A 54,858-nucleotide genomic window follows, 5' to 3' on the forward strand; every position below is an offset into this window, starting at 1 on the left:
TAAGAACCACTTCCAAATCCGTCAAGACACAATCTCAACTTTTTCGTCCGCAGCACCTTCGCGCCTCCCCGTCCCCTTCCAGCGTTCCCGCCAGTCCGTTTCGGTGAGCGGGTATCTAGGCCCCACACAAAAAACCCGCAACCCAATTCCGACACAAAATCGAAATAAAATCATATCATGCTGATTTTAAACGAAAAAACCAAACAACCCGCCCAGCAAAAACCACGCGAAACACAAGCAAAAACAGAATCACCAAGAATCACCGCGGCAGGTGGGACGGCGCGCAATAAGCCGCACTACCCAGTCACCGTAATCGGGTCCTCCAGCCAATGCTCTTCGAGGTTATCCCCCTCACCGATGCGATCGACCACGCCGTAAAGGCCAGTGCCGTCCAACGGGCACAGCACCCCATGCCAGACATTGCGCCGCAGGTTCACGCCCTGCCCCGGCCCGGCGATGAAGGCGCGCGGGTGGCCGGGCTTACCGCCGTCATCCTCGGCCACGGTGACCAGAAAGCGCGACGGCGACATCGGAATGAACGCCTGCGAGCCAAGCGGGTGGCGTTCCAACAGGTCCAGCAGATAGGGCATCGGGCGCAGCTCGGCCTGAAACAGGCTGATCCCGGCGCGGCCGCCGGCCTCGGGTGTGAAATCCATGCCGGCCAGGTCGTGATAACGCCCGCATTTACCTTGATTGATGATCCGGTCAGGCGCACCGGCGATCTGCAATACCTCGCCGAAAGGCGCGAAGGCTTCGGCGGTCAGTGGTTCGGCGACGATTGTGATTGGCTGGTTCATGGGCATGTTCAGGGCAGGATGGCCGCAAGCCGCAGGGCAGCAATGCGTTCGACCTGGCGCGCCGCCTCGGCGAATTCGGTGTCGCGGTCGTTGTCGATTCGACGGCGGAAGGCATCAAGGATCCCGGCCTTGTCGTAATCGCGCACGGCGATGATGAAGGGGAAGCCGTGCTTTGCCACATACGCGTCGTTCAGCGCAGTGAACTCGGTTCGCTCGGCATCGGTCAGCGCGTCGAGGCCCGCGCTTGCCTGTTCGGCCGTCGATTCCGCCGTCAGCCGCTTGGCAACCGCCAGCTTGCCCGCCAGATCAGGGTGGGCCGTCAGCACTCCCAGCCGTTCCTGTTCCGAGGCACTGCGGAACATGCGCGCCAGGGCATTGTGCAGCCCGACGGCACTGTCATGGGCGGGGCCCAGTTCCAGCTCGAAGGCCCGTTCGGCGATCCAGGGCGAATGCTCGAAGATGCTGCCGAACCGGGCAACGAAGCTGTCGCGGTCCATTTCCGAGGGGCGCTCGAACGCGACCGGCGGATGCACCGCGGCCCAGTGCCGGGCAATGTCGATGCGGCGGGGCGTCCAGACGCCGTCGAAGCCGCGGATATAGTCGATGAAGCGCTTCAGTCCGGCCATCTTGCCGGGCCGTCCGATCAGGCGGCAATGCAGGCCGATGCTCATCATCTTGGCCGCGCCCGCCTGCCCTTCGGCATAAAGCACGTCAAAAGCATCCTTCAGATACTGATAGAACTGCTCGCCGGTGATATAGCCGGGCGCGGTCGCAAAGCGCATGTCATTGGCTTCCAGCGTATAGGGAATGATCAGCTGATCGCGCCCGCCGATCCGCTTCCAATAGGGCAAGTCGTCGTCATAGGTATCCGAGATATAGGCGAATTGCCCGGTTTCCGCCGTCAGCGCCACGGTGCCCGCGCTGCAACGCCCGGTATACCAGCCCTCGGGCGGGGTGCCCACGACTTCGGTATGCAGGCGGATCGCCTCGGCGATAGCGGCGCGTTCATCGGCCTCGGACATGTCCTTGTGCTCGACCCATTTCAGACCGTGGCTGGCGATTTCCCAACCGGCATCCTTCATCGCCGCCACCTGTTCGGGGCTGCGTGCCAGCGCAGAGGCCACGCCGTAGATCGTGACCGGAATATCAGCCCCGGTGAACAGCCGGTGCAGCCGCCAGAACCCGGCCCGCGCGCCGTATTCATAGATGGATTCCATGTTCCAATGCCGCTGCCCCTGCCATTGGGCGGCCCCGGCAATATCGGACAGGAAGGCCTCGGACGCGGCATCCCCGTGCAGCACGTTGTTTTCGCCACCCTCTTCATAGTTCAGCACGAACTGCACGGCGATCTTCGCCCCATTCGGCCATTTCGCATCTGGCGCATTGGCCCCATAGCCGCGCATGTCACGAGGATAACGATTCATCAACTTCCCTCCGTCTTTCGACCGGTTGTAACCCGCCCGCGCCGCAATGACTTTCGCATTTTTGCGAAAGCAGCTTATCGCTGGTTTCCTATGGGCGTCAGGTCCGAAAGCGGTCAAAGTGGGGCAAACCAATGGGGGATACGATGGCAGGCTATCTGACGACACATGTGCTGGACACGGCGGCAGGGCGGCCGGCCGCAGGGCTGGTGATCGACCTTTACCGGATCGAGGGCGACGCCCGCACCCTGCTGAAGACCGTGACCACGAATGCCGATGGCCGCACCGATCAGCAGATCCTGCCCGAGGCCGAATTCGCCCTTGGCACTTACGAGCTGGTCTTCCATGCTGGCGACTATCTGGGCCAGCGGGATTTTCTGGACCTTATCCCGCTGCGCTTCACGATGTCGGAAGGCAGCCATTACCACGTGCCACTGCTGCTGTCGGGTTACAGCTATTCGACCTATCGCGGCAGCTAAGGCGCGTCTGGCAGGGCGCGCAGGATGTGATCGACCATGAAGTCGATGAACAGACGCGCCTTTGGGTCCTGCCGTCGCCTGTGCGCATAAAGGCAGGCCATCTGGACAGAAACCGGCGGCTCTTTCGGCAGCACGGGGATCAGGCGGCGGGCGCGCAGATGTTCGGTCACTTCAAAGACCGGCTTCAGCACGATCCCCAAGCCATCCAGCGCCCAATTGGTCAGCACCTCGCCATGGTCGCATTCCAGCGGGCCGGTAACGGCGATGCGCTTGACCCCCTCGGGCGTTTGCAGCGGCCATTGGAATTCCGGCGCGCCGGGAAAGCGCAGGTTCAGACAGTCATGCTTGTCGCCCACCAGATCGGCGCTGCTGCGCGGCTGGCCGCGCCTTGCGATGTAATCGGGCGAGGCGCAGAGGATCCGCGCGCAATCGGCGATCTTGCGGATGCGCAGCGATGAATCCTCGGGCTGGCCAATGATGAAAGCCGCATCAAGCCCTTCGGCGGTGATGTCCAACCGCCGGTCGGACAGGCGAAGGCGGACATTCACCTGCGGGTATTTCTCGCGGAACTTCGGCACGGCGGGCGCGATCAGCCGCTGACCCACGCCCAAGGGCGCCGCAATATACAACGTCCCGCGCGGGTTTTCGGTCACGTCGCTGATCTCGGCCTCGGCATCGTCGACGGCTTCCAGAATGCGGATGGCGCCGGTGTAGAAAATCTGCCCCTGCTCGGTCGGGTTCAGCATTCGCGTGGTACGCAGGAACAGCCGCACGCCCAGATGTTCTTCCAGCTGAGATATCCGCGACGAGGCCACGGCAGCCGAGATGCGCAGATCCCGCGCGGCTGCCGACATCGAGCCAAGCTCGAAGACGCGGATGAAGGTGCGGACGTTATCCAGGTAGGCCATGCCAACATACAGATATTATTGAAAGGCTAAGCCCGGTTTCGCACAAAGCAAAACGCCGCGCCAGTGCCGGCGCGGCGTTTCGTTGGGCGCGCCCGATCAGGCGGCGCGTTCGGCCTTGAACTTGCGGCGATAGGCATGCAGCAGCGGCTCGGTATAACCCGAGGGCTGTTCGCGGCCCTTGAAGACCAGATCGCAGGCCGCCTGGAAGGCCAGCGAATTGGAGCCGTCGCCCATTGGCAAATAGGCCGCGTCGCCAGCATTCTGGCGGTCCACGATGGCCGCCGCCTTCTGCATCGCCGCCATCACCCGATCCTCGGTCACCACGCCATGATGCAGCCAGTTCGCCAGCATCTGCGAACTGATCCGGCAGGTCGCGCGGTCCTCCATCTGGCCGACATCGTCGATATCCGGCACCTTGGAACAGCCCACACCCTGATCGACCCAGCGCACGACATAGCCCAGAATACCCTGCGCATTGTTCAGGATCTCGGCGTCGATTTCATCCTCGGGGTACAGGTTCGAGGGCGCCAGCGGGATGGTCAGCAGTTCTTCCAGCTTGCGGCGCGGGGCGATCTTCTTGATCTCGTCCTGACGGTCCTTGACGTTGACCTGATGGTAATGCGTCGCGTGCAGGGTGGCCGCGGTGGGCGACGGCACCCAAGCGCAATTCGCGCCCGATTTCGGGTGGCCGATCTTGGCTTCCAGCATGGCATGCATGCGGTCGGGCATGGCCCACATGCCCTTACCGATCTGGCCCTTACCCTGAAAGCCGCAAGCCAGCGCAATGTCGACATTGCGATCCTCATAGCTGGACAGCCAGGGTTCGTTCTTCATCAGCGCCTTGCGCTTCATCACGCCCGCTTCCATCGAGGTGTGGATCTCATCCCCGGTCCGGTCGAGGAAGCCGGTATTGACGAACGCAGCCCGGTGCCGCGCGGCGCGGATGCATTCCTTGAGGTTGGCCGAGGTCCGGCGCTCCTCATCCATGATGCCCATCTTGATGGTATAGCGGGGCAGGCCCAGAATATCCTCGACCGCGCCGAAGATCTCGTCCGACAGCGCCACCTCGTCGGGGCCGTGCATCTTCGGCTTCACGATATAGACCGACGCGGCAGAGTTCAGCTGCTTGCCCTTCAGATCGTGCAGGGATGCAGTGGTGGTGAACAACGCATCAAGAATGCCTTCCGGCACCTCGTTACCGTCAGCGGTCAGGACGGCGGGGTTGGTCATCAGGTGGCCGACATTGCGCACGAACATCAGCGCCCGGCCCTTCAGCTTCGCCGCCGATCCGTCGGGTGCCGTATAGGCGATGTCGTCCTCCAGCCGGCGGGTCACCGGCTTGCCGCCTTTCTGAAAGGTTTCCTCCAGCGTGCCGTTCATCAGGCCCAGCCAGTTGCCATAGGCCACCACCTTGTCGGCAGCGTCGACGGCAGCGACCGAGTCCTCGCAATCCATGATCGCCGACATCGCCGATTCCAGCCGCACATCGCTGACCCCCGCGCGGTCAGCCTTGCCGATCGTGTGGCTCGGGTCGATGTCGATGATGATGTGCAGCCCATTATGGACCAGAACGACGCCGCCCGGCGCATCCGCATCACCGATATGGCCCGCAAAAGCCTTGGGATCCGCCAGCACCACATCGCCCTTGCCGGTCGCGACGACCAACTGACCGTCCTTGACGCTATAGCCGGTCACATCGGCATGGCTGGCGCCGTTCAGCGGCACTGCTTGATCCAGGAAATTCTTGGCCCAGGCGATCACCTCGGCCCCGCGCGCGGCGTCATAGCCCTTGCTGGCCGGCAGGCTGCCCATGGCGTCCGACCCATACAGCGCATCATACAGGCTGCCCCAGCGGGCATTCGCGGCGTTCAGCGCGAAACGCGCATTCATCACCGGCACCACCAGCTGCGGGCCTGACACCAGCGCGATTTCCGGGTCCACATTCGCTGTGTCGATGCTGAAATCCGGGCCTTCGGGTTTCAGATAGCCGATCTGTTCCAGAAAGGCGCGGTAAGCCGCCGCGTCAAAGGGCGCGTTGCGATGGGTGACGTGCCATTTGTCGATGGCCGCCTGCAGCTCGTCCCGTGTCTTCAGCGCCGCTGCGTTTTTCGGCCCGAAGCGGGCGACCAGATCGGCCAGCCCGGCCCAGAAATCCGCAGGCGCCACACCAGAGCCCGGCAGCAGGGTGTTTTCGGCGAAATCGGCCAGCTCGGCCGCGACCTGAAGGCCGGATTTCTGCACATATTCGGTCATCTTCTTCCCTTTTCCCTCGGCGGAGTTCTTCTGCCGCTCTTTTGTGGGTGGATCGCCCGCGCAGGGCAAGCCCTGTTAGCCCAAACGGGGCAGAGGACGCAGCGCCCCCTGCCCCGTTCCGTGTTCTTGATGCCTTAATGGCCGCCGTCTGCCTGCATGCTGGCATGGCGCAGCTCGTCCTCGGTCACGGCATGCGCGCCGTTGAAAACGATGTTCAGCGCCAGCGCCGTCAGCGAGGCCAGAAGGATGCCGGAATCGATCAGCGGGTGGATCGCGTGGGGCATGTGCATCTTGAAGTCGGGGGCGATCAGCGGGATCATCCCCATGCCCAGCGAAATCGCGACGATGAAGGCATTGCGGCGGTTATCCTTGAAATCCACCGCCGAAAGGATGCGGATGCCGGTCGCGGCGACCATGCCGAACATGACCAGCCCGGCCCCGCCCAGCACGACGGTCGGCAGCGCCTCGACCAAGGCGCCCATCTTCGGCACCAGTCCCAGCACGATCATGATGATGCCACCAGCGACGCAGACATAGCGGGACCGAACGCCCGTAACGCCCACCAGCCCCACATTCTGGCTGAACGAGGTATAGGGGAAGGTGTTGAACAGCCCGCCGATGAAGGTGCCCAGCCCGTCCGTGCGCAAACCGGCCGCAAGCTCTGCCTGCGTGGGGCGCTTGTTACACATCTCTCCCAGCGCCAGGAACATGCCCAGCGATTCGATCATCACCACGATCATCACCAGCACCATGGTCAGGATCATGATCGGGTCAAAGATCGGCATGCCAAAGCGCAGCGGCGTAATCAGCGCGAACCACCCGGCCGAGGCGACCTGATCGAAATGCATCTGCCCGGCGGCAGCGGCAATGATCGCACCGACGATAATGCCGACCAGCACGGCGATATTGGCAAGAAAGCCGCGCGCATATTTGATGATCAGGATGATCGTCACCAGCACGACCGCAGCGATCAGCATGTTTTGCATGGTCGCATAGTTCGGGCTGTCAACAGTCGCCTGCAGGCGGAACCCCTCGGGCAGCGGAGCCGCACCGGGCAGCGCCGAGGCCCCCGCGACCCAGGCCTGCCAGTCCGGGTTGATCAGCTTGGCGGAATTGGGCTGGCCGAAGATCCAGTTGATCCCGATCCGCATCAGGCTGACGCCGATCACCAGAATGATCGTCCCCGTCACGATGGGCGGAAAAAAGCGGATCAGCCGCGACATCAGCGGCGCGATCACCATCGAGATCACGCCCGCGGCCATGATTGACCCGAACAGCATCCGCGCGCCTTCGATGCCCGGATATTGCTGCGCAATCGCCACCATCGGCCCGACCGAGGCAAAGGTCACCCCCATCATCACCGGCAGCCGCACCCCGAACCAGCTTCCGAAGCCGTAGGACTGGATGATCGTCACCACCCCGCAAACGAACAGGTCGGCCGAAATCAGGAAAGCAACCTGTTCAGGCGTCAGGCCCAGCACCCGGCCCACGATCAGCGGCACCGCAATGGCGCCCGCATACATCACCAGCACATGCTGCAAACCCAGCGTGAACAGCTTGGCCGGTGGAAGAACTTCATCGACGGAATTCGCCGTTACATCAGTTGCCATTGCGGTATCCCCGTTATGAGCTGTGGCATTTTTCTTGTTCTTGGGCCGCCCCGACCGGCTGCCATGGTCATTTTCACCTCCGCACAGGGATCCTGGCCAGATATCGCGCGCTTATGGGGCGCAATATCGGGCCGAGGGGGTCGCCTACTGCCCCCAATACAGGCAGAGAGACGGTTATCCGCGCGGTTATGTCACAGTAGTGTAACGCGACTTTAATGCCTGAAGGTTGCTTTTCGGATCGCATTCCGCGACCCTGAAATCTTTATATATTTTATTGATTTCAGTTATTTAGGCAAAGGCGACGTTTAACCGATTTTCGCCTTTGCCAGAAAACTGCTTCGCAATTGTCATGAATCGCAGATCAACGTGCCAACGCCATGTGGCGATTCACGTCCTTGTACAGCAGATAGCGGAAAGGCCCCGGCCCGCCGGCATAGCAGGCCTGTGGGCAGAACGCGCGCAGCCACATGAAATCGCCGGCCTCGACCTCGACCCAATCCTGGTTAAGGCGATAGACGGCCTTGCCCTCCAGCACATACAGCCCGTGTTCCATCACATGCGTTTCCGCAAAGGGGATCACGCCGCCGGGCTGGAAGGTGACAATAGTCACATGCATGTCATGGCGCAGATCGGCAGGGTCGACAAAGCGCGTCGTGGCCCAAACCCCGTTCGTATCCGGCATCACCGTAGGCTCTATATTGGTCTCATTGGCGATGATCGGGTCGGGCGCGTCCAGCCCCTCGACAAACTGATAGGCCTTGCGGATCCAGTGGAAACGCGCGGGGGCTTGGCTGGTATTCTTCAGGCTCCATTCCGCGCCGGGGGGGATATAGGCGTATCCGCCCGGCTCCAGACGGTCGGTCTTGCCCAAGACGGTCACGGTAATTTCGCCTTCGACGACGAACAGCACCGCTTCGACGCCTGCCTCGGTTTCGGGCCGGTCGCTGCCGCCGCCGGGCAGTACCTCGGCGATGTATTGCGAAAAGGTCTCGGCAAAGCCCGACAAAGGCCGCGCGATCACCCAGAAGCGCGCCTTGTCCCAGAACGGCAGAAACGAGGTTACGATGTCGCTGAACGTGCCCTTCGGGATCACCGCGTAAGCTTCGGTGAACATCGCGCGATCGGTCAGCAGCTGGGTCTGCGGCGGCAGCCCGCCATTTGGTGCGTAATAGCTGCGCTCGGTCATGTCGGTCTCCGCGTTATTGGCACGCCAGTGAAGCGCGCGCATGCCGCTTTGCCAACAGGTTTCGCGCCGCGGTCAGGCTGAAGCAGCCATCGGGAAATCCTGATAATCAGCCGGGCTTCATCCCCCGCCCCGCGACATAGGTCTGCACCACCGCGCGGTCATCGCCCATGATCTGCAAAAGGAACAGCTCTTCTGCCAGCGTTTCGATCCGTTCGGCCCGCAGCGCCATCGCCGGCGTGGCGCGCGCGTCCAGCACCACCATGTCGGCATCGCTACCGGGGGCGAGCGTACCGATGCGCTCCTCCATCCCCAGCGCGATGGCATTGCCGCGGGTGGCCCAGTGGAAAGCCTGCAGCGCCGGCAGGTTCTGGCCGCGAAGCTGCAGCACTTTGTAGCTTTCGTTCAGCGTCTGCAGCATGGAATAGCTGGTGCCCCCGCCCACATCGGTCGCCACGCCCGTGAGCACGCCGGCCTTGCGCAACCCCGCCTCGTCAAACAGGCCAGAGCCGAGGAAAAGGTTCGAGGTCGGGCAATGGATCGCCCTTGTCCCGGTTTCCGCCATCCGCGCGATCTCGCGGTCAGACAGGTGGATCGCGTGGCCCATCAGGCTGCGCGGCCCCAGCAGCCCGAACCGGTCATAAACGTCCAGATAGTCGCTTGCCTGCGGATAGAGGCTGAGCGTATAGTCGATCTCGGCCAAATTCTCGGACAGGTGAGTCTGGACCGGCAGATCGGGATATTCCGCCGCCAGCGCCCCAGCCGCCGCCAGCTGTTCCGGCGTCGAGGTAATCGCAAAGCGCGGTGTGATCGCATAGGTCAGCCGCCCGCGCCCCCGCCAGCGGTCGATCAGCGCCTTGGTGTCGTCATAGCTGGATTGCGCCGTATCCTGCACCGCCGGGATCGCATTGCGATCCATCATCACCTTGCCGCCAAGCATCGCCATGCCGCGCGATTCTGCCGCCGTAAACAGCGCATCGACGCTGCCCGGATGAACAGATCCGAAGGCGCAGGCGGTTGTGGTGCCATTGTTCAGAAGCTGGTCGAGGAAGGCACCCGCCATACGCGCGGCATGGTCCGCATCGGCAAAGCGCGCTTCCTCGGGGAAGGTATAGTCTCGCAGCCAGTCCAGCAGCTGCGCGCCCCAACTGGCGATCACCTGCACCTGCGGGAAATGGATATGCGGGTCGATGAAGCCAGGCAGGATCAGATGCGGGCGGTGGTCGATTTCTTCGACGCCGTCACGCCGCAGATTGGCGTATTCACCCACCACCGCGACGCGCCCCCCATCGACCACCACCGCGCCGTTTTCGATATAGATAAAGCTGTCCTCTACCTCCGCCGGGTCGGCGTGAAAGGACAGGACCCGCCCGCGTATCAGCATCATGCCCGGCCCCGGATGCGCTCGACGGCTTTAAGAACTTCCTCGGGCGTCGCGGGCGCGTCCAGATGCGGGGCGACCTTGTAATCGGCAACGGATGCGACGGCATGGCCAAGCGCCTCCCACACGGAAATTCCCAACATCAAGGGCGGCTCTCCCACGGCCTTGGAACGCTTGATGGTGCGCTCGGCATTCACCGACCAATCTGCAAGCGTCACGTTAAAGATCTTCGGCCGGTCCGAGGCCAGCGGGATCTTGTAGGTCGATGGCGCATGCGTGCGCAGCTGCCCCTTGTCGTCCCACCAAAGCTCCTCGCTGGTCAGCCAGCCGGTGCCCTGCACGAAGCCGCCTTCGACCTGCCCCTTGTCGATGGCCGGGTTCAGCGAGCGGCCCACGTCATGCAGGATATCGACGCGTTCGATCACATATTCGCCGGTCAGCGTGTCGACGCTGACCTCGGAACAGGCTGCGCCATAGGCGAAGTAATAAAACGGCCTGCCGGTGCCCTTGGCGCGGTCCCAGTGGATTTTCGGCGTGGCATAGAAGCCGTCCGACCACAGCTGGATGCGGGCCAGATAGGCCATGTGGATCGCCTTTGTGAAGGGAATGTCCTCGGTGCCGGCGCGGATATGGTTGGGGATGAAGCTGACCTGATCGGCGGTGACGCCCTTGGCATCCGCGACGAAGGCCGTCAGCCGCGCCTTGATCTGTTCGCAGGCATCCAGCGCCGCCATCCCGTTCAGGTCGGTACCGCTGGACGCCGCCGTGGCCGAGGTATTCGGCACCTTTTCCGTCGTCGTCTTCGTCACCCTGACGCGGCCAAGATCGACCTGAAACGCCTCGGCCACGACCTGCGCGATCTTGGTATGCAGACCCTGCCCCATCTCGGTCCCACCATGGCTCACCATGATCGAGCCGTCGCTATAAACATGCACAAGCGCGCCCGCCTGATTGAACCAAGTCGCGGTGAAGCTGATGCCGAACTTGACCGGCGTCAGCGCGATGCCGCGCCGGATCACGCCGCCTTTGGCATTATGGTCCAACACCGCCTGACGGCGCGCGGCGTAATCCGCGCTCGCCTCCAGCTCGGTGAAGATGCGGGGCAGGATCTGGTCCTCGATCTGCTGATGATAGGGGGTCAGCTGGCCGTTCTGATACAGATTGCGCTTTCGCACCTCCAACGTGTCAAGGCCGGTGGCATAGGCGATATCTTCGATCAGCCGTTCGGCCATGATGACGCCCTGCGGACCGCCGAAGCCGCGAAAGGCGGTGTTGCTGACCGTGTTGGTGCGCTGCGGGTGGCTGCGCAGCAGCACATCGGGATAGTAGTAGGCGTTATCGGCATGGAACAGCGCCCGGTCGGTGACCGGGCCGGACAGATCGGCCGAAAAGCCGCAGCGGGCATGAAAATCGCCCTCGACCGCCAGAATGCGGCCGTCATTGTCGAAGCCTGCCTTGTAGTCGATGACGAAATCATGGCGCTTGCCGGTGGCAGACATGTCCTCGTCACGGTCGGGGCGCAGTTTTACCGGGCGGTTCAGCCGTGTCGCCGCGATGGCCGCGATGCAGGCGAACTGGTTCATCTGCGTTTCCTTGCCGCCAAAGCCGCCGCCCATGCGCCTGACCGTGACAACGACGCGGTTTGACGCCACCCCAAGCGAATGGGCGACCATATGCTGCACTTCGCTGGGATGCTGGGTCGAGACGAACACCTCCACCCCTTCCGCATCGGGCACGGCCATGGCGATCTGGCCTTCTAGATAAAAATGGTCCTGCCCGCCCACGCGCAACCGCCCCGAGACATGGCGCGGCGCATTTGCCAGCCCCGCCAGCGCATCGCCGCGTTTCAGCGTCAGCGGATCGGTGACGTAATCCATGCCACCGTCCCGCGCCGCGATGGGGTCCAGGTAATGCGGCAATGGCTCATATTCGATCTTCGCCAAAGCCGCCGCGCGGCGGGCGAGATCGCGGGTTTCGGCCACCACCGCAAACATCGGCTGGCCCCAGAACATGACCACACCGTCGGCCAGAATGGGATCGTCATCCTTGCCATTCGGGCTGATGTCATTGGGGCCGGGAATATCCGCCGCCGTCAGCACCGCGACCACGCCGGGGGCGGAACGCACCGGATCCAGATCGATCGCCACGATCCGGCCATGGGCGCATTTCGACAGGCCGAGCGCGGCATGCAGCGTGCCCGCAGGTTCGCGCAGATCATCGGTGTAATCGGCCCGTCCGGTCACATGCAGATGCGCCGATTCATGCGCGGCGGCTTCATGGGCGAGGCCGGTGACGGTGGTGGTTTCGCTGCGGTCCTTCATCTCATTCCCCCACGGCGCGGGACAGGCGCACATCCTCGCCATCCTGTTCCAGCCAGAAGCGGCGGATCAGGTTGCCCGCCACCGCGCTGCGATAGCCTTCGCTGGCGCGCCAGTCGGACAGCGGCGTGAAATCCTCGGCCACGGCATGGGCGGCGGCCTCGAACGTGTCGCGGGCGAAGGGGCGGCCGCGCAGGGCGGCTTCGGCCTTTGTGGCGCGTTTGGGGATGCCGGCCATGCCGCCAAAGGCGATGCGGGCGTTGGTTATCATGCCATGTTCCTCATGGACCATGATAGCACAGGCGACGGCGGTAATGTCCGAATGCGCCCGTTTCGAGACCTTGTAGCCCGCGATCCGTCCCGGCGGGCGAGGGATGATGATGCTTTCCAGAAACTCGCCGGGCTGGCGATCCTGCTTGCCATATTCGATGAAGAAGCTTTCCAGCGAGATCTCGCGCCGCTCATCGCCCTTTCGCAGAACGATCCGCGCATCAAGCGCGATCAGCAGTGGCGGCATTTCCCCGATGGGAGAGCCGTTGGCGATATTCCCGCCGATGGTGCCGGCATTGCGCACCTGCCAGCCGCCGATCCGTTCGATATAGTCGACCAGTTCCGGCATGGTTTCTTCGACTACTGGCAGGAGCTCCGAATAGGTGACGCCAGCGCCAAGGCGGATTTCGTCGGCGGAAACGTCGACCTCTTTCATCAGATGGCCGATGAAGATGGCAGGCGCGATGGGGCGCAGGAACTTCGTCACCCAAAGGCCCACATCGGTCGCGCCCGCGATGATGGTGGCATCGGGGTTGTCCAGCAGCGCCTGCGCGAAGCCGTCCGTATCGGCGGGCAGAATGGCGCGTTTGCCGTCCCTTCTCACATCCGCGCCGGGCGGGATCGCGGCCAGCTTCGCGGTTACATCGTCACGCTCGACCGTCAGCGCATCCATCGCCTGCCCGCCTGCGGCTGCGGCGGCGCGCGCGGCCTTCACGATGGGCTCGTATCCGGTGCAGCGGCACAGGTTGCCCTGAAGCGCGGTCTCGATTTCGACGACGGACGGATCTGGATTGCCCATCCACAGCCCATAAAGCGCCATGACGAAACCCGGGGTGCAGAAACCGCATTGGCTGCCGTGATGATCGACCATGGCCTGCTGGACCGGGTGCAATTCACCTTGACGCGCCAGATGTTCTACCGTCACAACGTGACAGCCATGGCAGGCGGCGAGGAAACGGATGCAGGCGTTGATCGGTTCGTATCGCAGCGCACCATCGTGAAGCCGCCCGACCAGCACCGTGCAGGCCCCGCAATCGCCCTCGGCGCAGCCTTCCTTGGTGCCGGTCAGGTGACGGTTCAGGCGCAAGAAATCCAGCAGCGTATCGTCGGGCGCGACCTCGGTCAGGGTCACTTCGGCATCGTTCAGAAGAAAGCGGATCGGGCTGGACATGGGTTCACTCTGGCTCAACCCGACCAGCATGAACCGGCTTGCCGCCAAGATAAAGCCCCGCGCGGGCTGACCCTAAGCGGCAGCGAGGTTTGCCAGACGGTTGTGCAGAACGTCGCGTTGCAGATCGGCCTTCGGACCGGACATTACCACCTGCCCGCGTTCCAGCACGCTGAAGCTGTCGCCCAGATCCCAGGCGAAATCGAAATACTGTTCGACCAGCACAATCGCCATGTCGCCCCGGTCGCGCAGGGCCGCGATCACACGCCCGATCTGGGCGATGATATTGGGCTGGATGCCTTCGGTCGGCTCGTCCATAAGCAGCACTTTCGGCTTGATGACCAAGGCCCGCGCGATGGCCAACTGCTGTTGCTGCCCGCCCGACAGATCGCCGCCGCGCCGGCTGGCCATTTCGGCAAGCACGGGGAAACTGTCATAGATCTCATCCGGCACCTTGCGTGTGCCCGAAGGCAGGCAGCCAAACCCGGTTTCAAGGTTCTCGCGCACGGTCAGCAGCGGAAAGATCGCCCTGCCCTGCGGGACATAGCCCACCCCACGCCGCGCCATTTCCTGCGCGGTGACGCGGCCAAGGCGTTCGCCCATCAGCCGCAACTCGCCACCGGATCGCGGATGCCGACCCGCCAGCAGGTTCATCAGGCTGGTCTTGCCGACCCCGTTATTGCCCATGACGCAGGTGACGCGGCCGGGTTCGGCCAGCAAGGACACGCCATGCAGGATCTGGCTGCCGCCGTAATGCAGGGTGACGTTTTCAGCTTCGATCATCTCAGCGCCCCAGATAGACTTCGATCACGTCGGGATTGGCCGACACATGGTCAAGCGAGCCTTCGGCCAGCACTGCCCCCTGATGCAGCACCGTCACCTTGCAGTTCAGGCGGCGCACGAATTCCATGTCATGTTCGACCACGACGACGGCCCGCGTTTCCGCCAGCCGTTTCAGCAGTGTCGTCGTCTGCTCTCGTTCCGCCAGCGTCATGCCCGCCGCCGGCTCATCGACCAGCAAAAGCCGAGGCTCCTGCGCCAGCAGCATGCCGATTTCCAGCCATTGTTTCTGACCGTGGGACAGCTCTCCGGCCTTGCGGTTCAGATGCTCGGCCAGTCCTACCTCGGCCGCCAGTTCTTCGACGCGCGCGCGAGAGGCCTTCCCTGCCTTCCAGAACAGCACCGAAAACGCGCCGCGAGGCGCCTTCAGTGCCATGGTCAGGTTGTCGGCGACGCTCTGATCCTCGAACACGGTCGGGCGCTGGAACTTGCGGCCGATGCCTTCGCGGGCGATCTGGGCCTCGGACATGCGCAGCAAGGATCGCGACAGCTCACCCCAGCGGACCTGACCCTCGTCGGGCCGCGTCTTGCCGGTGACGATGTCCATGAAGGTGGTCTTGCCAGCACCGTTCGGGCCGATGATGGCGCGCAGTTCCGCCTCAGCAATGGAAAAGGACAGGTTGTTGATCGCCTTGAACCCGTCGAAGGATTTGGAGATGCCGGAGACTTCCAGAAGATCGCTCATGCCTCGGCCTCCTTCTCGCGCAGGGCACCCAGATCGGGGCCGAGATCCTTGCCGCGCCGCATCGGGTGGCGCAGCCCCGCCACGGCGTCGATGATGGATGACAGCCCACGCGGCGCGAACAGCGTGACCAGCACGAAGGCCACGCCCAGCAGAACCTGCCACCAGTCCACCCAGTTGATCGTGTAGAAACCAAGGTTCACATCGGGTGCCTTGCCGCCGGTGAACCAGCTGGACAGCAGCGACACGAAGATCGCCCCGATCACCGCGCCATACAGGCGGCCCCGCCCGCCGATGGCGACCCAGACGGCAAGGTAGATGGATGCAATGGGCGCCAGCTCTGCCGGGTTGATGATGCCGGCCTGCGGGTAATACAGCGCGCCCGCAATGGCGCAGATCATGGCTGTCAGGGTGAAGATGAACAGCTTGTAGCCCTCAACCGAATAACCCAGAAACCGGACCCGCGCCTCGTCATCGCGAATGGCGCGGATGACGCTGCCGAACTTGCCGCTGACCAGCCAGCTTGCCAGAACATAGGTGACGCCGAGCGCCAGCGCCGAAGCCCAGAGGAACCAGATGGAAATCGTGGATTGCGGCAGATCGGTCAGGCCGGGAATGTTCTGCAACCCCGACAGCCCGTTATTGCCGCGAAAACCGCTATCGTTCTGGAACAGCCACAGCGCCAGTGCCAGTGTCATCGCTTGAGTCAGAATCGACAGATAGACGCCGTTGACCCGAGACCGGAAGGCCAGCCAGCCGAACAGTAAGGCGAAGATGCCGGGCACCAGCAAGACCAGCAGAAGCTGGATTTGCAGGCTGCCCGCGAAACTCCATGCCAGCGGCAGGTCGGTCGATCCAACAACGCCGAAGATCTGGCCGGCAATGCCCTCCTGCACCTCGATGGGTGTCGGCGGGATCGGCGCATTGGCCAGTGTCGCCGTTACGATCTCCTCGGTCCGGGCATACATCAGCCACATGCCGATCATGTAGCCGCCAAGGGCGAAGAAAGCCATGTGACCGAGGCTGAGGATCCCGGCATAGCCCCAGACCACATCCATCGCGAGCGCGGCAAGCGCCAGACACAAGGTCTTCCCGAACAGCTTTATCGTAGAGGTCGGGATCGCGCCGGTGCCATAAGCCTGCGACATGATCGTGACGATCAGCGTAAAGACGGCCAGCACCGCAAGGAAGATCAGCACCGACGGATATTTGCGGATCAGCATGGATCAGCCCTCCACAAAGCGGCCGCGGGTCGGGAAGATGCCGCGAGGCCGGAACTGGATGAAGATGATGATGAACAGGATCATCCAGGTCTGCGCGGCCAGCGTATTGGCGGGGTTCAGAACCTCGATCCCCTTCTGCAGCCCGCCGATCATGGCAGCACCCGCCAGCGTCCCCAAGATATTGCCGACGCCGCCCACGACCACGGTCATGAAGCTTTGCACGATATAGCCCTGCCCAAGCTCTGACGTGACCTGCGCGAACAGCCCGATGGCGACGCCCGCGATCCCGGCGATGCCAGAGCCAAGGCCAAAGGTCAGCATGGCCACCCGGTCGGGGTTGATCCCCATGCTGGCCGCCATGCCGGGGTTCTGCGTGACCGCACGCATGTTCAGCCCCATCCGCGTGCGCTTGGTGATGTACAGAAACATGCACAAAAACAGCAGCGCCAACACGAAAATCGCAACGCGGATGGTGGAAATCGAGACGATCTCTCCCCAGCCGATGGACCCGCCCAGCCAGTCGGGCGCGGTCAGCGGGCGGGCTTGGGTGCCGAAGATGTTCTTCGCAAGCTGTTGCAGCGCGATGGACACGCCGAAAGTGGCCAGCAGCGTTTCCAGCGGGCGGTGCATCAGATGGCGGATGACAAGGCGATACAGCACGATCCCCGCCAGCGCGGTGACGATGAAGGCCGCAGGAAGCGCCACGATCAGCGAGGCGGTCTTGTTGGCGATAAATGTCTGCGCGACATAGCCGGTATAGGCGCCCATCATGATGAACTCGCCATGCGCCATGTTGATGACGCCCATCACCCCGAAGGTGATGGCAAGGCCGATCGCGGCCAGGAAATAGATGGATGCCAGCGACAGCGCGTCAAGCGTCAGGTCCACCCCCTGCTGCGCACGCTCGCGAAAGACAAGGCCGTTCAGCGTGGCGCGGGCGGCATCTGTGACCTCTGCCGAGGGCTCGACATAGACATCCGCGAAGACGTAGCTGTCGAGAGCCGCGTCAACATCCTCGGCGCTGGCAGCGGGTGGGACGGTTCCGGCAGCGGCAAGCGCGCGATAGGCGCGGTCGCGGGCGTCGGGGCTGTCCAGATTGGCGACGGGAATGTTGCCGACCTGCCCGTCAACCAGATTGGCAGCAAGCGCGGCTTTCTGCTCGGCATCGCTCAGCCGCGGACGGGCGAGGCCCGCATCGACCAGCAGGCGATAAGCCTCGTCGCGGGTCAGGTCGCTGCCGACGGAAAGCTGCTGCAGAACATTCGCGTCCGCCGGAAGTTCGGTCGCGGCGATCCGCGAACTCGCCAGCAGGGGGTTCAGTGCCGCCTGAAGATCGGTGCTGGTATCGCCGGAAAAGCCCTTGATGGCGGCGACACGGGCGGCGGGATCGGGATCGAAGCGGATGGTCAGCAGGCGTTCCAGCCGCGCCTTGCGGGCGGCAAGGCCGGGGTCCGGATCGTCCAGCGAAGCCCGCAGCGCCGGCAGATGTTCCGCTGTCGCGTCGCGGCCAAGCGCATCAAGTGCGGCGCGCCGACGCGATATGTCGGGATCGGCCAGTAGCGCCGGGACCAGTGCCGCCGCGATCAGCCCGCGCACGCCGGAATTGGGCCGCAGCGCCTTCACATCGCCGGTCACGGCTGCGCCGGTCACGGCATCGATGGCCGCCTCGCCGTCGATGATCGCGAAGCGCCCGTCCTCGGCCATGCCGATGCGGCGGTCGGCCCAAGCCTCCAGGAAAGCCACGGCACCATCGCCGCTCGCCGCGATCTCATTGATGACCGGCCCGATGGTCTGGCGCGAGGGCTTTTCGATCTGGTCGCGATTGGCGTCCAGCACCGTTTGCAGATCCTGCGCCCAGGCGGGCGCGGCAAAGATCAGCAGCAGACAAAGGAAAATACGGCGCATGGAGGCCCTTTCAGTTCGTCAGAAACGGGGCGGCACAACCAGCCGCCCCAAACCGGTCAGTAATTCGACTGCACCTGAACGCAGCTGTTCGTTGAGGTGTTGAACATGCCGCATTCCTTGCCCGGCCAATCGGCATCCAGAACGGCGCTGTCGGGCAGGAAGTCGGTCCACGCATCGCCCGGCACCGGATCGGTTTCGCTGACGATGTCGAACTGGCCGTCGTCGCGGATCTCGCCGATCAGGACCGGCTTGGTCAGGTGATGGTTCGGCAACACCGTCGCCATCGAGCCGGTCAGGTTCGGCACCTCGACACCCACAATCGCGTCCAGAACGGCGTCTGTTTCGGTACTGCCAGCCTTTTCGACCGCCGCGACCCATGCGTTGAAGCCGATCATCGTGGCCTCCATCGGGTCGTTGGTCACGCGCTCCTCATTGCCGGTGAACTTGTGCCACTCCTCGATGAAGGCGGCGTTTTCGGGCGTGTCGGCGGTTTCGAAATAGTTCCAGGCGGCCAGATGCCCGACGAGGTTGGCGGTATCCAGACCCGACAACTCCTCCTCGCCCACGGAAAAGGCCATGACCGGGATGTCATCGGCGCTGACGCCCGCGGCGGCCAGTTCCTTGTAGAAGCCCACATTCGCATCGCCGTTGATCGTGGACACGACGCCGACCTTCTTGCCGTCCTTGCCAAGCGCCACCACGTCCGCGACGATCTTCGACCAGTCCGAATGCCCAAAGGGCGTGTAGTTCACGAAGATGTCGTCCTGCGCGGTGCCGCTATCCTTCAGATAGGCTTCCAGAATGGTGTTCGTGGTGCGCGGATAGACATAGTCCGTGCCCAGCAGCGCCCATTTCTCGACGCCCAATTCGTCGCGCATGTAATCCACCGCAGGGATCGCCTGCTGGTTCGGGGCGGCGCCGGTATAGATGACGTTCTTCGAGGATTCCTCACCCTCATACTGCACCGGATAGAACAGCAGGCCGTTCAGTTCCTCGATCACCGGCAGCACCGATTTGCGGCTGACGCTGGTCCAGCAACCGAAGATCGCATCGACGCCCTGATCGGAAATCAGCTCTCGCGCCTTTTCCGCGAACAAGGGCCAGTCCGAGGCCGGATCGACCACCACCGCCTCGATCTGCTTGCCCAGAAGCCCGCCCTTGGCGTTCTGCTGCTCGACCATCATCAGGACGGTGTCCTTCAGCGTGGTTTCCGAAATCGCCATCGTGCCCGACAGCGAATGCAGCACGCCGATCTTGATCGTGTCGTCCTGCGCCCACGCGCCACCGGCCAGCACCAGACCCAGCGCCGAGCCTGCCAGTATCCTTTTCAATCCCTGCATCTTCTTCCCTTTCGGGCCGCACCGATCTGCCCGCTTCCCGGCAGCCGGGCGCGGTGCTAAAGCGGTGCGGCAACGATGTTGCACCCGTGCGGCGGCCCCGTTTCCAAGGCGTTTGGCCGTCGCACACTCTGACCTTTTCGGCCTTTCGCACTTGCAGAAAACCGGCTGCTTGCGGCTTGGGCAATGATGGGCTGGCGGTTCTTGTCACCCATCAGGGCATTTGGCGCGTTTGACGTCACTTTCGCGTCGGTTTGCCCGATTTTGGTGCAGATCCTTACCCGCGCGGGCGCAAGCCGCCTTCGCGAATGATGAATTCCGCGACATCTGCCGCGCCCCTGCCCTGACGCAAGGCAGCCATCACGACCGGCCGAGGCCCGCGCGCCGTGCGCGCATCGCTTTCAAGCAGGTCGGCATCGACCCCGACATAGGGCGCAAGGTCGGTCTTGTTCACCACCAGCAGATCTGACCGCGCCAGCCCCGGCCCTTTCTTGCGCGGAATGTCCTGCCCGGCAGCCGTGTCGATCACATAGATCGTCAGGTCGGCCAGTTCCGGGCTGAAGGTCGCCGCCAGATTGTCACCGCCCGATTCGATCAGCACCAGTTCCAGATCCGGCAGCGCCGAGGTCAGGTCGGCAATCGCGGCCAGGTTGATACTGGCATCTTCGCGAATGGCGGTATGCGGACAGCCGCCCGTTTCCACACCGCGCACCCGGTCCTGCGGCAGCACCTGCGCGCGCATCAGCGCCTCGGCATCCTCGCGGGTATAGATGTCGTTGGTGACCACCGCCATCGACAGGCGCGGGGCCAGCAGGCGAGCGAGTTCGATGGTCAGCGTTGTCTTGCCAGCGCCCACGGGGCCGCCGATGCCGACGCGAAGGGGTCCGGTGCTCATGTGCGGAAAATCCTGACTGTCATGGTTTCGTGTTGCATCTGGGCGATGTCCGCGCCGATGGCGCAGCCGCCCAGATCATCCTCGGTCGCGTCGGCGGCCTGCGCGGCCAACCGCAGGATCACGGGCGACAGTCCAGCAAGGATACGCTGCCCCTCTGCCTGCCCAAGCGGCATGAAGCGGACGGCGGCTTGGATCAGGTTCAGCGCCTGCCCGTGCAGGTAAAGCCCGATAATCTCTGCCCGGGCCAGATCCAGCCCGGCAAGCGCCCGGCCGACCGCGACCGGCAGGGCGGCAGGGGCATCGCTGGTGCCGGTCAGCGCGGCCGAGGTCGCCGCAAAGGCGCGGCCCTGTTCCAGCGTTTCCGTCAGCCGTTCGGATGTCAGGCACATGGCACGGGCCAGATCGTCCAGCCCCGCGTGATCCGCGCCGGGGCGCAGCGCCAGCGACAGGATCACCGCATCCGACCAGCCGCTGCCATGTTCCAGCACGTCGTTCAGCCAACGCGCCAGCCCCCCACCATCGCTGACCAGCCCCGCATCCATCGCCCATTCCAGCCCCTGCGCATAGGCGAAGGCCCCGGTCGGAAAGGCCGGGGACAGCAGTTGGACAGCCAGCAGGCGTGCCCCCGGCTGGATGACTTCAGTGCGAATGACCGAATGTCCGTCCATGGCCGTAAGCCCCACCTTCGGGCCGGAAGGGCGCGAAGCCTTTCACAACCTTCGCACCAAGCTTGCGAAGCATGTCCTCGAGCACGGGATCCGCCCGAATTATCAGATGGTCATCGGCCATTTCGCAGGGGCAATGCCGGTTGCCGATATGCCATGCCAGACGCGGCAGATCGCCCTCGATCCGCAGGACCGGCTCATGCGCTTCGACCACCTCGATCGCGTTCCCATCTGCCAGCGCGAATGCCGCGCCGGGGTCCAGGCTGACCGTCTGCGGCAGGTCGACCATGAAGGCCGCGCCGCCCTCGGTCGCCAGCCGCTTGCGGCGCAGGCAGCGGGCGTCATAGTCCAGCACTACGCGCCCGACGACCTTGCGGCCATGATCCGAGGGCAGCACCGCAACGGCGACGCCCAATTCATCGCCATGAGCCAGAAAATGCATCAGAACCTCCTTCAATACAGGAAATAACGTTGGGCGAGCGGCAGTTCGGTCGCCGGCTCGCAAGTCAAAAGCGCGCCATCCGCGCGGACCTCGTAGGTCTCTGGATCGACCTCGATTTCCGGGGTGGCATCGTTCAGCCGCATGTCGCGCTTTCCGATGCCGCGCGTGCCCTCGACCGCGATCATCGCCTTGCCCAGCCCCTCGCCACAGCCACGGTTCAGCCCGGCGCGCGACACAAACGCGACCGAGGCCTGCTGCGCCGCCCGGCCAAGCGCGCCGAACATCGGGCGCGAATACATCGGCTGCGGCGTCGGGATCGAGGCGTTGGGATCGCCCATCTGCGCCATGACGATCTGCCCACCGATCAGCGACATTTCCGGCTTAGCCCCGAAAAATGCCGGGTGCCACAGAACCAGATCGGCGCGCTTGCCGACCTCGATGCTGCCGACATGGCTGCTGATCCCATGCGCCACCGCCGGGTTGATGGTGTATTTCGCGATGTAACGGCGGGCGCGCAGGTTGTCGTTCTGCCCCGTCTCGCCCGCCAGCCTGCCGCGCTGCACCTTCATCTTGTGGGCGGTCTGCCATGTGCGGGTAATCACCTCGCCCACCCGGCCCATGGCCTGACTGTCGGAGCTGATGATCGAAAATGCGCCCAGATCGTGCAGGATGTCCTCTGCTGCAATCGTCTCTCGCCGGATACGGCTTTCCGCGAAGGCCACGTCTTCAGGGATGGCGCGGTCGAGGTGGTGACACACCATCAGCATGTCCAGATGCTCCTCGATCGTGTTGCGGGTATAGGGCCGCGTCGGGTTGGTCGAGGACGGGATGACATTCTGGCTGCCGACCACGCGCATGATGTCCGGCGCGTGGCCACCGCCCGCGCCTTCGGTGTGATAGGCATGGATGGTGCGGCCGGCGATGGCCTTCAACGTATTCTCGACAAAGCCGGATTCGTTCAGCGTGTCAGTATGGATCATCACCTGAATGTCGTGATCCTCGGCCACGGTCAGGCAGCAGTCGATGGCGGCGGGGGTGGTGCCCCAATCCTCATGCAGTTTCAGCGCACAGGCCCCGGCGCGTATCTGTTCCACCAGCGCCTCGGGGCGCGAGGCATTGCCCTTGCCGGCGAGGCCGATGTTCATCGGCAGGCTGTCGGCGGCCTCCAGCATGCGACGGATATGCCACGGCCCCGGTGTGCAGGTCGTGGCAAGCGTCCCATGCGCGGGCCCGGTGCCGCCGCCGATCATCGTGGTGATGCCGGAATGCAGCGCGTCATCGACCTGCTGCGGGCAGATGAAATGGATGTGGCAGTCGATGCCGCCCGCCGTCACGATGCGGCCCTCGGCGGCGATGATTTCGGTCCCCGGTCCGATGATGATGGTGACGCCGGGCTGCGTATCGGGATTGCCCGCCTTGCCGATGGCTTTGATGCGGCCGTCCTTCAGCCCGATATCGGCCTTGTAGATGCCCGAGTGGTCGAGGATCAGCGCATTGGTCAGCACCGTATCCATCGCCCCGCCTTCGCGGGTGATCTGGCTTTGCCCCATGCCGTCGCGGATGACCTTGCCGCCGCCGAACTTGACCTCTTCGCCATAGGTGGTCAGGTCGCGTTCGACCTCGATGATGATGTCGGTGTCGCCAAGGCGGACGCGGTCGCCGGTCGTGGGGCCGAACATGTCTGAATAGGCGGCACGAGAGATTTCAACCGGCATTACAGCGCCCCCATGACGTGACTGTTGAAGCCCCAGACCTCGCGCCCGCCGGCATAGGGGATCAGCCGAACCTCGCGCTTCTGGCCGGGTTCAAAGCGGATTGCGGTGCCGGCGGGGATATCCAGCCGCATGCCGCGCGCCGCCGCGCGGTCGAATTCCAGCCCCGGATTGGTTTCCGCGAAATGATAGTGACTGCCGACCTGCACGGGTCGGTCGCCGGTATTGGCGATCATCAGGGTGAGGCTTTCGCGGCCTTCGTTCAGGGTGATGGCGCCTTTGGCCGGGATGATTTCGCCGGGGATCATGTCAGCCCGCCACTGCCAGAGTGACCCCGGCAAGTGCCGCCACAAAGCCCGCGCCACGGATCGCCAGCGCCGGGATCGCCTTGCCCGACACGATGCCCAGCCCGTGCAGGGCCGCCGTCGCCACCGCAAAGCCCGCCGCATAGACCGCGAGCCCGCTGGCCGGGCCTTCCGCCCCATGCGCCCAGCCATGCGCCGCGCCAAAGATCGCCGTGCCCGCCAGCAGCAACGGCAGGGGCAGCCGCACCGCCATCGCGACAAGCGCGCCGAGGATAATGCAGGAGGCGAGGATCGTCGGCTCGACCGCTGGGAAGGGCATCTCCGCGGCACCCATCAGGCCGCCGACCAGCATGGCCCCCACGAAGGCCAGCGGCAGCGCCCAAAGCGCGCGCCCGCCAACCTGCGCGGCCAGCAGTCCAAGCGCCACCATGGCCAGCATGTGGTCGGCACCGCTGAACGGGTGGCCAAAGCCGGTCGCGAAACTGCCGGAATCGTGCCCGGTATGGGCAAGCGCGGCAGAGGGCAAAAGGGTCAGCAGGATCAGGGTCTTTTTCATCATTCGCCTCAGCGGATCGGGTGGTGAACGGTCACCAGCTTGGTGCCGTCGGGAAAGGTGGCCTCGACCTGTACGGTCTCGATCATTTCGGGGATGCCTTGCATGCACTGATCTGCGCGGATCACGGTGCCGCCGGCCGCCATCAGGTCGGCCACGCTGCGCCCGTCGCGCGCGCCCTCGACCACGTAATCGGTAATCAGGGCGATCGCCTCGGGGTGGTTCAGCTTGACGCCGCGGTCCAGCCGCCCGCGCGCGACCATCGCGGCGAGGCTGACCAGCAGCTTGTCCTTTTCGCGGGGTGTCAGGTTCATGTCGTCTCCTATGACTGCCAGACGCGGGGCAGCGCGCCCGGCCGGAGTGTCTCGATCAGGCGCATCATCTGGCGACGCAGCGGCCAGGCGTCGGGCGCATGGGCGCGCAGCACGACGCGCCCCGGCAGCGCCGAGGCAGCGGCAGTGACATCAGGTTCGGTCAGCGCGGCACGAAGCGCCGGCAGTTGAACCTCGGCGCCGGGGGCGGAAAGGATCAGCACGGCAATGGCGCGCGCGCCTTGCAACAGCGCCGGCGCGTTACCACGGGCAAGACTGCTGTCGTCCAGCCGGAACGGGTCAAAGACTTCAATCCGGCCTGCGCGGCGGATGATGCGCCGGTCGGACAGCGACAACCGGCTCACCGTCTCGCCCATCGCAGCCCGGCCCAGCACGATGGTTTCCAGCCCAAGAAAGCTGGCGTTCTCCGCAAGGTCCACCACCGTTTCCCGGTCCAGACTCGCACCGTCGAAAAGGATGGTTTCCTGTGGCAGCCAATCCAGCATCCCGCCCGCCGCAACGCTTAGCGTAACCCGTGCCTGCGCCGACACGCCCTCGGCGCGATAGGCCCGTTCCGCCGTCTGGGTGGTGGCGGTGGCGCGGGTCGAGGGGCCAAGATCGACACGATAATCCAGCCGGTCGCCCGCGGTCAGGCCGCCTGACGTGTTCAGAAAAACGATCTCGGGCCGCGCGCCATGGCAGCGCGGAAGCAGCGCCTTGGCACTGCCGGATTGCGACAGCTCGACCAGTCGCCCCCCGCTCAGGGCCACCCGCGCCACGCCTTCACTGCGCTGCATATGAACCGCATCGAACATGAGGCAACCGTAATGCCGCGATGAGGCAATGATGAGAGCCAGCCCCGGCAGACGTTGCTTAATCCCCGGCGCCTCGGCGCAAATGCCGAGACATCAAGCAGGCTGCTTGAATTCTAAGCAGCATGTGCACTGACGCGCCATTTGACCCCGGACGATGCCGGACCGGATTTGGCGATCACCGGCCCCGCCTACAATCGGCATCCGCCGCACAGACGCAGCTGGCACAAGCTGCGCTGCCTTTTTAAATCAATACATTATAATCGAAAACCGCATGACCAGCTGCTGTATACAGCCTGAATAATCGCCGTGGCGATTGACGCACCAACGCGGCGACCATATCCGTGATCTTGGAAGAGCAACATCCCCGGTGGGGTGCCCGGACTTCAAATCCGGCGGGGGGCGCGCGGCGCCTTCGGTGGGTTCGACTCCCTCCTCTTCCGCCATTACCCTTTTTTTGGGCGTTGTTATTGTTTGATTTTATCTCGACTTTCGCGAACAAGGCAGCGCCCGCAGGAGAAAGCGGCTTCGGAATGCCCCCTGCAGTTTGCGGCCTGATCGCTTTTCCCGTTCATACCCAAGCGTTTGCACCGGCCCAAAGGGCGAACAACTGCTGCCCCATGAATACGATAATATATACGAAAACAACGACGGTACGGTCAGCTTGTCCAGAGATGGGGTGGTGCAGGCCTATTCGCCGTGCGGCCGCGTTCTCTCTCCGCTTGCTGGCCCCTTGTTCCGAGGTTCGTTTCCGCGCGACGGCGATTTGTCGATGATCTCCCTCGCGCGTCATCATTGCTTGCATCGGGACATCCGCAGAAAGCTGAGCGAGGCTGTATTGGACGCCCCAATCAATACGGGTCGCGGTGTCTTTTTCCAGTTCCAGCCCGAACAGGCCGGCTCGAGCAATGCATTCGCCGTTGAGCCATGGACAGCCCTCGACGAGGGTTGACATGATCCCTCGGCCCTGTACGGCAATAGGAGCGAACATGAACAATTCAGGTTCCGCTGCATGTCAGGCGTCTTGAACGGGCACTGCTGCGCGCGGATCGCACAATGGCAGAAGCTGCGTCGCCGACCTGCAATGCCGCAGGAAGAACCATCATGGACCTGTCGCCCATCACGGACAGATTAGGAGATTTACCCACCGCGGCCCTTTTGGGGCTGGTGACGGGAATTTTCTTCGGCGTTGCGGCGCAGCGATCCGCTTTTTGCCTTCGCGCGGCGACAGTCGAATTTTCCCGCCGCAGGTTGGGACCGCGAATGGCGGTGTGGCTGCTGGCCTTCTCCTCGGCTGTGATCTGGGTTCAGGCGGGCTGGTTGTTCGGGCTGATGGATACCAATACCGCGCGGATGATGGCCGTCACCGGCAGCGTCAGCGGGGCGATCATCGGCGGGTTGATCTTTGGCGCGGGCATGGTGCTTGCGCGGGGATGCCCCGGCCGCCTTCTGGTGCTGGCGGCGACCGGCAATCTGCGCTCGATCCTCAGCGGCCTGCTGTTTGCCGTGACAGCGCAGATGACGCTGTATGGCTGGCTTGCCGGCGCGCGTCTGGAGCTGGCGCAGCTCTGGACTACGCCCGGCGGGCGCAATGTCGATCTGTCCGTCGCCCTGGGGTTGCCCGGCTGGAGCGCGCTTGCCGTCGGCCTGATATGCGCCGCATTTGCGCTGTTTCTGGCGCGGCGGAACCGGATCGCGCCGGGCATACTGATATTCGGTGCGGGCGTGGGGGTGACCGTGGCGATCGGCTATTTTCTGACCTTCAGCCTGTCGCAAATCGCCTTCGATCCCGTCACGGTCACTTCCGTCACCTTTACCGGCCCCTCTGCCAACACGCTGATGGCCATGCTGGTGCCGTTCGATGGCTGGAGCTTCGATCTGGGCCTGGTGCCGGGCGTCTTCATCGGCTCCTTTCTGGCGGCATGGGCCGGCGGCGCCCTGAGATTTGAGGGCTTCGAAAGCGCCGGGCAGACGCGCCGGGCCATGGTTGGCGCCGTGATGATGGGTTTCGGGGGCATGTTGGCGGGCGGGTGTTCAATCGGAAACGGCCTGTCGGGCACATCGGTCATGGCGCTGACGGCATGGGTCGCGCTGTTTTCGATGTGGATCGGCGGCATGGCCACGGATCGCCTGATCGATCAGCGGGGTGGGGAAGCGGTGTAGTCCGGCCTGCCCGCATCGGCAATCATTCGAACTCCATTTCGGAAAAGACGACGCCTGCATTCTTGGTGGCCAGCTCCTCGAACGTGTCCATCCATTCCCATTGGGACTGATCCACATAATAGGCCTGTGACAAGTCGCCCCCATTGTCGAGATGTTCGGCGATCTTGGCGCGCAGATCCTTCAGGTAGTCGATGGTCGCGTGCCGGATTGTTGCAAGATCGGTGGGCGCCCCATGTCCGGGAACGATGATCTCCGCCCCCAGCGGTTCCAGCGCCGTTTCGAAGGTTTCGATCCAGCAAAGGATGCAGGTGCCTTCGAAGATCGGCGGCATCCGTTCGGAAAAGGCAATATCGCCCGCGATCAGCACCTTGCTGCCCGGCAGCCAGACCTGCGTGTCGCCGGGCGAATGGGCGGGACCGAGATTCAGCACCTCGATCCGCGTGTCACCCATCTGGATGTCCTTGCGGTCGGTAAAGGTTTCCGTCGGCTCCACGATGGTTGTGCCTTCGGCATTTTCCAGAGCATAGGATTTCAGCGCCTCAAGCCCGCGCGGTCCTTCGGTATCGATGAAGTCGGCCGCTGCTTCCTCATGCGCCAGAATGGGCACCCCTTGCGCGGTCCAATAGCTGTTGCCCAGCATCGAATGGCCCTGGCCGTTTTCGTTGATGACCAGCTTGACCGGCTGGTCAGTGATCTTGCCGATCTCGTCGTGCAGGGCCTCGGCCAGCTTCCAGGACGCCCCGCCGTTGATCACCGCCACGCCGTCCGAGGTCACGATGAAGGACAGGTTGTTGTTGTGGCCCGCGTTTTCATAGGTCGGCGGCTGGGTCGCGCCAATCGCGCTATAGACCCCTTCGGCCACCTTGATCGGCGCATCATAAAGGACCGAGTCCGGATATTTGTCCGGGGTGTCATCAGCTTTCGCCAGCGTTGCCGGCACCGCCAGCAGCGTCGCGGTCGCGATCAAGCGTGTGTCAAACCGCATCTTCATGCCTCGCTTTCAAAGGAAAATGCCTGACCATCGCGGATCACCTTGCCGATGCCGCCGTCCGGCAAGTGATAGCCGAGGACCGTCCAGCCCTCATCCGCCAGCCGGGCGAGCATGGCGGCCCGCGTTTGTGCCGCAAGCGCCGGGTCGTCGTCGGTGGAGGTGCCCAGATCCGGGCGGACAAAGCCCGCCAGCATGGTGACGAAATCGCCGATCACGAACAGGCCGTCACCGGGGCTGCCGATCTCGAAGGACATGTGGCCGGGCGTGTGGCCGGGGGTCATCACCGCGCGGATGCCGGGAAGAACCTCGGCCCCGTCCTGAAAGCGCTCGATCCGGTCGCCAAGCGCCGTCAGGCGCCGGAGCGCCCCGACGGCGAAGGACTGGCGTTCCTCGGCGATGGTGTCGATGGTGGCGGGATCGGTCCAGTAATCGAACTCGACCTGACCCATCCTGTAGTCGGCCGAGGGGAACAGCGGCTCATCGAAGTCGTCCAGCACACCCCAAAGGTGGTCGGGATGGCCGTGTGTGAAGATCACGTCCGTCACGTCCTCGGGCGAGACGCCGATGGCCGAAAGACCTTCGACCAGCGTGCCGGCGGTCGGAACGAAGTCAGGGCCAGAGCCCGCGTCAAACAGCACGACCCGGTCGCCCTGACGCAGCAGCGTGATGTTCAACGGACTGTGCACCACGGCCAGCGGATCGATGTCCAGGCTGCGCAGCAGATCGCCCCGTTCGGCCTCGGGGATCATGGCGAAGGCGAAATCGGGCGGGAACTCGATATGCCCGTCTGACACGCTGTCGATGCGCAGATCGCCCGCGGTCAAGGTCGAGACGGCCCACCCGCGCAGGGGCGCAAGCGGCAGCGCCGCCGCCGAAATCAGCGCGGCGGTGCGGGTCAGAAAATGGCGGCGGGCGATATGCATCTTGGTTCCTTCCTGTCAGGCAGCATTGCGGTTCTGGCGGATCTAGCGGGACAGCACTTCGCGGACGTCGCGCCCGGTCTCGGGCCCGCCCGCCATCGCCCACTCCATCACCGCCAGCAGATTGTCGGCGTCAAGGACACCCGGGATCACCGCCATGGCGGCGCGGGCGGCATCCTTGTCCGCCGGCAGGTCGGAGGGCAGGAAGATCAGCGTCGGGGTCACGGTCACGCCCCATTTCGCGGCGGCACGCTTTTCGGTCAGAATGTCGCCGTCCAGGTCGGTCAGTTCCGTGCCGCCGAACAGGTCGACCTGCACCACATCGAATTTGGCTCGGATCAGGCTGTCGATACGCGGATCCGTCAGAACTTCGTTGTGAAGCTGCGCACAATAGATGCAGCCGCGCTGTTCGACGATCAGCAGCAGATGGCGGCCCGCATCGGCTGCCTCCTGATTGTCTTCGGCCAGCACCTTGAAGCTGTTCTTCAACCAGTCCGGCTTGTGCAGCCCGTCGTCACCCAGCGGAACGGTGCCCCCCACGGCGGCATGCGCCAGAAGCGGCAGGACAAGGCCCATGGCAAGAGAAAGTCGTGTCATAGCGTCGTTGCACTCCAATCCATGTTGTTGACCATGAAGGCGGCGATCCGGTTGACCCCGTCCGTGGCGATGAGGACCGCGAACAGGATCAGCATGACCCCCATGATCCGTTCCACGTTACCCAGCAGACGTTGATGGCGTGCGACCCAGGCGATGAACGGCCGGGCGAAGAACGAGATGAGGACGAAGGGGAAGGTCATCGCCAGTCCGTAGACCAGCAGCAGCGCCGCCCCCTGCCACAGACTGTCCTGTGCCGAGGCCATGAACAGGATCGCCGCAAGCGCCGGTCCCGCGCAGGGCGTCCAGCCAAAGCCGAAGGCCAGCCCCATCACATAGGCCCCCGCCAGCGTCGCCGGATCGCCCGAGGCTTCAAGCCGCGCCTGACGGTAAAGAAACGGGATGCGGATGACACCCAGAAAGTGCAGCCCGAAAAGCGCCAGGATCGCCGCAGCCACCCAGGACAGCTCCGTTCGCCATTGCGAAAAGGCCGACCCCAGCGCGGTGGCGCCGAGGCCCAGCATGACGAAGATCGTCGTGACACCCAATGAGAACGCAATCGCCCCGACAACCAGCCGTCGCTGCGCTGAAGGATCCAGGCCCTCGCCGCCCTTGATCTCGGCTATCGAGACGCCGGCAAGATAGCACAGATAGAACGGCACCATCGGCAGAATGCAGGGCGACAGAAAGGACAGTATTCCTGCGAGGGCGGCCCCGCCAAACGTGATTTCGGGCATGGGCAACCTTGCTGCAGCGTTCAGCGGGTCGGATAGGTCCTTCCCCACCATGCTTGCAATGACACCATTATATCATCATATTGGAATACGTATCATCATCCGTCAATGCGGTTCCCCGTGATCTTGAATCTGCGCCCGGCATGTATCTTCCCTCGCGCCCTGATTGCGGCATGGATGATGCTGTGCGCAATGGCGGTTGATGCCGCCGCGGGGCAGTATCAGCTTCTGATGTTCGAACGCGACGGATGCAGCTATTGCAAGCAGTGGAACGAGGAAATCGCCCCTGCCTATCCCAAGACCGCCGAAGGCCAGGCCGCGCCGTTGCACCGGCTGGATATCAAGGCCGCACTGCCGTCAGGCGTGACCCTGACCGGGCGGCCGCCTGTCTTCACGCCCACCTTCGTGCTTCTGTCCGACGGAACCGAGGTTGGCAGGATCGAAGGCTATGCTGGTGACCAGTTCTTCTGGTTCCTGCTGGACAGCCTTCTGCGCGACGCCGGTTGGCAGGCTGCCGACCCGGCCGTCGCATCACCTTCCGATCCGGCTGAAACCGGACCTTAACTTATACGCCTCATGCAAGCGGGAGAAATGGACTGATGAACGTGATATCCTTCAAGGCCGGCGCCGCGCTTTTGGTTCTTTCCCTGTCTCATGGGCAGGCTGTCGCGCAGGACGCATCCGCGCCCGATGCGACAGGCAAGCCCTACACCCGCGTGGTGGATGCAACCTTCGAGGATGTTTCCTTTGCCGTCGAACAGGGCATCACGAACGAAGGCCTGGTGATCGACCTGACCAGCCATGTCGGCGACATGCTGGCCCGCACAAAGGAGGATGTGGGCGGCGCCAAGGATCTTTACGCTCATGCCGACATCTTCAGCTTCTGCTCGGCGACCGTGTCCCGCACGGTGATGGAGGCCGATCCGACCAATATCCAGCACTGCCCCTACACGATCTTCGTTTATGAGACGGTGGACGAACCCGGCAAGGTCGTCGTCGGCCACCGGACCTATCCGGGCGAGACGATGGCCCCGGTGAACGAGATGCTGACCCGGTTGGTCGATACTGCGGCCGAATAGGCACGCTATCCCCGCCGGGTCTGGGCGGCGCTACAGGTCTTCGAACAAAAGCAGCCTTTGCAGGCCCACCCAGGCGCCGGCGGTGATCGCCATCAGCGTCACCGGGCCGGACCATGCCAGCAGGGCGGTGCCGGTCAGGCCCTGACCGATGGTGCAGCCCATCGCGATGACGCCGCCGATCCCCATCATGATCGCGCCGCTCAACTGGCGGCCGAGTTCGCGCGGATCGTCGCAGGCCTCCCAGCGAAAGCTGCGTCGCCACAGCGATCCCGCTACCGCCCCCGCAAGCGTGCCCGTGACCAGCCCGACCGAGAATGACGGCAGCGTTCCCGTCGCGGTCATCAGATAAAGGATCGTTCGCCCGACCGGCGCGGTGTAGGACGGGCCTTCGACCGGAACGGCGTCCATGCCGATGCGCGCGACCCATGTCGTGCCGATGAAGGCCAGAACAACAGACATCCCGACCCCTGCGGCGCAAAGCACCGTCACTGTCGAATGGCGCACCTGCGGATGGCGCAATCCGGTGGCAATCAACGCCAGACCCAGCGCCGTTGCCAGCCATGCCGGATCAAGGCCGGTCACGGCTGACAGTGCCTCGCCGATCCCGGATGGCGCATCCTGTTCGTATTGGGGGAAAATAAAGACGCGCAGCGGCGCCAGCGGCCCGCTGAGCGTGGCATAGGTGGCGATCCCCAGGACAACCACGATCAGAACCGACCGGATATCGCCGCTGCCGGCGCGCACCAGCGCACCAAAGCCGCAATTCCCCGCCATCGCCATGCCATATCCGAACAGCAGCCCGCCGGCGACGCTGGCGACAGGATTCCAGGCGATGCTGCGATACAGGCTGCGGTCGATGTCGACCAGACCCCAGGCATCGGCCAGATGCGTGGTCAGGATGGCGACGCCCAGGGCGAGGCTCCAGATGTGAATGCGACGGAAATCCCGCCCGATCAGGGCCGTCTCAAGCGCACCCAAGGTGCAGAAATCGCCCAGCCGCGCGCAGAAGCCAAGCAGGAGGCCGACACCCAGCCCGACCAGTCCCGTCTGCAATGCTGCCGCGACGTCCGCAGTCATGGCGGCGCCGATCAAGGTCCCCGGCGATCGTCGCCGCCAAAGATGCGCGCATAACAGATCAGCAATTCGCCGATGCGAGGATCCTTGAGCGAGTAGAAGATCGTCTTTCCATCCCGGCGCGCCGTGACCAGCCCTTCGATCCGCAGTCGCGCAAGCTGCTGGCTGACCGCCGACTGCCGCGCGTCCAGCATTCCTTCCAGTTCGCCGACGCTTTTGGGCCCCTGCGCCAGATGGCAAAGAATGAGAAACCGCCCCTCGTGTCCAAGGGTCTTGAAGATATTGGCGGCCTCCTCGATCACAACATCGCGATCGCGCGCGTCCGCGTTTGTCCGCGCCGAGGCTGCGTCAGATGCGGGGGCGTCCGACCTGCCGAACAGCAGGCTGCCCAGGCTAAAGCGGCCAATGCTTTCTGATCCGCTCATCGGTGACCCTCTTGTGCCGCGCGGTCGATCGACCTGGGTTTCAATAGATATTCACGTATTGCAATATAAGCATTGCGTTCGGGTTCAAAGTTCTTAATGTATCCTAGCAGGAGCCGCAAGGGAGAGCGGCAACCATGCCATTGCGGGAGGACAGATGCAGCATATTCTTGTGCTTACAGTTGTGGTGGCCGGTTTGGGCGCGCCGGCGATGGCAGAGATCTTGCCGGGCGACGTGTCCTGGACCGAGGACGGAGCCATCGCCGAATCGCTGACCGGCACGCCCGGAAATGCCGACGAGGGCAAGGTGATCATGACGACGAACGCCTTGGGCAATTGCGTCGCCTGCCACGCCCTCGACGCCATGCCCGACGTGCCCTTCCAGGGAAATATCGGCCCGCAGCTCGATGGTGCGGGCGACCGTTGGACCGAGGCGCAGCTGCGCGGGATCGTGGTCGATGCGAAGCACACATTCCCAGACTCGTTCATGCCGGGCATGTACAAGGTGGGCCCCTTCATTCGCCCCGGCGTCGCTTTTACCGGCAAGCCGCCCGAGGCACCCGAGGATATCAAGCCGATTCTGGCGGCGCAGCAGGTTGAGGATGTGGTCGCCTATCTGGTGACGCTCAAGGAATAAGCCAGCCGCATCCCGATCGGCCACTGGAACACGATAAGGAAGGAACGAAATCATGCTCATTTCACGACGCGGGGTTCTGACCGCAAGCGTCGGCTTGGTCGGGCTGGCAATGTTGCCGGTCGCCGTGCGGGCACAAGATGCCGCCGCGGCACCCGCCCAGACCGCTGACGAGATGATTGCCGAATTCACCGGCGGGGCCGAGGCGGTCGAAGGTGACGGCGTCAAGCTGACCGCTCCCGAGATTGCCGAAAACGGCAATACGGTCCCGCTTTCGGTCGAAGCGCCGGGCGCCGCCGAGATTCTGCTGATCGCAACAGAAAATCCCACGCCGGGCGTGGCACGGTTCACCTTCGGCGCTCTGGCCGCGAACCAGGCAGCGGCAACCCGCATCCGACTGGCCAAGACGCAGGACATCGTAGCTATCGCCAAGCTGGCTGATGGCAGCTTCGTGCGCACGGCGGCGAATGTGAAGGTTACAATCGGCGGTTGCGGCGGCTGATCCGGGGAAAGGAACAGAAACATGGCAGATAACGTCAAACCACGCGTCCGCGTCCCGAAAACCGCATCCAAGGATGAGGTGATAACCATCAAGACGCTGATCTCGCACCCGATGGAATCGGGTCAGCGCAAGGACAAGGATGGCAACGTCATCCCGCGCTCGATCATCAATCGCTTCACGGCCGAATTCAACGGAGAGCTGGTGGTGGATGCGACGCTGGAACCGGCGATCAGCACCAACCCCTATTTCGAATTCGATGCCAGGGTGCCGGAAACCGGGGAATTCAAGTTCACCTGGTATGACGACGACGGCTCGGTCTACGAGGATAGCCACCAAGTCGAAGTGACCTGAATTCAGGGCCCAAGCCCAGTTCGCCCGCGACCACGGAGGATGGCGCGGTCCGACAATGCCAGGGAGGAAACAAGGCAAGATGAAGCTGCAATTTACTGTGAAGTCCGCGGCGGTGCTGGCGGTGACACTTGCCTTGACCGCCGCCCAGGCGGACCCGGTCGAGGACGACCAGCTGGTTATCAATGGCGAGTTGGAAATGGCGACCGACGCGCCGGCGTCGGATCATCTGGACGGCGCCTTGGGTGACAGCGTCTATTCGGGCTGGCGGTTTCGCGACACGGAAACGCGCGCCATGCAGAAGGACGATTTCGACAACCCGATGTTCCTGTTTGTCGATGCCGCCCTTGAAGCATGGGATACGCCCGATGGGTCCGCGGGCAAGTCCTGCGCCGATTGCCACAACGGCATCGATGAAAGCATGAAGGGCCTGCGCGCCCAGATGCCAAAGGTGAACGACAAGGGAGAGCTGTGGTCGCTGGAAAACTATATCAACGACTGCCGCACCAACCGGATGGGCGCCGAAGCCTGGGGCTGGAACAGCCAGAACATGAAAAACATGACCGCCGCCATTGGTGTGCAAAGCCGGGGCATGCCCGTCGCGGTCAAGATCGACGGCGATGCCGCTCCTTTCTGGGAAAAGGGCAAGGAGATGTATTACACGCGCTTCGGCCAGCTGGAGATGTCCTGCGCCAATTGCCACGAGGACAATTTCGGCAATTACATCCGCTCTGACCACCTGAGCCAGGGACAGATCAACGGCTTTCCGCTGTATCGCCTCAAGGATCAGGGCGCGGTCTCGATACATCAGCGCTTCGTGGGCTGCGTCCGCGATACGCGCGGCACGACAATTGAGGCCGGCAGCCAGGAATTCCGCGAGCTAGAGCTTTACGTCGCCTCGCGCGGGAACGGGCTGGTCGTCGAGACCCCGGCCGTCCGTCACTGAGATCCGGCCGCGGCTTGCCGCCGCGGCCTACTATCACCCCTAATATGTGCAATTATTCGAATATGATGAGGCGATTGTGACTTCGCGCAGGGAATTTCTACAGGCCGGTCTGGCCACTTCGGCGATCATGGCGGGGTTGGGCGTCTCGAACTGGTCGCGCGCGATGGCGCAGCAGGCGCTGACGCAGGACCAGTTGCTGCAATTCGATGACTTCGGGAACCTGACGCTGATTCACGTGACCGACGCGCATGCCCATCTGCGCCCGGTCTGGTTCCGCGAACCCGATACGAATATCGGCGTGGGCGACGCTGCCGGGCGCGTCCCGCATGTCGTGGGCGAGACTTTCCAGAAGATGTTCGGCATCGCGCCAGCCAGCCCCGAAGCCTATGCGCTGACCTATCCGGACTTCGAGGCGCTGGCGAAATCCTATGGCCGCATGGGGGGCTTCGACCGTATCGCGACCATCGTCAAGGCCATCCGTGGCAGCCGCCCGGACGCGATCCTTCTGGATGGCGGCGACACCTGGCACGGCAGCTATACCAGCCTCAAGACCGGGGGCGAGGACATGGTCAGGGTGCAGAACCTGCTGGGCGTCGAAGCAATGTCGAGCCATTGGGAATTCACCTTCGGCACCCAGCGGGTGCAGGAACTGATCGAGAAGTGCAACTTCCCGTTCCTTGGCGCCAATATCTACGACGTCGAATGGGACGAGCCGGCATTCGAGCCGTACAAGATCATTCAGAAGGGCGATCTGGCGGTCGGGGTGATCGGGCAGGCCTTCCCCTATCTGCCCATCGCGAATCCCAAATGGATGTTCCCCGAATACAGCTTCGGCATCCGCGAGGAGCGTATGCAGGAAGTCGTCGACGAATTGCGCGGCCAGAACGTCGATCTGGTTGTCTGCCTGTCGCATAACGGCTTTGACGTCGATCACAAGATGGCCAGCCGTGTAACGGGCATCGACGTGATCCTGTCGGGGCATACCCATGATGCCGTGCCTGAGCCGGTTCTGGTTGGCGAGACGATCATCATCGCCTCGGGCAGCCATGGCAAGTTCGTCAGCCGCGTCGATCTGGACGTGCAGGGCGGCCGGATGGCGGGCTTCCGCCACAAGCTGATCCCGGTCTTTTCCGACGTGATCGCCCCCGATGCCGAGATGGCATCGCTGATCGAGGAGATCCGCTCGCCCTACAAGGCCGATCTGGACACCGTCATCGGCCAGACCGACAAGCTTCTTTATCGGCGCGGCAACTTCAACGGCAGTTGGGATGACCTGATCTGCCGCGCCATACTGGAGGAACGCGACGCCGAGATCGCACTGTCCCCCGGCGTCCGCTGGGGCGCCTCGGTCCTGCCGGGCGACATCACGCGCGAGGATATCCATTCCGTCACCTCGATGACTTACGGGCAATGCTACCGGTCCGAGATGACGGGCGAGACATTGAAGACGGTCATGGAGGACGTGGCCGATAACATCTTCAACCCCGATCCCTATTACCAACAGGGCGGGGACATGGTCCGCGTCGGCGGACTAAGCTACTCGATCGACCCGAACGCCCCGATGGGAAACCGCATCACTGATCTTCGCTTGATTGCCGACGATGCCCCGATCGAACCCGGCAGAAGCTATACGGTCGGCGGCTGGGCCTCGGTCAACGAAGGCACCGAAGGGCCGCAGATCTGGGATCTGGTCGAAGAGCACATCCGAAAGGGTGGCGGGACGCAACAGGATGGGCCCGTATCCAGCATCAATGTCAAAGGACTATGAAGGAGGTCGCAGCATGACTGTAAGACCGGGAACGACCAGCCGCCGGGCCTTCATCCGCGCCGGACTGGCCGCAAGCGCGGCCCTGCCCGCAGCCGTGACCGCCGCGCGCGGGCAGGAAGCGCCGGATCCGCTTATCACCGAGGTTCAGGACTGGGCCCGCTATCCCGGCGACGGCGTGGACGCCACGCCCTACGGCCTGCCGATCCATTTTGAATCCGACGTGATCCGCCGCAACGTGTCCTGGCTGACGGCGGATACGATCAGCTCGATCAATTTCACGCCGATCCACCTGCTCGACGGCACGATCACCCCCGCCGGCTGCGCCTTCGAACGCCACCACTCCGGGGCCATCGAATTGGCCAAGCCCGATTACCGGCTGATGATCAACGGCCTTGTCGATCGCGAACTGGTCTTCACCTATGAGGATCTGGAGCGTTTTCCCCGCATGCAGGGCGTCTATTTCTGCGAATGTGCGGCGAACAGCGGCATGGAATGGGCGGGCGCACAGCTCAACGGCTCGCAATTCACGCATGGCATGATCCACAACATGGAATATGTCGGCATCCCGTTGAAAGCCCTTCTGGCCGAGGCCGGCGTCAAGCCCGAGGGAAAGTGGATCTTCGTGGAAGGGGCCGATGCCTCGTCGAACGGCCGCTCGATCCCGATCGAGAAGGCGATGGACGACGTGATGGTGGCCTTCAAGGCCAATGGCGAGGCGCTGCGCAAGGAACATGGCTATCCCGCGCGTCTGGTGGTTCCGGGCTGGGAAGGAAACCTCTGGGTCAAATGGCTGCGCCGTATCGAAGTGACGGCCAGCCCCGTCGAAAGCCGCGAGGAGACTTCGAAATATACCGACACGCTGGCTGACGGCATCTCTCGCAAATGGACCTGGGTGATGGACGCCAAGTCTGTCGTGACCGCACCCAGCCCGCAGGTCGGGATCAAGCACGGGCCCGGCCCGCTGGTCATCACCGGCCTTGCCTGGTCGGGGCGCGGGGCGATTACGCGCGTCGACGTTTCGGTGGACGGCGGCAAGAACTGGAAAACCGCCCGTCTGGCCCAGCCGGGCGTGCCCATGGCGATGACCCGTTTCTATCTGGATCACGACTGGGACGGCGAAGAAATGCTGCTGCAATCGCGCGCCATCGATGAAACCGGCTATGTGCAGCCCACCAAGAACGCGCTGCGCGAGATCCGGGGCGAGAACTCGATTTATCACAACAACGGCATCCAGACCTGGTGGATCAAGAAAGACGGAAGCGCGGAAAATGTTGAAGTCTCGTAAAGCAGCCGCCCTGTTGATCGCCCTTGCCGCAACGCCTGTCGCGGCACAGACGCCGGATGCGCCAGCGGATGGCACACCCGCCGCGATCCAGCCCCTTGGGCTGGGCCGACCGGCCATGGCCGAGGAAATCGCGGCCTGGGATCTGGATGTCAGCCCCGACGGCACCGGGCTGCCCGAAGGATCAGGCGACGTGATGACGGGCGAGGAAGTCTATATTGAGCAATGCGCGGCCTGCCATGGCGACTTTGCCGAAGGTCTGGACAACTGGCCTTCGCTGGCGGGGGGCGAGGGGACGCTGGACCGCGCGGATCCGGAAAAGACCATCGGCAGTTATTGGCCGTATCTGTCGACCGTCTGGGATTACGTGCACCACTCGATGCCCTTCGGTAATGCGCAGGTTCTGACAGCGGACGAGACATACGCGATCACGGCCTATCTGCTGTATTCCAATTCCATCGTTGAATACGATTTCGTCCTGTCTAAGGACAACTTCGCCGAGGTGCAGATGCCGAATGCCGAAGGCTTCATTGAGGATGATCGCCCGCAATCCGAATATCCGATCTTTTCGGCCGAACCATGCATGGAAGGCTGCAAGGACAAGGTCGAGATCACCATGCACGCCTCGGTTCTTGACGTGACGCCCGGGGGCGAGGATGCCGTCGAATAGGCGCTCCCCGGATCACGACCCGGCCATCAAGCGCCGCTGGACACCGCCCTTGGCAATCCACCAGGTCAAGCTAGCGCGGGCTTCCGATCACACGGGAATGATCAGTTGTCCGCATCGCCGCCAGACTGACGGATCGCTGTCCTGAACGGATTGCTGCGCATCACGAGAATGCACAGCAACGGCGCGAGCGCGACAGTCACAAACAGCCACATTGCCGCGTTCGCAACATCCATGCCACCTGACGACGAACCGCCACCGGCCAGATTCACGGCGAGGCCCGCGATGGCCGCACCGAAAGCCGTTGCACAAAGCTGTACCGTCATGATCGAGGACGCGGCGTTGTCAGCCTGTGCCGGCGGTGCGACTCGCAGCACCATTGCCGACAGATGCGGGTAAGCAAGCCCGACGCCAGCCCCGCCCGCGATCAAGGCAAGGCAGATCAGCGTCAATGGCAGCCAGTCCCCGGCAGGGGCGGTAATGGGCAGCACAGCGGCAAGAACCACCATAGACCCAAGGGAAAGATACGGGCCGACGCGCACCGCGATGTTGCGCCGCTTTGCCTGCAGCCCCGAGGCGAAGATTGCCGCCGCAGTCCAGCCGGCCGACATCACCGCCGCGATATAGCCCGCCTCAAGTGGGGACCGGCCATGCAGGTCCTGAAGAAACAGCGGCAGAAATATCTCGGTGCAGGTCACTGTCACGGCAAGCAGGGCAGAGGTCGCATAAAGGCTGCCCAAAGCCCCCGGATGCCTGAACGTCGCTCGGGGCAGCAACGTCGTCTTTGACTTCCGCTCTACGACGACAAGAAGCGCGACCAGTTTGATGGCGGCCAGCATCCCGATGACCGTCGCAATCACACCGTCGCCGACGCCGCCCCATGAGGCTGCAAATACCGCGATCGTCAACAGCGCCAGCTGTACGATCGGCAGTGGCGCCGCAATCTCCGGTTCGGAATTACGTCGCGGCAGGACGAAAACAGCCGCAAGAACAATCAGCGTGGCGAATGGCACCAGGGCCAGAAATTCGCCCCGCCATTGGCCCAGTTCGGCAAAGACACCGCCGACCGCTGGGCCATGCCCCCAACGCTGGACCGCTGCCCTGAGCGTTTTCCCGTCTCTTAAGCCACCCGGTGGCAGGTTGCCCGGATGGATTTCATGAACTCGATCGGGGTCTTGTTACCGATGGAGCTGTGTGGTCGGTCGTTATTGTATTCGTGGCGGTACGCCTCACATTTTAGCCGGGCATCGTCGATCGACAAGAACCAATTCTGATCGATGCATTCGGCGCGAACCTTGCCATTGAATGCCTCGGCGAACGCGTTGTCGGTGGGCTTTCCCGGCCGGCTGAAGTCCAGGATCATCCCGTTCATGTAAGCCCAGAGGTCGAGATCCTTCGAGATGAATTCCGGCCCCTGATCGACGCGGATGGATCGGGGGCAGCCGTAGTCCCGCGTCACATTCTCCAGCGTCCGGACAACACCTGCACCGGTGTAGCGCGGCCGGACATCGATGGCCGGTGAGATCTGCAAGAAGGTATCCACGATGGTCAGAACCCGGATCTTCGTGCCATCGAAGAGCTGATCGGACAGGAAGTCCATTGCCCAGATATCGTTCGGCGCAGCGGCCGGTTTCCGATCCTCACGGAGCTTCGCCGCCACCTTGCGCTTCGGGCGCTTGTTGCGAATCTGCAGGCCTTCTTCGACATAAAGCCGGTAGACACGCTTGGCATTTACCTCCCAGCCCTCCCGCCTCAACAGGATGTGGATCCCTCGATAGCCATAGCGCACACCAATCGCCGTCGGGCTCGAACCGATGGCGCCTTCGACGGCTCATATCTCGGCGATCTCCCGGATCCGCTTCCTTAATGCCGCCTGCGATGGCCGGCGCACCCGGTAGAAATAGGTCGTTGTCTCGCAGGCCGAGCACCGAACAGCCCCGCCGGATCGAGACCTGGAACACGCCCTTAACATAATCCACCAACTGCCGCGCCTTCGCAGGCGCTACAGCTTTTTTGCCAGAACACCCTGCAGTATGGCCTTGTCCAGTGACAGATCGGCAACCATCCGCTTCAGGCGGCTGTTCTCGTCTTCCAGCATCTTCAGCCGCTTGACCTCCGAAGGCATCAGGCCACCGTATTTCTTGCGCCACCGATAATGGGTCTGCTGAGAAATACCGGCCTTCCGGCAAACCTCCGCAACCCCCACCCCGTCATCGGCCTGCTTCAGAATGAACGCGATCTGCTGCTCGCTGAACCTGGATGTCTTCATCGATCTTCCTCGCTTTGCCTGCCGCGACATTGCGAGAATTTTCTCACTTCAAACGGTCCAATCCGTGGGAAGCAGGTGAAGGTCCCGGTGAAGCGCAATTTCGAGGCGCTGATTCTCAGCTATTACGAAAGCGAGGGCTTCAAGAAGCTGAAGCCCCGGACAAGCACGACTATCAGAAGTATACCGGCCATATCCGCACGAACTGGGGCGCGATAGATCCGACCAAGATCGAGACGCACCACATTTACGAACTGCACCGCGCTAACACCGAACACTGGCGTCAGGCGAATTATATCGTTCAGGTGATGGTGGTGCTGATGAACCACGCCCGTCTGATCGGTTTCCTCAAGAAGGAACATGGCAACCCTGCAAAGGGCATCCCGCTGTTCAAGCAGGAAGGCGACGGCTGGGTGCCGTGGCCTGATGACGTGCGGGCGGAGTTTGAAAGCCTCGCCTCACCCCGCGCCCGGTTGGTCGACGAGTAGTGCATCGGCACCGGACAGCGGATCGGTGACATTGTGAAAATGCGCTGGAACCACATCAAGGACGGCGCATGGGACTTCACCCAGGGCAAGACGGACAAGCCCCTGTGGATCCCGTTCACCGACCGCCTGAATGCCTATCTGGCGACAGTCGAGAAAAAGGGCCTGACCGTCATCACCGACGATAAGGGCCGTCCGGTGCGATACGAGGTTGTCGCCAAGGATATGCGCAAGGTGAGATCCGCGATGCAGCACCCCGACGCCATGACCTACGTCACCCACGGGCTGCGGAAGAACGCCACCATTGAGCTTTATCAGGCTGGCAATGATGACGAGCTAGTGAAGGCCGTCACCGGCCATTCTGGTGCTGAGATGCTGAAAAAATACGGAGGACAGATCAGGCAGAAAGAGTTGGCGACGAGGGCGCAGGAAGCCCGAAATCGCTGGGAACGGAACAAGCCCGGAACGGGAATGTTTCAACGGCTGTTTCAAAAATCGAGCAATGAGGTCATCGACATGACGCAAGTCTTTGAAAGAATGGTGCCCGGAGGCGGATTCGAACCACCGACACGCGGATTTTCAATCCGCTGCTCTACCAACTGAGCTATCCGGGCACTTCAGCCTCTGCTGAGGTGTGAGGGTGTTTACGAAAGCCTTCCGGCCGTGTCCAGAGCGAAAAAGCTATTCTTCATCAACAGGACGCTCGGGCACCAGTTCATCATCCGCCGCCGTGTTGCCCGGCACGACATAGTCGCCCCGCAGCCAATGGGCCAGGTCGATATCGGCGCACCGTTTCGAACAGAACGGCCGGTACACGGCGACAGTCGGCTTTCCGCAGATCGGGCAGGCCATTACTCTGCCTCCAGCAGCAGGGCAAGCGGCATGCGATCGCGCTTTCGGCTCATCTCGAACAGGCCCATCGTGGTCCAGCCCGTCAACACCGCGTCGGCGCCATCGGACCGGAAGGCTTTTTTCAGCTCCTGATCCAACGTTCCCCGCTCTCGCTTGGAAATCGGCGCGAAATCAATGACGATCTGCCCGCCAAGACCGCGCAGACGCAACTGACGCGGCAGGTCGCGGGCCAGGGCGATATTGGCCTTCAACGCCGCCGCGGGCGAGGTGTCGGGACCGGTGTTCACGTCAACGGCGATCAGGGCCGAGGTCGGCTCGATCAGGGCGAAGGCGCCGCCGGGCAAGGCCAAACGCGGCGACAGCACGGCCTGAACAGCATCCAGAACATCGTCGGGAAGATCGTCGAATTCCTCGACTACGTCGGGTGCGGGCTCGGCCCAGTCGCGCCAGGCGGCGTCGGCGGGGGACGGGGCGTCCAGCAGCAGTTCGGGCGCACCTTCCAGATCCGCGGCGATGGCGGCGGCAAGCGCGATGCTGTCGGTCAGTTCGTCGGCAATGTCCGAATCATCGGCATGTTCGGCCGCGCTGCGCAGGATCAGGCCGATCTCGCGCCCGGCCAGGGCGTCGTCACCCAGCGATTGCAATGCCTCGCGACGATCAGCATCGCGAATTGCGCGCGACACGTTCACGCCGGGAACCCCCAGCGTGGCAATACCATAGCGGCCGCGAATCAGCACCCGCGCCGTCAGGGGCACGGCCTTGCCGGCCTCGGCCACGCCCGCGACCTGGGCCAGCACCGCCTGGCCTTCGCGCAATCCGCTGCGGTCGCGCAGATAGCCGCTGGCGCCGTCGGGCAGGGTCACGAATACGCCCCCCTGCCCCTTCATCAGCCGGTTCACCCGACCGCGCAGGATCGCGCCGGGCGCGAAGGGCGTCAGCTCGGCCGGGTCGACGATGATATCCTCCAACTGGCCGTCAACCAGCAGGGCAGCGGCTTCGCGGCCGGAAATTTGGCCCAGGGCGATCTGGCGTCCCTTCATGTCATTCCTCCTTGCCAGGCTGGATCGCTTGCGCGGCGCGCAACAGCGTGGCGGTTTCGGCCAGTGGCAGTCCGACGACGGCGCTGAAAGACCCGCTGATCCAGTTCACGAAAGCGCCGGCGCGCCCCTGTATGGCATAGCCGCCGGCCTTGCCCTGCCATTCGCCGCTGGCAAGGTATTCCTCGATCTCGACCGATGAGAGCGGACGCAGACGCACTTGCGTTTCGACCAGCCGCGACCATTCGCGATCCTGCCGGCGCAGGACAATGGCGGTCATCACGCGGTGGCGGCGTCCCGACAGCAGGGTCAGGAAGGCGCGGGCCTCGGCAGCATCGACCGGCTTGCCAAGAATGCGGCGTCCGGCCGTCACCACCGTATCGGCGGCAAGAACGATTTCGTCCGGGGCCGCCGCGATGGCCGCGGCCTTTTCGGTGGCCATGCGGCAGACATAATCGCGCGCAGCTTCGTTCCGACGGGGTGTTTCGTCGATATCTGCGGGGCGGATCTGGTCCGGGGTGATGCCGATCTGGGCCAGCAGGTCCAGCCGTCGCGGGCTGGCCGAACCGAGGATCAGCCGGGCTTGGTTTGTGCGGGTCATGTCACGGCCGGTTGCTGCAATTGCCCCCGGTTAACGCGGAACGCGGACGAAGGAAACCATCGCCGGACCGCTCGCGGGCGCGGCACCGGGCCGCGCAGCGCGCAAATCACTTGAAGCGATAGTTGATCCGGCCCTTGGTCAGATCATAGGTGTTCATTTCCACCTGCACCTTGTCGCCAGCCAGAACACGGATGCGGTTCTTCCGCATCTTCCCTGCCATATGCGCGATGATCTCATGGCCGTTTTCAAGCTCGACCCGGAATGTCGCGTTCGGCAGGAGTTCCTTCACGACGCCGGGGAATTCGAGCATTTCTTCCTTGGCCATGGTCACTCCTAGACAGCATGCCCGCTTGATGCTGCGGGCGAGCGTTAAATGCGTCCGCCGCGACGGGTTTACAAGGGAAAAAGCGCAAATTGCCTCTTTCGCGACGCTGGCGTGACAAAAGCGGCGCGCGAAGGCACCGATTTCGCGCGTCGGGATCGTGATCGTGCCCGTGTCTGAGGCCCCGCTATGGGAACCGAATCACGCCACCGGGGTGAATCGATCGCAGGTCCTAGTCGTTACCGAGACTCGCGGATAGCGGCATGGTCGGTGCTTCCGCCTCGTCATCTTCGACAATAGCGCGGAAAGGGTCCGGCAGGTCCACATCTTCCTGCGGTGGTTCTGCAAGCAGGGAAGCAGACATTGCAATATCGTCATCCGGCAGATCATCCGCAAAAACGTCACCCGCGAAAACATTGTCGGATGCGCCAGCGGGTTCGCCCCCCGCAGCATCCGCAAAGGCGGCGGGGTCTGCTGCCGCCCCAGCACGTCCATTGACCCGAATGGCACGGCACCCATGCAGCGCGCCCAGCTTGCCTTGCGCGATCAGCAGCCCCTGAGAGGTTTCCAACCGCGCCGTGGCCATCGCGTCATGCGGCAGTGTCAGCACAGAACCCGTTTGCAGCCCCCGCAATTCCCGCAGCGAGATCTTGCGCCGACACAGCACCGCGTTCAGCTGCACCGGCGCGGCACGCACTGCCTCTGCCAGGCTACGCCCCGCCGAAGGGGCGGCAGCGGCATGACCCGACGCCTGTGGCGCCATGATCGGGGCCGTGCCGTCATCGGGCAGGAAGACCAGCAGCGCGGCATCGCGCACGCCGCCCTGCCCGACCCGCATGTCCAGCCGGAGGCAGCGATAGGCGATGTCTTCCAGCATCAGTTCCAGCGGCTTCGGATCCTCGACAAAGCTGGCAAAGCGATAATCCGGCATGGCGCTGTCCGACAGCAGCGGCCCCAGTTCCTTCGCCAGCTCTGCCAGCCCGGCATTGACGAAGTCGGCGCAGATCGAGGCGTCAGTCCGTGTCGGCCGCCTGTCGCGCGGCGGCTGGCGGGTAACCCGTCCCAGAGACTGCATTTCGATCACCGCAGCCAGCATCGCCGGACAAAGCGCCACCACGCCAAGCGCCCCAAGCGGGCCCTCTACCGCCAGAATCAGGCTACGCTCGGGCAGCAGCTCGGGCAGTTCGGCCAGGGTTGCAGCGGTGACACCCGCCCGCAAAGGATAGATCGGCATGCCGCATGCCGCCTGGGCAGCACGTCCGATGGCGGTGGCAATGGCGCGCTCCGGCGTGGCCTGTGGCACCGTGGCACGCACAGGCGGTGCCGGCAGGCCCGCACGCGCCCGCATCAAGTGCCGCGACAGGACTGCCGCTGCGCCGCGCGGCAGCGGCTTTTCCGTGTCTGGCGCTATTTCATCCGCAGCCTTCGCCATATTCCGCCCGAATCATCCATGCCTCGACGCAGACTGACACGGAACAGGTTGATTTTCCGTTTACGCCGCACCGCCCTTCGAACCCAAGCCCGGCGGCCGCAAGGGCAGTTCCAACCGGAATGCGGCACCACCGTGGCCGGGCAGATAGGTGATGGTACCGCCAAGCGCCGCCATCACCTCACGCGAGATGGCAAGTCCAAGCCCCGCGCCGCCAGCGCGCGCTGGATCGTTCAGCCGCGAGAACTTTTCGAACACCAGATCCTGCTTGTCAGCCGGTATCCCAGAGCCGTTATCCATGATGTCGATCTGCGTCATCGTCGCCAGCCGGCGGACTTGGATGGTCAAGACTGGCCGGCGGGCGTCGCAATATTTGCGGGCATTGCCGATCAGGTTGATCAGCACCTGCAACAAGCGGTCGGCATCGGTCAGCACCATCACGTGTTCGGTTGGAAGATCGCGGTCGATCATCAGCCCGGCACCACCCAGGGCCGAGCTGGCGTCGATCGCGCGCGCGATCAGATCGTGCAGATTGACCACGCCGACCGACAGCCGCGCCCGGCCGCTTTCCAGCACCGACAGATCCAGCAGGCCGTCCAGCAGCCGGGTCAGCCGCGAGGCCTCGTCATGGATGATCCCGGCAAAGCGCGCCCGGTCCTCTGCCCCCAGATCGGGCAGCTTCAGCAGCTCTGAAAACGCGCGGACAGAGGTCATCGGCGTGCGCAGTTCATGGCTGATCTGGCCCAGAAAGGCGTCCTTCTGGACCGACAGCGCGGTCAGGCGGTCATTGGCCTCTTGCAGGCTGCGGGCGGTTCGGGCCAGTTCGTCGGAATCGTCTTTCAACTGGCGCGCACGCTCTTGCGCGCGCTGCGCCTCGCCGGCAACAGCCATCAATTCAGCCATCGAAGTCGGTCGCTGCCCGGCGAATTGCGCCAGCATGGCATGGGCGGTGGCGGCGCCCACCGACCCCGCCAGGCGACGCTCCAGCCGCGACAGGAAACCGGCGCTGACATCGGGCAGGAAACCGGACTTGCCCTGCCGTTCGGCCTCGGCGTGAAAGAAACGCAGCGCCTCGTCACCGCCCCAGATCCGGCGCGCCAGCGTCAGCAGGGCCTCGGACCGGATCGCGCCGTCGGTTCGGGGCGGCGCGGTGACGGCGGCGGTGTCGGGCGCGATGGCATGGACAAAGGAAAGCCCCTGCAACCGCTCTTGCGGGTCGGGCAGCGTCACCAATGACAGGATGATGAACAGGCCCGTATTCACCCCTAGCGAGATCAGGACAGCCGCCGCCAGCGGATCCACGCTGCCCCAGTCGCGTTCGGGGACCAACCCCAGCGAGGGCACAAAGACCAGCCCCATCCAGATCAACGATCCGGCGATGATGCCGCCATAAGCTCCGGTCCGCGTGGCCCCACGCCACCACAGCCCGCCCAGCATTGCCGGCAGCAATTGGGCCACCCCCACGAAAGCCACCGTCCCCATCGTCGCTAACGCCTGGCTTCCGTCGGCCGCCTGATAGACCGCGCCCGCCCCGATCACCGCAAGGATCGCGATCCGGCGCGATACCAGCAGCGGCCGGCGCAGGCTGGCGGGGCCGATATCCCCCGCCTCGCTGCGCCGCCATGCCAGGTAAAGCGGCGCCAGCCAGTGGTTCGAAATCATCGTCGCCAGCGCAATCGCGCTGATGATGACCATCGACGTGGCCGAGCTGAGCCCGCCAAGAAACACCAGCAATGCCAGCCCTTCCGCGCCCTGCGACAAGGGCAAATGCAGGACATATAGATCGGGCGGGGCATCCGCCGGCAGCATCTCGCGCCCGATCACGGCGATGGGCAGCACAAACAGCGTCATCGCCATCAGATAGGCCGGAAAAGCCCAGGCGGCAGAGCTGAGCGGGGTTTCGTCGGCGGGCTCGACCACCAGCACCTGAAACATGCGCGGCAGGGTGACGACTGCCGCCGCGGAAACCGCAATCAACGCCGTCCAGCGGTCAGCGCGCAAGGACCAGCCGGCGGCGTCGGGATCGTTCGCGCGGGCAGCAATGCGGGCGATCACGTCGGCGGGCCCGTCTGCAAGGCCCCAGATCACCCAAACCCCCAGCGCCACGAAGGCGACCAGCTTCACCATCGCCTCGACGGCGATGGCCATGACGACGCCGTGGTGACGTTCGTCGGCGGCCAGATTGCGGGTGCCGAACAGGATGGCGAAAACGGCCAGCCCGCCGGCCACCCACAGCTCCAGCGGGCCCGGCAAGACGTCGCCCTGACCAAAGGCGGCGAAGGACAGGCTGATCGACTCTAACTGCAGCGCCAGATAGGGCGTGGCCGCGATCAGCGAGATCAGCGTAATCAGCGCCGCAAGCGTATTCGACTTGCCAAAGCGGGCAGAAATCAGGTCGGCGACCGAGGTGACGCGGTGAATCTTGGCCACCCGAACCAATCGCCGCAGCCCCCACCAGCTGCCCACCAGCACCACGGTCGGTCCCAGGTAGATGGTGGCGAATTCCAGACCCGAGCGGCTGGCATAACCAACCGCACCGTAAAAGGTCCAGGCCGAGCAATAGACCGACAGCGACAGCGTATAGACGATGGGCCGCTCACTCCACCTTGTCCGCCCACGCAGGGCGGCGCGATCGGCGGCCCAGGCAACGACGAACAGCAGCCCGACATAGATCAGCGCCGCGACGGCTAGCGCGTCAAAATGCATCCGGCGGGTCCCCGGCGCGCGGCCCGCGCCCCAGCCGCCAATGCAGCAGCGCCGAGGTCGCGATGACCACCAGCCACAGCCCGAACAGCCAGATCATTCCCCCCGCCCCCGACATCTCGGCCGGCATCAGCCAGACCGGCAACAGCAGGGCGGCCAGCGTCACCAGCGGCAGCAGGCGCGCGGCATCCATCAATCGGCGGCGGCGATAGGCGGCGCGCTCCAGAAAAATCGGCTGATCGGGCGGCAAGCTCATGGTTGGCTCATGCCGGCTGTCCCAGCATTTCCGACACCGCCCGGCGCAGATCGTCATTGTCGAACGGCTTGGCCATCACCCGGTCGGCGCCCTCAGCAGTAATGGCGCCGCGCCCGGTGGATCCGCGCGCTGTCAGCATCAGCACCGGGGTCGCGGCGATATCGGGATGGGCGCGCAATGCGGCCAACACCTCCAGCCCGGATTGCGCGGGCAGCATCACATCCAGAATCACCAACCGGGGGCGCAATTGAGTAATGCGGGCAAGGGCCTGGCCGCCTTCGGACCAATGGTCCAAACGCCAGCCGTCACGGGTCAGGATAAAGCGCACCGCCTCGGCGATGTTCGGCTCGTCCTCGATCAACAGGATGTCCGTGCCTGACACCATGCCCCCCCTTCCCCTTTTGCAGGGATACGAGAGGCACCCCCCGCTTGTCAAAGCTGACGCTCCACCGCGGCCGGCGCATGCAGGATCGAGGCCACCCGCCGCCCCGGACAAACCGGGCGCGGACAGACCCGACAGGTCGGCCCCACCGCCACCGCTGGATCCGCGCCACCTTCCGCAACCGGCCGCAGAAGCATGACCGCCCGCCCTAGAACCGGACCGCCAAGGCCCTGCGCCGGGCGGCGCGTCGCCAGCGCGATGGCCCGAAGGCGCAGGCCCGATTCGGTTTCGATCAGGCGGACGACCGGGGTGCCGGGCTGACCCAAGGCTTCGAAGATCGGCAGCATCGCGCAGGGATCGCCGGGACGCGCCGGAGCCATGCCGCGCGCCGGCCGGCGAAACAGCACACCGCCCGCCCCGTCGCAGACCATCAGCCCCGATTGCGGTTCGGTCAGGCCAAGGCGGCGCAGGACCAGATCCAGCGGCAGGCCCAGATCATCCGCCAGCCGCGAGGGGTCCGCCCCTTCGGCACCAGACAGCGCCGCATCGGGCAGCGCCTTGCGATCGGCCGCTTCCTCGGCCAGCCAGCCCCGCGCCAGATCGCGCGCGGCGTCCGATGCCGGGCCGTCCTGCGGACGTCCCTCGGCCACCCACGCCTCGAATTCTTCCTGCGGTGTCAGCAGGCCGGCATCCTGTTCGAACCCGTCCAGATAGGCCACCAGCGCCTGCGCCGTCACCGAAAGCCGTTTGCTGTCCTGATCCAGGTTGCCGTGAAACCGCGCCCGCCAATCACTGGCCATCTCAGGTTCCTGCACAAGGATCGAGGCGGTGGACCGCAGCGAGGTCGTCGCCGACAGCACCTCGTGCAGGGTGTCCAGCAAATAGGGGTTCTGCGTCATCCGGTCGGACAGGTCGGCCAGACGGCGGGCCTGCGCCTCGACCCGCTGGGACAGGTCGACCACCAACCCGGCCCAGCCCGGCAGGCGGGCGGCAAATTCGGCCATGCGGTCCGCCTCGATCGCCGCGCCCGTGGCAGCCCCGGCTGCCGCCGCAATCCGCAACCCGGCCAACAGCGCCTGTTCGCGCCCGGCCTCCAGTTCGGCCTCGGACGTCCCCAACGCCTTCGCCAGACGGGCGCGGACCGCGTCGGTCAGGTTACGCCGGTCATGTTCGATGAGGTTCAGATAGGCGGGCGAGATTCCCGCCGCCCGCGCCACGTCCGACTGCGCCCGACCCAGCGACAGCCGGCGTTCGCGGATACGCGTGCCGGCGGGGACGCGGGACGGGGAGAGGTGCGGATTCTGGCTCATCTTTACAATGATGCCACAGCGCAGGGCTGGCGCAAACTGTTGTCTGCGCGCCAGATTTACAGATCAGCGCGGAATTTACAGGGCCAGCCCGTTACGACCCGCCAGATCGGTGAAGAATTGCCACGCCACCCGGCCGGAACGCGCGCCGCGCGTCGCCTGCCACTCGATCGCCTCGGCCCTCAGTCCTTCCGGGTCGATCTGCAGGCCGTATGCATCGCAATAGCCTTGGATCATCTGCAGATATTCATCCTGCGCACAGGGATGAAAGCCCAGCCACAGCCCGAAACGGTCCGACAGCGAGACCTTTTCCTCGACAGCTTCGCCCGGATGGATCGCGGTCGAACGTTCATTGTCGATCATATCGCGCGGCATCAGGTGCCGCCGGTTCGAGGTCGCGTATAGTATCACATTGTCCGGCCGCCCGGCCAGCCCGCCATCCAGCACCGCCTTGAGCGATTTATACTGCGTATCGTCATGGCTGAAGGACAGATCATCGGCAAACAGCACGAAGCGCTTGTCACCCGCTTGTCCCAGCAGCGCGAGCAGCCGGCCGACGCTGTCCAGATCCTCGCGGGCGATTTCGACCAGCACCAGCGGCAGCCCTTGGGCCACTGCCTCGGCATGGGCGGCCTTCACGAGGCTGGATTTTCCCATCCCCCGCGCGCCCCAGAGCAGCGCGTTATTCGCCGCATAGCCGCGCGCGAATTGCAGCGTATTGGCCAGCAAGGTGTCGCGAGCGCGGTCGATGCCGACCAGCTGCGACAGCTCGACCCGGTTGACCTGGGCCACGGGTTCCAGCCGGTCTGGATCGGTGTGCCAGATATAGGCCCCGGCCTCGGCAAAGCTGGGCGCGGGGGCGGGGGCGGGGGCCAGACGCTCCAACGCCTCGGCGATGCGGGTCAGGGTCGCGTCAGTCATCGCCGGTCGGCAAGCCTTGGGCGCGCAGTTCTTCGTCGCGCTTGCGTTCGATCCGGCGGACAAGCTGGATCGAGATCTCGTAAAGACCGAATACCACAGTGAACAGCACCACCTGGCTGATGACGTCCGGCGGGGTCACGACGGCCGACAGGATCAGGATCAGCACGATGGCGTATTTGCGCATGCTGCCCAGACCTTCCGAGGACACCAGCCCCGCCTTGCCCAGCAGCGTCAGCGCCACTGGCAGCTGGAAGGACAGCCCGAAGGCAAGGATGAATTTCGTCGTCAGCGACAGGTATTCGCTGACCGACCCCTGAAACACGATCCCTGCCATCGCGGTCGATGCAGCAGGCGCGACATCCGGGTCATCCGGCAGCGTCAGCGGCCCCTGCTGGAAGCCCAGGAAGAAGTCATAGGCCATCGGCAGGATGATGTAATAGGCGAAGGACGCGCCGATAAAGAACATCACGGGTGAGGCAATCAGGAACGGCAGAAAGGCCTGCTTTTCACTGCGATACAAACCGGGCGCGACGAAGCGCCACAGCTGATAGGCAATGACCGGAAAGGCCAGGATGAAGCCGCCGAAGAAGCTGATCTGGATGGCCACGAAAAAGCCTTCCTGCAGCTTCAGCAGGATCAGCCCGCATTCCTGGCCGCGGCCTTCCAGCGCCGCACAGATCGGGCGGGTCAGGAAGTTATAGACCGGGTTCCACACCGCATAGCAGATCACCATGGCCACAATGAAGGCCAGCACCGACCAGATCAGCCGGGTCCGCAGCTCTGCCAGATGCTCGATCAGCGGGGCAGAGCTTTCATCGATATCGTTCGGGGACTTCGCAGCCAACGGTCAGGCGTCCTTCGATTCGCTGCGCCGGACGGCGTGCAGACGACGCTGGCCGGCGGCTGGTTCGGTGGTTTCGGGGGCAGCTGCCGGGCTTGCCGCAGGGGGTACTGCGGAGGCCTCGGCAGATGCCGACGCCGGTGTCGCGCCGTCCTGCGCGGCCGGGGCAGCGGCACCCGGATCGGGCTTGGCCGGGGCGCGGGCCGAGGGGATCTTGGGATCCCATTTCTCGAACCGGTCGGCGGCCCGATCCAGCGCGTCGATCCCCAGCGACCGCTTCGAGGTCACGTCGCGAATCTCGTTCAGCGAATTGGCCGCATCGTTCAGCCCGGTATCACGCGCCGCATCTTCCATTGCCGAGGAGAACTCTCGCGCCATGGTCCGCATCTTGCCGGTGATCCGGCCAAGCGCGCGAAACATGTGCGGCAGGTCGCGCGGACCAATCACGATCAGCGCAACCACCCCGATAAGCAGAAGCTCGCTCCAGCCGATATCCATCTGACGCCCCTGGGCTTATGGCCGACCGGGATCAGACCCGGTTCTGGTCTTCCGGCGTGACATCGCGCAGGGCCGCATCACGTTTTGCATCTTCGCGCTTGGTCTCGTCGGTCAGTTCCTGACCGGCATCCTTGACCTCTTCGCTGCCTTCCTTGACGCCCTTCTTGAAAGAGCTGATGCCCTTGCCGACCTCGCCCATCAGGGACGAGACCTTGCCACGCCCAAACAGCACCAGCACCACAACCGCAATCAACAGAAGGCCGGGAAGGCCGATATTGTTCAGCATAATTCCATCCTCGTCGGGCGGGATCGCCCATTGACGCATCATGTCTAGGCCCTTCGCCGCGCATTTGCAAAGCCTCGTTGCAGCGCAGCAAGCATGTCACGAGGGCGTGATGGTGCGGACCCGTCCCCGGCCGCTGTTTGCGTGCCGTATGGTCCCGCTTGGCAGGGCGTGCAGGCTGGGCCATAAGGCGGCATGGAGCTTTCTGCCGTCATCACCGCCTTTGTGACCCTGTTCGTGGTCATTGACCCGCCGGGTCTGGCGCCGCTGTTTATCGCGCTGACCGACGGGATGAGCGATAACCGCCGCCGCCGCATCGGCTGGCGTGCGACCGTCATCGCGGCGATCCTGCTGACCCTGTTCGGGCTGGTCGGCGACAAAATTCTTGTCGCGATCGGCATCTCGTTGCCCGCGTTCCGTATCGCCGGGGGGATATTGTTGTTCCTGACCGCGCTCGACATGCTGTTCGAGCGCCGCACCGAGCGGCGCGAGGGTCAGAGCCCGAATGACGACCACGACCCATCGGTCTTTCCGCTGGCAACGCCGCTTCTGGCCGGCCCCGGCGCATTGACCACGATGATCCTGCTGGTGGGCGAGGAACCCAGCGCGGTGCACACCTTAGTCATTCATCTGGTGATGCTGTCGGTGCTGGGGCTGAACATGGTGCTGTTCATGCTGGCCGGTCCGCTGTCGCGCGCGCTTGGCCGCACCGGAACGATGGTGGTCACGCGCCTGCTGGGAATGCTGCTGGCGGCACTGTCGGTGCAGTTCATCATCGACGGGCTGCGCGGCACGGGGCTGTATTCCTGATGGAGGACTGGCCGCGCTTCGCCTATCTGATGCTGCTGCTGGTGGCGCTTGGCGGCTATCTGATCACCGAATTGCGCCGCGATTTCGGCAAGTCGCTGCGCCAGATGGTCGCCTGGGGTCTGATCGTGCTGGGCCTGATCGCGGGCTATGGGCTGTGGCAGGACGTGCGCAGCGATATCGCGCCGCAGCAGATCGTCGAGGGCACGCGGATCGAGCTGCCAATGGCCGATGACGGCCATTTCTACGTCACGCTGGACCTGAACGGGGAACC

56 protein-coding genes, 2 tRNA genes and 3 pseudogenes (1 of these 61 only partly in view) are annotated in these 54,858 nt (G+C 64.0%); 16 read left to right on the forward strand and 45 right to left on the reverse strand.

Features of this window, described 5'->3' with window-relative positions; genetic code table 11:
* Window positions 1-296 precede the first annotated feature (296 nt).
* Both G7044_RS13935 and puuE read right to left on the reverse strand, forming a co-directional pair.
* Window positions 297-797, reverse strand: a complete 501-nt coding sequence (locus tag G7044_RS13935) for an ureidoglycolate lyase (protein WP_166329915.1) — start codon at window positions 795-797, stop codon at window positions 297-299.
* 8 nt (window positions 798-805) lie between these two features.
* The gene (puuE, locus tag G7044_RS13940) at window positions 806-2,221 is read right to left on the reverse strand and encodes an allantoinase PuuE (protein WP_166329917.1); all 1,416 of its coding nucleotides are present in this window, start codon (window positions 2,219-2,221) and stop codon (window positions 806-808) included.
* Window positions 2,222-2,364: 143 nt separating this feature from the next.
* On the opposite strand from puuE, the gene uraH reads away from it, so the two are divergent.
* Window positions 2,365-2,697, forward strand: coding sequence for a hydroxyisourate hydrolase (gene uraH, locus G7044_RS13945; RefSeq protein ID WP_166329920.1), 333 nt, complete (start codon window positions 2,365-2,367; stop codon window positions 2,695-2,697).
* On the opposite strand, the gene G7044_RS13950 is transcribed toward uraH, so the two are convergent.
* From G7044_RS13950 to G7044_RS14045, 20 genes are all read right to left on the reverse strand, one after another.
* Window positions 2,694-3,605 (reverse strand): LysR family transcriptional regulator, encoded by a 912-nt coding sequence (locus tag G7044_RS13950; protein WP_166329922.1) that lies wholly within the window; start codon window positions 3,603-3,605, stop codon window positions 2,694-2,696. The two genes, uraH and G7044_RS13950, sit on opposite strands and share 4 nt — an antisense overlap.
* A gap of 96 nt (window positions 3,606-3,701) precedes the next feature.
* Entirely contained in the window at window positions 3,702-5,858 is a 2,157-nt protein-coding gene (locus G7044_RS13955) for a malate synthase G (protein ID WP_166329924.1), read from the reverse strand.
* Between the two features lie 134 nt (window positions 5,859-5,992).
* Window positions 5,993-7,468: a nucleobase:cation symporter-2 family protein gene (locus tag G7044_RS13960; RefSeq protein WP_166329926.1), complete on the reverse strand. Its 1,476-nt coding sequence runs from the start codon at window positions 7,466-7,468 to the stop codon at window positions 5,993-5,995.
* Window positions 7,469-7,829: 361 nt separating this feature from the next.
* Complete coding sequence (locus tag G7044_RS13965) at window positions 7,830-8,654, reverse strand: bifunctional allantoicase/(S)-ureidoglycine aminohydrolase (RefSeq protein WP_166329928.1); 825 nt, start codon at window positions 8,652-8,654, stop codon at window positions 7,830-7,832.
* Window positions 8,655-8,760: 106 nt separating this feature from the next.
* Window positions 8,761-10,038, reverse strand: a complete 1,278-nt coding sequence (guaD, locus tag G7044_RS13970; RefSeq protein WP_166329930.1) for a guanine deaminase — start codon at window positions 10,036-10,038, stop codon at window positions 8,761-8,763.
* Window positions 10,035-12,353, reverse strand: a complete 2,319-nt coding sequence (gene xdhB / locus G7044_RS13975; protein ID WP_166329932.1) for a xanthine dehydrogenase molybdopterin binding subunit — start codon at window positions 12,351-12,353, stop codon at window positions 10,035-10,037. Before xdhB ends, guaD begins: the two co-directional genes overlap by 4 nt.
* 1 nt (window position 12,354) lies before the next feature.
* Window positions 12,355-13,791, reverse strand: coding sequence for a xanthine dehydrogenase small subunit (gene xdhA, locus G7044_RS13980; protein ID WP_166329934.1), 1,437 nt, complete (start codon window positions 13,789-13,791; stop codon window positions 12,355-12,357).
* A gap of 72 nt (window positions 13,792-13,863) precedes the next feature.
* On the reverse strand, window positions 13,864-14,571 hold the full coding sequence (urtE, locus tag G7044_RS13985; protein ID WP_166329936.1) for an urea ABC transporter ATP-binding subunit UrtE: 708 nt from the start codon (window positions 14,569-14,571) through the stop codon (window positions 13,864-13,866).
* A gap of 1 nt (window position 14,572) precedes the next feature.
* Window positions 14,573-15,313, reverse strand: a complete 741-nt coding sequence (gene urtD / locus G7044_RS13990) for an urea ABC transporter ATP-binding protein UrtD (RefSeq protein WP_166329938.1) — start codon at window positions 15,311-15,313, stop codon at window positions 14,573-14,575.
* Window positions 15,310-16,533, reverse strand: coding sequence for an urea ABC transporter permease subunit UrtC (urtC, locus tag G7044_RS13995; protein ID WP_166329940.1), 1,224 nt, complete (start codon window positions 16,531-16,533; stop codon window positions 15,310-15,312). Before urtC ends, urtD begins: the two co-directional genes overlap by 4 nt.
* 3 nt (window positions 16,534-16,536) lie before the next feature.
* Window positions 16,537-18,438, reverse strand: coding sequence for an urea ABC transporter permease subunit UrtB (gene urtB / locus G7044_RS14000; protein ID WP_166329942.1), 1,902 nt, complete (start codon window positions 18,436-18,438; stop codon window positions 16,537-16,539).
* Between the two features lie 56 nt (window positions 18,439-18,494).
* Complete coding sequence (urtA, locus tag G7044_RS14005; protein ID WP_166329944.1) at window positions 18,495-19,778, reverse strand: urea ABC transporter substrate-binding protein; 1,284 nt, start codon at window positions 19,776-19,778, stop codon at window positions 18,495-18,497.
* Window positions 19,779-20,052: 274 nt separating this feature from the next.
* Window positions 20,053-20,670, reverse strand: a complete 618-nt coding sequence (gene ureG, locus G7044_RS14010; RefSeq protein ID WP_166329946.1) for an urease accessory protein UreG — start codon at window positions 20,668-20,670, stop codon at window positions 20,053-20,055.
* Window positions 20,667-21,338, reverse strand: a complete 672-nt coding sequence (locus tag G7044_RS14015; RefSeq protein ID WP_166329948.1) for an urease accessory protein UreF — start codon at window positions 21,336-21,338, stop codon at window positions 20,667-20,669. Before G7044_RS14015 ends, ureG begins: the two co-directional genes overlap by 4 nt.
* Window positions 21,310-21,777, reverse strand: a complete 468-nt coding sequence (locus tag G7044_RS14020) for an urease accessory protein UreE (protein WP_166329950.1) — start codon at window positions 21,775-21,777, stop codon at window positions 21,310-21,312. The genes G7044_RS14015 and G7044_RS14020 overlap by 29 nt, the downstream gene beginning before the upstream one ends.
* Before the next feature lie 11 nt (window positions 21,778-21,788).
* The gene (ureC, locus tag G7044_RS14025; RefSeq protein WP_166329952.1) at window positions 21,789-23,492 is read right to left on the reverse strand and encodes an urease subunit alpha; all 1,704 of its coding nucleotides are present in this window, start codon (window positions 23,490-23,492) and stop codon (window positions 21,789-21,791) included.
* Window positions 23,492-23,797 carry an urease subunit beta gene (locus G7044_RS14030; protein ID WP_166329954.1) on the reverse strand — a complete coding sequence of 102 codons (306 nt, stop codon included), beginning with the start codon at window positions 23,795-23,797 and terminating at the stop codon, window positions 23,492-23,494. The genes ureC and G7044_RS14030 overlap by 1 nt, the downstream gene beginning before the upstream one ends.
* A 1-nt stretch (window position 23,798) precedes the next feature.
* Window positions 23,799-24,353, reverse strand: coding sequence for a HupE/UreJ family protein (locus tag G7044_RS14035; protein ID WP_235931320.1), 555 nt, complete (start codon window positions 24,351-24,353; stop codon window positions 23,799-23,801).
* Window positions 24,354-24,358: 5 nt separating this feature from the next.
* Window positions 24,359-24,661 carry an urease subunit gamma gene (locus G7044_RS14040; RefSeq protein ID WP_166329956.1) on the reverse strand — a complete coding sequence of 101 codons (303 nt, stop codon included), beginning with the start codon at window positions 24,659-24,661 and terminating at the stop codon, window positions 24,359-24,361.
* Between the two features lie 8 nt (window positions 24,662-24,669).
* The gene (locus tag G7044_RS14045) at window positions 24,670-25,473 is read right to left on the reverse strand and encodes an urease accessory protein UreD (RefSeq protein ID WP_166329958.1); all 804 of its coding nucleotides are present in this window, start codon (window positions 25,471-25,473) and stop codon (window positions 24,670-24,672) included.
* A 349-nt stretch (window positions 25,474-25,822) separates the two neighbouring features.
* Between G7044_RS14045 and G7044_RS14050 the strand changes: the two genes are divergently transcribed.
* Window positions 25,823-25,916: transfer RNA gene (locus G7044_RS14050), tRNA-Sec, on the forward strand.
* A 125-nt stretch (window positions 25,917-26,041) separates the two neighbouring features.
* Here the strand turns inward: G7044_RS14050 and G7044_RS14055 are convergent.
* On the reverse strand, window positions 26,042-26,425 hold the full coding sequence (locus G7044_RS14055) for a hypothetical protein (RefSeq protein WP_166329960.1): 384 nt from the start codon (window positions 26,423-26,425) through the stop codon (window positions 26,042-26,044).
* A 149-nt stretch (window positions 26,426-26,574) separates the two neighbouring features.
* Here G7044_RS14055 and G7044_RS14060 point away from each other — a divergent pair, with 149 nt between their 5' ends.
* Window positions 26,575-27,633, forward strand: a complete 1,059-nt coding sequence (locus tag G7044_RS14060) for a YeeE/YedE family protein (protein WP_166329962.1) — start codon at window positions 26,575-26,577, stop codon at window positions 27,631-27,633.
* A gap of 22 nt (window positions 27,634-27,655) precedes the next feature.
* Here G7044_RS14060 and G7044_RS14065 read toward each other — a convergent pair whose 3' ends face one another.
* Genes G7044_RS14065 through G7044_RS14080 form a run of 4 tightly spaced genes read right to left on the reverse strand, consistent with a single transcriptional unit; the run spans window position 27,656 to window position 30,875 of the window.
* On the reverse strand, window positions 27,656-28,618 hold the full coding sequence (locus tag G7044_RS14065) for an MBL fold metallo-hydrolase (RefSeq protein ID WP_166329964.1): 963 nt from the start codon (window positions 28,616-28,618) through the stop codon (window positions 27,656-27,658).
* A gap of 2 nt (window positions 28,619-28,620) precedes the next feature.
* Window positions 28,621-29,547 (reverse strand): MBL fold metallo-hydrolase, encoded by a 927-nt coding sequence (locus tag G7044_RS14070; RefSeq protein ID WP_166329966.1) that lies wholly within the window; start codon window positions 29,545-29,547, stop codon window positions 28,621-28,623.
* A 42-nt stretch (window positions 29,548-29,589) separates the two neighbouring features.
* Window positions 29,590-30,141, reverse strand: a complete 552-nt coding sequence (locus G7044_RS14075; RefSeq protein ID WP_166329968.1) for a SoxW family protein — start codon at window positions 30,139-30,141, stop codon at window positions 29,590-29,592.
* Entirely contained in the window at window positions 30,138-30,875 is a 738-nt protein-coding gene (locus G7044_RS14080; RefSeq protein WP_166329970.1) for a cytochrome c biogenesis CcdA family protein, read from the reverse strand. Before G7044_RS14080 ends, G7044_RS14075 begins: the two co-directional genes overlap by 4 nt.
* A gap of 174 nt (window positions 30,876-31,049) precedes the next feature.
* Between G7044_RS14080 and G7044_RS14085 the strand changes: the two genes are divergently transcribed.
* Window positions 31,050-31,436 carry a thioredoxin domain-containing protein gene (locus G7044_RS14085; protein ID WP_235931321.1) on the forward strand — a complete coding sequence of 129 codons (387 nt, stop codon included), beginning with the start codon at window positions 31,050-31,052 and terminating at the stop codon, window positions 31,434-31,436.
* A 35-nt stretch (window positions 31,437-31,471) separates the two neighbouring features.
* Entirely contained in the window at window positions 31,472-31,951 is a 480-nt protein-coding gene (locus tag G7044_RS14090) for a DUF302 domain-containing protein (RefSeq protein WP_166329974.1), read from the forward strand.
* Between the two features lie 30 nt (window positions 31,952-31,981).
* Here G7044_RS14090 and G7044_RS14095 read toward each other — a convergent pair whose 3' ends face one another.
* Window positions 31,982-33,028, reverse strand: coding sequence for a YeeE/YedE family protein (locus G7044_RS14095; RefSeq protein ID WP_166329976.1), 1,047 nt, complete (start codon window positions 33,026-33,028; stop codon window positions 31,982-31,984).
* A gap of 11 nt (window positions 33,029-33,039) precedes the next feature.
* On the reverse strand, window positions 33,040-33,450 hold the full coding sequence (locus G7044_RS14100; RefSeq protein WP_166329978.1) for an ArsR/SmtB family transcription factor: 411 nt from the start codon (window positions 33,448-33,450) through the stop codon (window positions 33,040-33,042).
* 154 nt (window positions 33,451-33,604) lie between these two features.
* Between G7044_RS14100 and soxX the strand changes: the two genes are divergently transcribed.
* The 7 genes and pseudogenes from soxX to G7044_RS14135 all read left to right on the forward strand — a co-directional run.
* Window positions 33,605-34,084: a sulfur oxidation c-type cytochrome SoxX gene (soxX, locus tag G7044_RS14105; protein WP_166329980.1), complete on the forward strand. Its 480-nt coding sequence runs from the start codon at window positions 33,605-33,607 to the stop codon at window positions 34,082-34,084.
* 52 nt (window positions 34,085-34,136) lie between these two features.
* Window positions 34,137-34,583, forward strand: coding sequence for a thiosulfate oxidation carrier protein SoxY (soxY, locus tag G7044_RS14110; RefSeq protein ID WP_166329982.1), 447 nt, complete (start codon window positions 34,137-34,139; stop codon window positions 34,581-34,583).
* Window positions 34,584-34,604: 21 nt separating this feature from the next.
* On the forward strand, window positions 34,605-34,934 hold the full coding sequence (gene soxZ, locus G7044_RS14115) for a thiosulfate oxidation carrier complex protein SoxZ (RefSeq protein WP_166329984.1): 330 nt from the start codon (window positions 34,605-34,607) through the stop codon (window positions 34,932-34,934).
* A 79-nt stretch (window positions 34,935-35,013) separates the two neighbouring features.
* Window positions 35,014-35,877 (forward strand): sulfur oxidation c-type cytochrome SoxA, encoded by an 864-nt coding sequence (gene soxA, locus G7044_RS14120; RefSeq protein ID WP_166329986.1) that lies wholly within the window; start codon window positions 35,014-35,016, stop codon window positions 35,875-35,877.
* Between the two features lie 76 nt (window positions 35,878-35,953).
* Window positions 35,954-37,645: a thiosulfohydrolase SoxB gene (gene soxB / locus G7044_RS14125; protein ID WP_166329988.1), complete on the forward strand. Its 1,692-nt coding sequence runs from the start codon at window positions 35,954-35,956 to the stop codon at window positions 37,643-37,645.
* 13 nt (window positions 37,646-37,658) lie between these two features.
* Entirely contained in the window at window positions 37,659-38,930 is a 1,272-nt protein-coding gene (soxC, locus tag G7044_RS14130) for a sulfite dehydrogenase (RefSeq protein WP_166329990.1), read from the forward strand.
* Window positions 38,914-39,588, forward strand: a pseudogene (locus tag G7044_RS14135) (c-type cytochrome); the annotation flags it as partial. The gene soxC and the pseudogene G7044_RS14135, both read left to right, overlap by 17 nt.
* Window positions 39,589-39,698: 110 nt before the next feature.
* Here the strand turns inward: G7044_RS14135 and G7044_RS14140 are convergent.
* The gene (locus G7044_RS14140) at window positions 39,699-40,748 is read right to left on the reverse strand and encodes an MFS transporter (protein ID WP_166330202.1); all 1,050 of its coding nucleotides are present in this window, start codon (window positions 40,746-40,748) and stop codon (window positions 39,699-39,701) included.
* Window positions 40,715-41,863, reverse strand: a pseudogene (locus G7044_RS14145) (IS3 family transposase). Before G7044_RS14145 ends, G7044_RS14140 begins: the two are co-directional and overlap by 34 nt.
* On the opposite strand from G7044_RS14145, the gene G7044_RS18035 reads away from it, so the two are divergent.
* On the forward strand, window positions 41,854-42,348 hold the full coding sequence (locus G7044_RS18035; RefSeq protein ID WP_235931322.1) for a hypothetical protein: 495 nt from the start codon (window positions 41,854-41,856) through the stop codon (window positions 42,346-42,348). The pseudogene G7044_RS14145 and the gene G7044_RS18035 overlap by 10 nt on opposite strands.
* Before the next feature lie 39 nt (window positions 42,349-42,387).
* Window positions 42,388-42,672: pseudogene (locus G7044_RS18040) on the forward strand (site-specific integrase); the annotation flags it as partial.
* A 211-nt stretch (window positions 42,673-42,883) separates the two neighbouring features.
* Here the strand turns inward: G7044_RS18040 and G7044_RS14155 are convergent.
* The 14 genes from G7044_RS14155 to G7044_RS14220 form a co-directional block, all read right to left on the reverse strand.
* Window positions 42,884-42,959 (reverse strand) — tRNA-Phe (locus G7044_RS14155).
* Window positions 42,960-43,026: 67 nt separating this feature from the next.
* The gene (locus G7044_RS14160; RefSeq protein WP_166329994.1) at window positions 43,027-43,197 is read right to left on the reverse strand and encodes a DNA gyrase inhibitor YacG; all 171 of its coding nucleotides are present in this window, start codon (window positions 43,195-43,197) and stop codon (window positions 43,027-43,029) included.
* Window positions 43,197-44,237, reverse strand: coding sequence for a ribonuclease E/G (locus G7044_RS14165; protein WP_166329996.1), 1,041 nt, complete (start codon window positions 44,235-44,237; stop codon window positions 43,197-43,199). The genes G7044_RS14160 and G7044_RS14165 overlap by 1 nt, the downstream gene beginning before the upstream one ends.
* Before the next feature lies 1 nt (window position 44,238).
* The gene (locus tag G7044_RS14170) at window positions 44,239-44,835 is read right to left on the reverse strand and encodes a Maf family protein (protein ID WP_166329998.1); all 597 of its coding nucleotides are present in this window, start codon (window positions 44,833-44,835) and stop codon (window positions 44,239-44,241) included.
* A gap of 106 nt (window positions 44,836-44,941) precedes the next feature.
* The gene (gene infA, locus G7044_RS14175) at window positions 44,942-45,160 is read right to left on the reverse strand and encodes a translation initiation factor IF-1 (protein WP_010397442.1); all 219 of its coding nucleotides are present in this window, start codon (window positions 45,158-45,160) and stop codon (window positions 44,942-44,944) included.
* 229 nt (window positions 45,161-45,389) lie between these two features.
* Window positions 45,390-46,589 carry a FliM/FliN family flagellar motor switch protein gene (locus G7044_RS14180; RefSeq protein ID WP_166330000.1) on the reverse strand — a complete coding sequence of 400 codons (1,200 nt, stop codon included), beginning with the start codon at window positions 46,587-46,589 and terminating at the stop codon, window positions 45,390-45,392.
* Between the two features lie 60 nt (window positions 46,590-46,649).
* Window positions 46,650-49,292 carry an ATP-binding protein gene (locus tag G7044_RS14185; protein ID WP_166330002.1) on the reverse strand — a complete coding sequence of 881 codons (2,643 nt, stop codon included), beginning with the start codon at window positions 49,290-49,292 and terminating at the stop codon, window positions 46,650-46,652.
* The gene (locus G7044_RS14190; RefSeq protein WP_166330004.1) at window positions 49,282-49,545 is read right to left on the reverse strand and encodes a hypothetical protein; all 264 of its coding nucleotides are present in this window, start codon (window positions 49,543-49,545) and stop codon (window positions 49,282-49,284) included. Before G7044_RS14190 ends, G7044_RS14185 begins: the two co-directional genes overlap by 11 nt.
* Window positions 49,546-49,552: 7 nt before the next feature.
* Window positions 49,553-49,930 (reverse strand): response regulator transcription factor, encoded by a 378-nt coding sequence (locus tag G7044_RS14195; RefSeq protein ID WP_166330006.1) that lies wholly within the window; start codon window positions 49,928-49,930, stop codon window positions 49,553-49,555.
* Between the two features lie 47 nt (window positions 49,931-49,977).
* Window positions 49,978-51,237, reverse strand: a complete 1,260-nt coding sequence (locus G7044_RS14200; RefSeq protein WP_166330008.1) for a helix-turn-helix transcriptional regulator — start codon at window positions 51,235-51,237, stop codon at window positions 49,978-49,980.
* Between the two features lie 75 nt (window positions 51,238-51,312).
* A complete protein-coding gene (locus G7044_RS14205; protein WP_166330010.1) occupies window positions 51,313-52,155 on the reverse strand; it encodes an ATP-binding protein in 843 nt (280 codons plus the stop codon).
* Complete coding sequence (gene tatC, locus G7044_RS14210; RefSeq protein ID WP_166330012.1) at window positions 52,148-52,999, reverse strand: twin-arginine translocase subunit TatC; 852 nt, start codon at window positions 52,997-52,999, stop codon at window positions 52,148-52,150. The genes G7044_RS14205 and tatC overlap by 8 nt, the downstream gene beginning before the upstream one ends.
* 3 nt (window positions 53,000-53,002) lie before the next feature.
* Window positions 53,003-53,494 carry a Sec-independent protein translocase protein TatB gene (gene tatB, locus G7044_RS14215; RefSeq protein WP_166330014.1) on the reverse strand — a complete coding sequence of 164 codons (492 nt, stop codon included), beginning with the start codon at window positions 53,492-53,494 and terminating at the stop codon, window positions 53,003-53,005.
* 31 nt (window positions 53,495-53,525) lie between these two features.
* Window positions 53,526-53,780 (reverse strand): twin-arginine translocase TatA/TatE family subunit, encoded by a 255-nt coding sequence (locus tag G7044_RS14220; RefSeq protein ID WP_166330204.1) that lies wholly within the window; start codon window positions 53,778-53,780, stop codon window positions 53,526-53,528.
* Between the two features lie 192 nt (window positions 53,781-53,972).
* Between G7044_RS14220 and G7044_RS14225 the strand changes: the two genes are divergently transcribed.
* Both G7044_RS14225 and G7044_RS14230 read left to right on the forward strand, forming a co-directional pair.
* Entirely contained in the window at window positions 53,973-54,587 is a 615-nt protein-coding gene (locus tag G7044_RS14225) for a MarC family protein (RefSeq protein ID WP_166330016.1), read from the forward strand.
* Window positions 54,587-54,858: the 5' end (the start) of a retropepsin-like aspartic protease family protein gene (locus tag G7044_RS14230; RefSeq protein ID WP_166330018.1), read on the forward strand. The gene runs 298 nt beyond the window's last position; the window shows 272 of its 570 coding nt (coding positions 1-272); the start codon lies at window positions 54,587-54,589; its stop codon lies beyond the right edge, outside the window. Before G7044_RS14225 ends, G7044_RS14230 begins: the two co-directional genes overlap by 1 nt.

The sequence above is a fragment of the Paracoccus xiamenensis genome (assembly GCF_011308835.1).
In the GTDB taxonomy this organism is placed as follows: Bacteria; Pseudomonadota; Alphaproteobacteria; order Rhodobacterales; family Rhodobacteraceae; genus Paracoccus; species Paracoccus xiamenensis.

What these genes read in the sequence shown, in the direction of transcription:
- G7044_RS13935 (WP_166329915.1), bottom strand. Translation starts at nt 797, where the DNA reads ATGAACCAGCCAATCACAATCGTCGCCGAACCACTGACCGCCGAAGCC.
- puuE (WP_166329917.1), bottom strand. Translation starts at nt 2,221, where the DNA reads ATGAATCGTTATCCTCGTGACATGCGCGGCTATGGGGCCAATGCGCCA.
- uraH (WP_166329920.1), top strand. Translation starts at nt 2,365, where the DNA reads ATGGCAGGCTATCTGACGACACATGTGCTGGACACGGCGGCAGGGCGG.
- G7044_RS13950 (WP_166329922.1), bottom strand. Translation starts at nt 3,605, where the DNA reads ATGGCCTACCTGGATAACGTCCGCACCTTCATCCGCGTCTTCGAGCTT.
- G7044_RS13955 (WP_166329924.1), bottom strand. Translation starts at nt 5,858, where the DNA reads ATGACCGAATATGTGCAGAAATCCGGCCTTCAGGTCGCGGCCGAGCTG.
- G7044_RS13960 (WP_166329926.1), bottom strand. Translation starts at nt 7,468, where the DNA reads ATGGCAACTGATGTAACGGCGAATTCCGTCGATGAAGTTCTTCCACCG.
- G7044_RS13965 (WP_166329928.1), bottom strand. Translation starts at nt 8,654, where the DNA reads ATGACCGAGCGCAGCTATTACGCACCAAATGGCGGGCTGCCGCCGCAG.
- guaD (WP_166329930.1), bottom strand. Translation starts at nt 10,038, where the DNA reads ATGATGCTGATACGCGGGCGGGTCCTGTCCTTTCACGCCGACCCGGCG.
- xdhB (WP_166329932.1), bottom strand. Translation starts at nt 12,353, where the DNA reads ATGAAGGACCGCAGCGAAACCACCACCGTCACCGGCCTCGCCCATGAA.
- xdhA (WP_166329934.1), bottom strand. Translation starts at nt 13,791, where the DNA reads ATGTCCAGCCCGATCCGCTTTCTTCTGAACGATGCCGAAGTGACCCTG.
- urtE (WP_166329936.1), bottom strand. Translation starts at nt 14,571, where the DNA reads ATGATCGAAGCTGAAAACGTCACCCTGCATTACGGCGGCAGCCAGATC.
- urtD (WP_166329938.1), bottom strand. Translation starts at nt 15,313, where the DNA reads ATGAGCGATCTTCTGGAAGTCTCCGGCATCTCCAAATCCTTCGACGGG.
- urtC (WP_166329940.1), bottom strand. Translation starts at nt 16,533, where the DNA reads ATGCTGATCCGCAAATATCCGTCGGTGCTGATCTTCCTTGCGGTGCTG.
- urtB (WP_166329942.1), bottom strand. Translation starts at nt 18,438, where the DNA reads ATGCGCCGTATTTTCCTTTGTCTGCTGCTGATCTTTGCCGCGCCCGCC.
- urtA (WP_166329944.1), bottom strand. Translation starts at nt 19,778, where the DNA reads ATGCAGGGATTGAAAAGGATACTGGCAGGCTCGGCGCTGGGTCTGGTG.
- ureG (WP_166329946.1), bottom strand. Translation starts at nt 20,670, where the DNA reads ATGAGCACCGGACCCCTTCGCGTCGGCATCGGCGGCCCCGTGGGCGCT.
- G7044_RS14015 (WP_166329948.1), bottom strand. Translation starts at nt 21,338, where the DNA reads ATGGACGGACATTCGGTCATTCGCACTGAAGTCATCCAGCCGGGGGCA.
- G7044_RS14020 (WP_166329950.1), bottom strand. Translation starts at nt 21,777, where the DNA reads ATGCATTTTCTGGCTCATGGCGATGAATTGGGCGTCGCCGTTGCGGTG.
- ureC (WP_166329952.1), bottom strand. Translation starts at nt 23,492, where the DNA reads ATGCCGGTTGAAATCTCTCGTGCCGCCTATTCAGACATGTTCGGCCCC.
- G7044_RS14030 (WP_166329954.1), bottom strand. Translation starts at nt 23,797, where the DNA reads ATGATCCCCGGCGAAATCATCCCGGCCAAAGGCGCCATCACCCTGAAC.
- G7044_RS14035 (WP_235931320.1), bottom strand. Translation starts at nt 24,353, where the DNA reads ATGATGAAAAAGACCCTGATCCTGCTGACCCTTTTGCCCTCTGCCGCG.
- G7044_RS14040 (WP_166329956.1), bottom strand. Translation starts at nt 24,661, where the DNA reads ATGAACCTGACACCCCGCGAAAAGGACAAGCTGCTGGTCAGCCTCGCC.
- G7044_RS14045 (WP_166329958.1), bottom strand. Translation starts at nt 25,473, where the DNA reads ATGTTCGATGCGGTTCATATGCAGCGCAGTGAAGGCGTGGCGCGGGTG.
- G7044_RS14055 (WP_166329960.1), bottom strand. Translation starts at nt 26,425, where the DNA reads ATGTCAACCCTCGTCGAGGGCTGTCCATGGCTCAACGGCGAATGCATT.
- G7044_RS14060 (WP_166329962.1), top strand. Translation starts at nt 26,575, where the DNA reads ATGGACCTGTCGCCCATCACGGACAGATTAGGAGATTTACCCACCGCG.
- G7044_RS14065 (WP_166329964.1), bottom strand. Translation starts at nt 28,618, where the DNA reads ATGCGGTTTGACACACGCTTGATCGCGACCGCGACGCTGCTGGCGGTG.
- G7044_RS14070 (WP_166329966.1), bottom strand. Translation starts at nt 29,547, where the DNA reads ATGCATATCGCCCGCCGCCATTTTCTGACCCGCACCGCCGCGCTGATT.
- G7044_RS14075 (WP_166329968.1), bottom strand. Translation starts at nt 30,141, where the DNA reads ATGACACGACTTTCTCTTGCCATGGGCCTTGTCCTGCCGCTTCTGGCG.
- G7044_RS14080 (WP_166329970.1), bottom strand. Translation starts at nt 30,875, where the DNA reads ATGCCCGAAATCACGTTTGGCGGGGCCGCCCTCGCAGGAATACTGTCC.
- G7044_RS14085 (WP_235931321.1), top strand. Translation starts at nt 31,050, where the DNA reads ATGATGCTGTGCGCAATGGCGGTTGATGCCGCCGCGGGGCAGTATCAG.
- G7044_RS14090 (WP_166329974.1), top strand. Translation starts at nt 31,472, where the DNA reads ATGAACGTGATATCCTTCAAGGCCGGCGCCGCGCTTTTGGTTCTTTCC.
- G7044_RS14095 (WP_166329976.1), bottom strand. Translation starts at nt 33,028, where the DNA reads ATGACTGCGGACGTCGCGGCAGCATTGCAGACGGGACTGGTCGGGCTG.
- G7044_RS14100 (WP_166329978.1), bottom strand. Translation starts at nt 33,450, where the DNA reads ATGAGCGGATCAGAAAGCATTGGCCGCTTTAGCCTGGGCAGCCTGCTG.
- soxX (WP_166329980.1), top strand. Translation starts at nt 33,605, where the DNA reads ATGCAGCATATTCTTGTGCTTACAGTTGTGGTGGCCGGTTTGGGCGCG.
- soxY (WP_166329982.1), top strand. Translation starts at nt 34,137, where the DNA reads ATGCTCATTTCACGACGCGGGGTTCTGACCGCAAGCGTCGGCTTGGTC.
- soxZ (WP_166329984.1), top strand. Translation starts at nt 34,605, where the DNA reads ATGGCAGATAACGTCAAACCACGCGTCCGCGTCCCGAAAACCGCATCC.
- soxA (WP_166329986.1), top strand. Translation starts at nt 35,014, where the DNA reads ATGAAGCTGCAATTTACTGTGAAGTCCGCGGCGGTGCTGGCGGTGACA.
- soxC (WP_166329990.1), top strand. Translation starts at nt 37,659, where the DNA reads ATGACTGTAAGACCGGGAACGACCAGCCGCCGGGCCTTCATCCGCGCC.
- G7044_RS18035 (WP_235931322.1), top strand. Translation starts at nt 41,854, where the DNA reads ATGTCTTCATCGATCTTCCTCGCTTTGCCTGCCGCGACATTGCGAGAA.
- G7044_RS14160 (WP_166329994.1), bottom strand. Translation starts at nt 43,197, where the DNA reads ATGGCCTGCCCGATCTGCGGAAAGCCGACTGTCGCCGTGTACCGGCCG.
- G7044_RS14165 (WP_166329996.1), bottom strand. Translation starts at nt 44,237, where the DNA reads ATGAAGGGACGCCAGATCGCCCTGGGCCAAATTTCCGGCCGCGAAGCC.
- G7044_RS14170 (WP_166329998.1), bottom strand. Translation starts at nt 44,835, where the DNA reads ATGACCCGCACAAACCAAGCCCGGCTGATCCTCGGTTCGGCCAGCCCG.
- infA (WP_010397442.1), bottom strand. Translation starts at nt 45,160, where the DNA reads ATGGCCAAGGAAGAAATGCTCGAATTCCCCGGCGTCGTGAAGGAACTC.
- G7044_RS14180 (WP_166330000.1), bottom strand. Translation starts at nt 46,589, where the DNA reads ATGGCGAAGGCTGCGGATGAAATAGCGCCAGACACGGAAAAGCCGCTG.
- G7044_RS14185 (WP_166330002.1), bottom strand. Translation starts at nt 49,292, where the DNA reads ATGCATTTTGACGCGCTAGCCGTCGCGGCGCTGATCTATGTCGGGCTG.
- G7044_RS14190 (WP_166330004.1), bottom strand. Translation starts at nt 49,545, where the DNA reads ATGAGCTTGCCGCCCGATCAGCCGATTTTTCTGGAGCGCGCCGCCTAT.
- G7044_RS14195 (WP_166330006.1), bottom strand. Translation starts at nt 49,930, where the DNA reads ATGGTGTCAGGCACGGACATCCTGTTGATCGAGGACGAGCCGAACATC.
- G7044_RS14200 (WP_166330008.1), bottom strand. Translation starts at nt 51,237, where the DNA reads ATGAGCCAGAATCCGCACCTCTCCCCGTCCCGCGTCCCCGCCGGCACG.
- G7044_RS14205 (WP_166330010.1), bottom strand. Translation starts at nt 52,155, where the DNA reads ATGACTGACGCGACCCTGACCCGCATCGCCGAGGCGTTGGAGCGTCTG.
- tatB (WP_166330014.1), bottom strand. Translation starts at nt 53,494, where the DNA reads ATGGATATCGGCTGGAGCGAGCTTCTGCTTATCGGGGTGGTTGCGCTG.
- G7044_RS14220 (WP_166330204.1), bottom strand. Translation starts at nt 53,780, where the DNA reads ATGCTGAACAATATCGGCCTTCCCGGCCTTCTGTTGATTGCGGTTGTG.
- G7044_RS14225 (WP_166330016.1), top strand. Translation starts at nt 53,973, where the DNA reads ATGGAGCTTTCTGCCGTCATCACCGCCTTTGTGACCCTGTTCGTGGTC.